Below are 47,230 nucleotides of genomic sequence, written 5' to 3'. Positions count from 1 at the left end.
CCCACAAATGAAAAAAACCACGCGAAAAGCACCCAAACAAAGGCGCCGCCACGCAATCCATCACCCGCAAGCACACAAGGACCCAAAACAAACAAAGGCCCCCGGCACCCACCAGCAACACACACGCACACGACAACCAAACAAGCACTTTCCCAAAAAAGTATTAGTTAGTACATCGGCACACTATTGAGTTCTCACACAACACACACCCACGAAGACAACCACCCCAAACCAGGGCAACCACCACGTGAGCAGCGAGAGAAAACATTAACAAACAATTAACCAGAAAGTCAAACCAACGACTCCCAGCGGCTAACCGCACGAAAACATTTCCCCCACATCAGCCAACCAAACACATAAACTGCCTGGCCGCGCTGACCTCCGAATACATTACACACATGCCCCTATTTAAGCGAATCCGCTGGTAGAACCTGGAAAACGAATCACTTTAGTTAACTCTGTACGCCAGATTTGAGCCTTCCTACGGCTCGGGCGCTACTTTTCAGCAACTCAGCAATCGACCAATTACTTAGTGAGAGCCGCCTTGTCACCTGCGAGTCGTCGCCACGCAGTGGCAGACGCGACCCCCATCAGCGCACCCGCCCCCAGAAACACACTGCCTGCACCCATCGCGGTAGCACCCAAACCAGCAACCGGCGGCAGGATGACCTGCGCCAAGCGGTTACCCATCAGTCGGATGGATAGCGCCTGAGCGCGCACCTCGGCATCCACCAGGGAGCTCACCCACGTCATTGACATGGGCATGACAAAACCCCACGCCAAGCCACAGATACCAACCGCGACAACCATCAGCCACGCACTCTGTAGCCACGGCATTGCCAAAAGCGGCAGGACACCGGCACAAACTGCAATGATAAGGACTCGATTGCGATTAGCTCGGTGCAAAACAGTCGGCATGAGGGCTCGGGAAATAATCGCGAGGCCACTACGCGCACCAAGGATTGCCGTCACCTCGGCAACACTAAAGCCCAGTTCGCGTCCCAGCACCGGCACATATGCCGTCAACAGGTCAATGGCTACGATGACCGCAATTGATACAGCCATGGCGCTGGACATGCCGTCGATACGCAGGATGCTTAGGACCGATGCGCCGCTGGCTTCGGCCTGCGCCGGCCGCCTCTTGTCCATCCGGCTGCGATCGCTAACAGTCGACGCCGGGGATTGCTCAGTTGAGCTAGCAGCTTGCACTTCGGCGGCTGCATTCGCTTCGTGCCGTCGATAAGCAGTTGCGACCGGCCAGCCGATGACCAGGGCGACCGCGCCGATTCCCGTCATCGCCCAGAGCGCAGAAGTGGTGGCGGTCATGGCGCTGCCGTCGTGGTTGGGAGTGAGCAGACCTGCACCGACAATGCCGAGGAACTGCCCGACGGAAATTCCGAGCGTGAAATAAGCAAAGAGGCTATCGAGCCCGGCGACGCCGCCACGCAGGTGCGAAACCATGCCTTGAGCGGCGATGAGCGTAGTCATGTGGGCAAAACCCAGGGCCACGTAGCCGAGCAGAAGAATAGGTAGGTTCGGCGAGAGCGCCATTACTGCTGCCGCGATGACGGTGGCGACGAGACCGGAGTACATGACTTCGGTGGCGCGATGACTGTCGACAAGCTTGCCGGCGGGAAGCGCAATAATAAGAGGTACAAGTGAAAATGCGGCAGTGAACCAGCCGACGGTGGCGGCGGAACCGCCAAAATCGAGGACTCGCCAAGAAAGCAGCACGCGACCGCCGTTGAAAACCGCTTGTCCCAACACAGTAATGAGAACCAATAGGCCGAACCAGCGTCTCATACCTGTTTGTAACTCCCCTTCTCCTGTGTGGTCGTACTCTTCGCGGGGCGATTTCTTTGCACGTCAATACCTAAATTGATCGGTGCCTTCTCGTCGACTCGCACTCCTGCCAACCCGCGAAGAGCGGTCAAAGTGATGCGGCTTATTAAGAATAGTCCCTGAAGTTAAACATGTTTAGCGCATAGAATGAATTATTCGGGCATCCTTGTCGATGTAACCGGTTTGCTTATTTAGTTAATAAAGAATCAGGAATTAGGAGCCATGCTTGAACGCACATTGGTGTTCGTCGATACGTCATATTTATTGGCGAGCTTTTACAACTCGTGGGAAACCGGAGCCCGCGGGCAATTAGAAATCGACCTTAGAGAAGTAGTTAGTGTCCTTGACCGAATGATTAACCAGCAGCTGAACCAGCCAGTTCAGCGGCAACTTTGGTACGACGGCATCCCGGAGTCGGGGCCGCATCGTTACCAGCGCTCACTGCGCACGATTGATGGTGTGCAGCTGCGCGCAGGTCAGCTCATTGAGTGGGGTGACCGACGGACGCAGAAGGCCGTCGATACTCGACTTGTCGCAGACATGGTTGTCGCCGGCCTGCGCAACCAAGTTTCCGATATCGTGCTGGTCTCGGGCGATGCGGACATGCTGCCCGGCGTCGCTGAGGCTTCGTCCGCCGGTGTGCGCGTGCATCTCTACGGCTTCGGCTGGGACTCCATGTCCGGTGCGCTTCGCCATGCCTGCGATTCGACGACAATCCTCGATCCCCGCGAGGACTTCGCCGACGCCATGCAGCTCAACGTCCTCGAAGGCCCAATCCCACCGGTCGTCCGCACGAATAAACCGCTGGGCGATGCCGAACCAATCGAAGATCTCGGCGCTACCTGCGTGCCGGATACGCGCATCACTCCTCCGGGCGAGGGCTCGCTTGACAACGGCACGGAGAACACTCCCTCCGCTGCCGACGGTGACGTTGCTTCGCCGGAGGCCGGCACTCCGGAGGTTCCGCAGGACCAGCGCGTTGTGCCATCCCCCACGGCTGACAGCGACTCCGACTGTCGCAGCGAAGACAATGCCGCAGCCACGCCGACGGCCAAGGCCGACTCGCCGAAGTTCAACGAGGTCGAGCACGCGGCCAAGATGGGTGCCCGGGAAATCCCAGCGCAGGCTGAGCACCGCGCTGAGGTAGAGCGCACCGGCGGTTCGGAAGCTACCCAGGTGGATTCCGCTGCTTCGGACGTTTCGCCTGGCTCGCCAGCGCAGCCAACACAGCCAGCGCAGCCTTCTCCAGCAGCCATGCCCGGCGCGACAGTCAACACTGGCAGTGGGGCTGGTAACGACACTGCGAACAACACCGGAGCCGAGAATGCAGGCGCGTCTGCCTCCGCTTCCGCGTCGTCGACTGCAGTTGGCAGAGGGGAGTCGGAAACGGAGCCGTCGACAAGCGAAGACGGTGCCAACACGAGTACGCCGAAACCAAGCCCGCGGCCGAATCCTTCGATGATGGCGCCGAGGAGGAAGCTGCGTAGTCGATACGTGCCCCTGCCGAACGAGGTGTGGGCATCCGCGGGTTTCCAGACGCCGTTCGATGTGGGACAGCAGTACGCGAACTGGTGGTACGAGAATATTGCGAACGAGCAGGCGCGCGATAGTGCCCACTTGCTCTCTGGTGGTGGGCTGCCGCCGGACATTGATCGTCCGCTGCTGCAGTTTGCGTGCGAAACCCTGCACGAATACACGCTGACGGAGACACAGCGCGTCAATCTGCGCGATGGTTTCCACGCCGGTATCCGCGGAGTGCTGCTCGCGCGGAAGAACGGCGAATTGGAGTAGTAGCACGCCTCACGGCTTCGGCAGTTTCGGTGGCTTCAGCACTGCTGGCGCTACTGTCGCCGCTGGTGCGGCTGACGCGAGAAAGTGTCGGGGTTTATGTCAGTTTAGGGTGGTTTTTCCCGCTCAAACTGACATAAACCCCGACACTTTCTTGTTGGCGATTGTTGGCAACTGGTGAAGGCTACTTCGCTTCGTCTGCGTCCGTTGTGGTGTCCTCAACGGCCTCGGTGGCCTCGGTGGCCTCGGCGGACTCCAGCTCGCCGGCATTATCCTTCGCGGCAGAACCGGATTCGAGAGCAGCGCTTTCACTATTCATCTGGGCACGAATTTCGGCCAGACGCATGTCGGCAGCGGCATCGCGAGTCGAAGTCTCGATCTCAGCCATGCGACCTGCTTGTGAGGATTCCGCGAGCTCCTGAGCGCCCAACGCATTGGCGTAGCGGCCTTCAATCTTCTCACGGACCGAATCCAAAGTCGGCACATTCGGATCCTCGGAAATACCCTGCATGCTCTGGAGAGTCTTCGACGCGGTCTCTTGCATCTTGGCCTGATCGGCCTGCGACTCCAGCTTGCGGATATCCTGCTTAATCTGCTCGTAGCGAGCCTGCGACTGCTGCGCCTGACGCTGTGCCTCCTCAGCAGCAGATACGGCCTGCTGGTGGAGCTGCGTAGTATTTTCCAGCTCCTTTTCAACATTCACCAGCTGAGTGGCAAACACCTCAGCAGTGCTTTCCATCTTCTGTGCAGTGGCCTCATCACCCTTGGCACGAGCTTGATCCGCATTGGCGAGTGCCTGCCGGGTGTTCTCGGTAATCTTGTCACGCTCAGAGGTCAACCGCCCCAGCTGCATTTCCAGCTGATTGCGGTTGCCGATGATAGCCGCAGCCTGACGCTGAATCTCCTGATGGCGCTGACGCTCGGCCTCAGCTGCCTGTGCAATCTGAACCTTAGGATCCGCATTGTCTTCGATCTTCTTATCGAACGAAGACATCATGTACTTCCAGCCCTTGGCAAATGGATTAGCCATGCAAATCCAACCTTCCTCAACATATGCGGAATAACTAACCGGAACCGAGAAGATTCCATCTCTTAAAAAATTGTACGTGAGCTAGCTCGCTCTCTCTCGGCAAACGGAAAGAGCTGGTTACCGACAAGCAAGACTCACCCAGAGTTGTAAACTCTCTAAACATGGTTCATTGCCCTCAACGCGCGTACCGCGGACTTGCCGCGAGTCTCGCCGCGGTAATTACTCTGTCAGCAACTGCGCCGCTGGCTAACGCGACAGTCACCGCAACTGCTGACTCCACCGATACCGGTGCATTTTCACAGGTAGTCGTCGCAGCTCCATCTTCAACGGAGCCGACTAAGTCCTCCGACGCAAAAACCAAGAAGACCACCGAAAAACCAGCTGAAAAGGCTCCCGAGAAGAGCACAGGGCGAACCGCAGAGAAGTCGGCGGAACAGTCGGCTGAGAAGTCGACCGAGAAAACCTCTTCACCGACATCGGAAACGTCCTCGACGGAGCCGTCGGAAAGCACTGCGAAAAGTGAGCCGAAGGAGTTTCCCCCACTTGTGCCGGGGGCGAAGACCCAGTGGGGCCTTGGCGTCCAAACTCGTCTCGACCAAGTGACCGAGGAGTTCGATGCTAAGGGCGGCATGCTCGGCATGGGCATCCTGGATCGCCAGACCGGTGAGTTCATCTGCAACTCACACTGTGATGATGTTTTTCGCCTCGCCAGCCTGATGAAGGTGTTCGTCGCCGATGTTGTGGCCTATTCCAACTACACGCAGCCGGAGAAGGGCGAGATCGTCGCTGGCCAGGGCGATATGCCGGTTGAGGGCAACCCCGACGCCATGCTGCGCGACGACATGATTCGATACTCCAACAACGAAGCAACTGACGAGCTGTGGGATTCCTACGGCGGTGTACGCATCGTTGACAATGTCCGGCAGCGCTACGGCCTCTCGGATAAGACCGTCGGCTCGCCTATGTGGGGAGCCACCACCAGTACGCCAGCCGACATGGTCGCCTACTTTGACCGCATGCTGAGCGAAGAAGGCGGGCTGAGCGACACGGAGACCAAATACATGCGTCAGCTGATGTACTCACTGCCACGCTACTCCTACGGCGATGCAGACCAGAACTTCGGTCTGCGTGCAGCGCTACCGAAGGAAACGATTGCCAACAAGTCCGGTTGGTACGAAGAGCAACACACCACTGCCGGATTCCTTGGCGACGATGACCGTTACGCTATCGCGGTTCTGGGCAAAAACCTGACCGCCAACGACCTCACCGAAGCTGTCAAGCACGTGTTCCCGGACGGGCAGGTTCTGCCAACGGGTGAGAAGGAAACAAAGCAGGCCCGCACCAGCGCACCACTGTCGATTGAGGAGGACTCAAACAAAATCGCTCCAGCCCTGTGGGCACTAGTAGCGGCACTCGCTGGCTTTGGTATTGGCTGGCTCATTCGTGGCCAGCGCGCGGACTAGATACAAAAAGCCCCCGCGGGCTTGAGGGCTATTTCAGGCGCGGGGGCTTATGCGGCAGTGCTCCAAGTTGGAAAACGCACAGTATGCGGGCTGAACCGCAGAGTTTACTCGGTAGCGCTATCCTGTGCGGCCTGCTCGGCAATCTGCGCACGGACATCATCCATGTTCAGCTCCGAAGCCTGGCCAACCAGATCGCTCAGAGCGGCCTCCGGCAGCACGCCAGAGTGCTGGAACAGCAGAATTCCCTCGCGGAAAACAAACAGCGTCGGAATCGACTGAATGCCCAGGGCGGCCGAAACCTCCTGGTTGGCATCGGTGTCCAGCTTTGCGAACACTACCTCTGAGTGCTTCTCCGAAGCCTTCTCATAAATCGGGGCGAACTGGCGGCACGGACCGCACCAGGATGCCCAGGCATCAACGAGCACAATGTCGTTGTTCTGAATAGTCTCAGCGAAAGTCTCGTTCGTAATATCAACAGTTGCCATGGGTCTAACTCCTCTTACTCTTTAACGTCGTGTTCTAACTTCAGGTTCTTTACGTAGGTTTTTACCCGTTAGTCTCCCACAACGCACGCGGGGGTCGATTCATTCCCGCCGGGTTTGCGGGGACGTCGTAAAGCGGCGCGTGCTAGTGGTTGATGCGGACAGTATTGGCCTGTTTACCCAGGCCATCGATGGTGATGACCATTTCCTGACCATCCTGAAGGTAGGTCTGCGGGCTCATGCCGTGGCCAACACCCGCCGGCGTTCCCGTGGAGATGACATCGCCCGGGTTCAGCTGCACGAACTGTGAGATGTAGGCGATTAGCTTCGCCGGGGAGAATACAAGGTCCGCAATCGGGGCATCCTGGCGCAGTTCTCCGTCGACATATGTGCGCACCCGCGCGGAGTCCGCATCGAAAGCATCGGCCGTGAGCATCCACGGCCCGAAAGCACTGGCGCGCTGCAACGTCTTCCCCTGTAGCCACTGCGCGGTGGCGTACTGGAAATCGCGCTGGGTGAAGTCATTCATAATCGCGTACCCAGCGATAGCGTCCTGTGCCTGCTCCTCCGACACCCGCAAGCAGGTCTCGCCGACGATAACCGCGAGCTCGCCTTCGTAATCGAGCTTCTCCGCGCAGGCCTCCGGCACTCGGATATCATCCTTCGCACCGGCAACGGCATCGGCAAACTTCGCGAATAACGTTGGCACCTCGGGGCGCTGGTGCCCCATCTCGTCGATGTGCGCGGCATAGTTCAAGCCGACGCAGACGATCTTGCCCGGCCGCGTGATTAGCGGTGCGAACGCCCACGCGCTCTCCGCCATGACGTTGTCAGGGTTGTTCCCCGCCTCCGCCAAGAGTTCTTCCGCTTCACGACGCCACGTTGGCCGCGCTAACACATCTCCGAGACAGTGGTCATCAAAAAGGACCGCTACGCCGTCACCGAGAACAGCGGCGCGGGTTGCACCCTGGTATCGCAACGTTGCTAGACGCATGGCTTTCTCATTTCTTCATGGCTATTCTCTGTGTCACTTCTGCCGCCTGACCGGCTCTCGGTTCCACGCTACCGCCTTGTTGAGCTGAATTAGGAAGCAGGTTCGCTCTTCGGCTGACGCGGAGTCTCGCCTTCAGGCAGGGAGGAAGGATTCTGGCTGCGCTGAAGGGCACGCTGTCCCGGCGTAGTCATGCGCACTACCCACGCAGGACGGACAAAGAGCCACCCGGCACCGATGGCAAGCAGCAACCTGTGCAGACCAAGGCACAGCATCGCCGCAATGATAGTCACCAGCGGCGTCATGATGACCAAGTGTGGGTCCTTCGGCAGGATGAGGTCACAAATAATCATGACCACGACCAACATTGGAATGTGCATGAGGAAGATAGGCAGCGTTCGGCCGCCAACCTTTTCAAAGGGCACAACTAGGCGAGTGTTCTGCAGCATCGCCATGACATTGATTGCAGCCAGTGCGCCAGTGGTGGACAGGTACACGCGGGTGAAGCCGACGTTGCCTTCGTTAAAGCTCGAGTAGGTCGCCTGCACCCAAATTGCCACCGACAGGAACGCCGTCAGCGTCACTAGCAGTGAGAGGCCGCTGCGACGCTGGGCCATCCGGAAGATCCAGGGCGCACCGTACATGCCCAGCACGTAGAAGAACAGCATTTTGCTGACGAAGTCCCACGACCAGCTGGACGAGGCAAAAGGTGCCCATGCACTAATGAGGCCTGTAACGATGAGCTGAATCACCGGATGTACCCAGCGGAATGCTCGTGTGAGAATTGCAAACAGCGCCAGCGCCCACAGGAACCACAGGTAGGAAGTTGGTTCGATGATCGCGTGAAGCGTGTTGTAAATTCGCGGCCCCCACGCGCTGTGGTCCGTAATCGGCGGCGGAGACACTATGCCATCGGCATCCACGTGCGTATACGGCATGAGGAAAAGCACGAAGTCACGCAGTGGAACCCAAATCACGTAGAGATAGACCATCACCCAGATTCGGCGATTGGCTAACTTATGCCACGACTCCTTGAGTGCCTTGCCGGCGAACAGCCCAGATAGCAGGAAAAACAGCGGCATACGGATTGGTCCGAGGAAGAAGTTAATCCCCGCCCACTGCGCCGTGTAGTAACCGTGCGCTTGCAGCTCTGTGATGGCATGGCCAAGCACAACTAAAAGAATGCACAGCCCCTTGGCCGCATCTACCCAGCCGACGCGCTGTTTCGGCGCGCTCTTCTGCCTTTTCGCTTTGGCCTCCGCTGCCACGGGAGCGGCAGTTGGTGACATAGTGCTTCCCCGCTTCCCGACGACTCCGCGTAACCCTCAAAACCTTCAAAACCATCAACGCACGAAAACTCGCCCCATTGACTGTCACTCACCTTACCTAGCCACCCGGATTGCACTAATTCTGGGTGGCTAGGCCAGGCACCTAGAGAGAACCGCTGGGCTCCTCCGCCAGGTTGGCGAACCTGGAGTAGTGCAGCTGGTGGGCCACAGCAATGCTTCCGGTCGGTCCACCACGGTGCTTTGCGACGATAATATCCGCCTCACCAGCACGTTCATGGTCAGCCTCCTGCGAGTCCGGCCGGTAAATCAGCATGACAATATCGGCATCCTGCTCCAGCGAACCCGACTCACGCAGGTCCGAGACCTGTGGCTTCTTATCTGTGCGAGCTTCCGGACCACGATTCAGCTGCGAAATTGCAATCAGCGGTACCTCGAGCTCCTTCGCCAACAACTTGAGCTGACGGGAGAACTCCGAGACCTCTTGCTGCCTGGACTCGACTTTTTTACCCGAGCTCATCAGCTGCAGGTAGTCGACCACAATCATCTTCAGATCGTGCTTCTGCTTCAGCTGACGTGCCTTCGCGCGAATTTCCATCATGGTCAGGTTCGGCGAGTCATCAATAAACAGCGGAGCATCACGAATCTTGTCGCCGACCTCGACCAGCTTTGTCCAGTCCCGCTCATCCAGGTCACCGGAGCGCAAAGATGCCATGTTGATCTTCGCCTCTGCGGACATGATGCGCATCATGATTTCGTTGCGCGACATTTCCAACGAGAAAATTGCGCTGGTCATGCCGTTGCGAATCGATGCCGAACGCATGAAGTCCATTGCAAGCGTGGACTTACCCACACCCGGACGAGCCGCAATAATCACCATCTGACCTGGGTGAAGGCCATTTGTCAGCTTGTCCAGATTGGTAATCCCCGTCGGCACACCCTGCGCCAGGCCGCCGTTTTGGGTAATAAGATCCAGTTCCTCCAGCGTGTCATCCAGGACATCGGCGATGGGAACGTAGTCATTCTTCGTGTTCTCACGTCCAACGCTGAAGATGAGCTGCTGCGCCTCATCCACCAGCTGCTCCGGCTCCGTGTCCTCCGCGCCCGCATAGCCAATCTGGGCGATTTTCGTGCCGGCCTCGACCAGGCGACGGATTGTCGCCTTCTCCGCAACAATGCGGGCATAGAACTGCGCATTCGCCGCCGTTGGCACCAGGGAGGCCAAGGTGTGCAGGTACAGCGGACCACCGATACGCTCCAGGTCTCCAGTTCGATCCAGACGACCTGCCAGCAAAATGGGGTCGATCTCCGAGGACTCACCGTAGAGGTGCAAAATCGCCGAGTAAATCGTCTGGTGCGCTGGCCGGTAGAAATCCTCCGGCGTCAGCTGCTCGTACACATCCGCGACGACCTCTGAGTTCAGCAGCATCGCGCCGAGCACACTCTGCTCCGCCTCGATATTGTGCGGCGGGGTGCGCTCAAAAGTCGCGCCCGCGACCGCACTCGCACGAGCGCCACGACCACGGTCTCGCTCCCAGTCCCGCGCCCCAGATCCGCTTGCCGACGATCCGTTGCCCGAGCTCTGCGAGAAGGAATACTCCTCCGGTGGCGCATCCTCTACCGGCGGTTCCGGGGGCAGCGGAACGTCATCGAAGGAATCATCGTGGGAATTTACCGAGTAGGACGACGCCTCGTCCCCTGCTCCTGAATGACCACCATCACCTACAGGCTGACTCATCGTGAGCAGCTCCTCCCCTTCTGGACCACTTAGGTGCCTTTTCAACCCTGTTGCTGACTGACCATCACACTCAATATGTCTGTTCCGACCGCCAGCACTGGACACCTGACTACCTACCGCAGTTATACCTGTTCGAGCGGATTGACGGACCTGTAAAAGTACCCTTGGAGGCCCTAGAAAACAATCTTCTACGGGGTTTATCCCCGAAGTTATCCACAGCACCTGTGGACAAGCCTGGGGAGAACATGTGCACAATCAAGAAAAGTCCAGGTGAACGGTCCGTAACCCTAAACCGCCGCTTGAATGTTAAAGGGGGTAGCGGAGTTTCAACCCGAAAATATTCTATCTACGCAGGTCAGTGCGTATCTGCCTTAATCCTGCACAAATGTAATCCTCTGTTACCTCTTTAGCATCGATGCTGCTCATGCGGAGATTATTAACGATGAATTAATAAAAATCTCGCGCTCTCCAGAAAAGTTATCCACGGCAGCCAGGCAAGTTACTCACAGGTTTATCCACAGCAATCATCGTTAGCCTGTGGACAAGTTGTAGACGCTCTTTCCAGCACCTGCGTAAAAGGCTTTAAACCGGCCTTAAACCACGAAAAGCCCCGACCTTTCACTACGAAAGATCAGAGCTTCACGTGTGCTGTTGTCATTGGGCCTCAGAGCCCGCGCAGTCTTTAAACGCGGTGCTCGTCAGCCGCCGTCAAAGTAAAAACTCTAAACCGCGAACTTACGCGGCGACGACCTGTACGGAAACATGCGCGGTAATCTGCGGGTGCAGCGCGATGTCAACGGTGTGCTTACCAAGGGACTTGATCTGGCTCGGAGCAAGCACGACTGCGCGCTTGTCGATAGCCTGACCGGAAGCCTTACGAACTGCATCGGCGATGTCACCCTTGGTGACAGAACCGAACAGCTTGCCATTTTCCGAAGCCTTCACAGCAACGGAGACGTTGTCGAGCGAATCAATCTTCTGCTTGACTTCACGTGCATGGTCGAGGTCGCGGATAGCGCGAGCCTCCTGGGCACGACGAATGCCCTCGATCTGCTTTTCTGCGCCGCGGGTGGCAACAATTGCCAGTCCGCGAGGAAGCAGGTAGTTACGTCCGTAGCCGGCCTTGACCTCAACGATGTCGCCTGCGACACCGAGCTTGTCAACGTCGGCGGTGAGGATCAGCTTCATGATCCCTGCCTTTCGCTGGATATGTCTTTAAAAGATTATGAGAATTGTGGATGCTAAATCTGCTGCAAACTAGTCACGTAGTGCCGTGGCTGGAAGGAGCTTAGAACGGAGGCTCATCGCCGCCGAAGCCGCCACCGGCCGGAGGAGCTGAGTTCCACGGATCTTCCGCAGGAGCTCCACCACCAAAACCGCGATCGCTCTGTCCACCCTGGTTGCCCTGGTTTCCACCAAAGCCACCGCCGAAACCACCACCGGCATTTCCACCCTGGCCGCGGTTACCGCCGCCAAAGTTTCCACCGCCGTTGCGTGGAGTGCGCGTGACCTGAGCTCGAGCGAACTTCAGGGACGGACCCACCTCATCGACCTCAACCTCAAAGACGGTACGACGCTCGCCCTCGCGGGTCTCGTAACTGCGCTGGCGCAGACGACCCTGGACGATGACGCGCATGCCCTTGGAGAGACTTTCGACAGCGTTCTCCGCTGCCTCACGCCACAGGCTGCAGGTGAGGAACATGCCCTCGCCGTCAACCCACTGGCCATCTCGGTACACCCGCGGAGTCGACGCGACGCGGAAGTTCGCGACGGCGGTGCCGTTCTGGGTGTACTTAAGCTCCGGGTCAGCAACCAGGTTGCCAACCACTGTGATTTGTACGTCTCCCTGAGCCATGCTTCTTCTCCTCGGTTGTATTCTGTCGAGCTGATGATGGGGCTTTCGCCCGCTATCCTACGGCTTTCGCATTACCGGTGTGCCCCATTCGAGCACTCTGGATACGCAAATATGACGCAGATTAACGATCAACCCGCAGCACCTTGGTGCGCAGGATGCTGTCGTTCAGATTCAGACGACGGTCGAGTTCCAGCACGGTTGCGGACTCGCAGGTGAGGTCGACGACAACGTAGATGCCGTCTTCCTTCTTCTCGATCGGGTAGGCGAGGTGGCGCTTACCCCAGATGTCCACCTTCTCCACCTTGCCGTTCTCCTTGCGGACAACGTCGAGGTACTTCTCCAGGGACGGGCCTACGGTGCGCTCATCCTGAGACGGATCGATAATAATCATTACTTCGTAGTGACGCACGGACCTCATCACCTCCTATGGTCTAGTTCTTGTATTTCGGCTACACAGCGTGGTGCGCTGGCACTGTCTTTCATGCCAACCGCTATGCAGCAGGAGGATCGTTGCGTCAAGCAACCCTGCCAGGGTACCGCAGGCAGAGGTATATGTCCTAATCGCAGGCGCCGTCGGCAAGCAGTACTGGCAAGCGGCGTCGTGGCGCCGAATAGAAAGAGACGCACACAGAGCTACTGCGTGCGTCTCTTTGAATTGTGAAGTTGTCGCGTGCTTTGTGGGCAGTTAGCGCTCTAGCAGCTGACTACCTGGCCTGCGTCCTATATTGATGTCGAGGAAGCATGTGCCAACGCAATAATCACCGGAATGACTGTCGCGAATAGGAAAGCTGCCAGACACAGAGCCCAAATGATTGCCGGTTTCCACTTCTGCATGAAGCCCCAAAAGGCCGTGCCGAACATCAGGAAGCCAATCGCGACGCAGACGATGGTGAAAATCACCCACGTGTCCACTTACTGTCCACCTCCAGGGTTACCGGTGTCTCCGCCGCCTTCATTGCCACCGCCGAAACCACCGCCTCCCGGAATCGGGATGGGCAGTAGGTCAGCGATTCCGCCGCCACCGCCGCCGCCATCGCCACCCGGAACCGGAAGCGGTGCAGGCTGCTCCTCGGAGGACTCAGAGGTCGACTCCTCGGCCGACTCCTCTTCTGTGGTCTCCGGGGCATAGCCCTGGTCATAGCCAGAGTCAGAGGTCGACGGCGCCTGGTACTGCGGCGCACCTGCGACACCACCGATTGGTTCCGGCTTGGTGAAGTACTCAAAGTCCTCGTTAGACAGTGCGTTATCCATGGTGTACTTCCACAGATCGCCCGGGGTTTGGGCACCGTACATGATGCCACCGTAGGCGTTGTAGAGCGCCGAACCATCGACGTTGCCAACCCACACTGCAGTCGACAGCTGAGGCGTCGAACCAATCATCCACGCATCCTTGTTCTGGCCGGTGTCACCCAACTGCGTAGTACCGGTCTTGGCGGCCGACGGGCGACCACCGCTCAAAGGCTTGTTGCTGTAGCCGGCAACAGGCTCCATAGCCGATATCACATTGGTGGCCACTGCCTTGGAAACTCGACGATCGCCCTTGTCAGCGTTGGACTCGTAAACAATCTCTCCCTTGGAGTTTTCGACCTTCTCGACGAAGTGAGTCTGATGATAGACGCCATCGTTGGTCAGAGTAGCCAGACCAACGGCCATATCCAGCGGACGTGAGAGGTACTGACCCAAGGTAATACCGTCCTGCGAGTGACCGTTGTCATCCATCAGAGTCTTTTCAATGCCCGGGATGGACTCGGCCACGCCCAGACGATGGGCCATCTTGGCGGTGTCATCCGGGCCATTCTTCAGGTCGCGCTGCAGGCGAATAAACGGGGTGTTCAGTGACTGCTTCAGGGACTCGTAAATCGGGAGGACACCACCGCCGGCACCACCGGAGTTGTACAGAGTGGCGTTACCGGACTGGACAGGTGCCGAAGAGTACTGCGCGGTCAGCGGAATGCCCTGATCGAGCGCTGCTGCCAGCGCAAAAATCTTGAAAGTAGAACCAGTCTGCAGACCGCTGTTCGCGTAGTCCCAACCAGTCGGATCGTCGCCGCCGTAGTAAGCGCGGACAGCACCGGTCTTCGGCTCCACCGAAACGATGGCGGCACGCAAACCCGTTGACTGATCGACGTAGTTTTCCATCGCATCCAGGGCAGCCTGCTGCACCGTCGGGTCAATGGTCGTCGTAATGCGAAGGCCGCCAGTGTTGACCTCCTGCTCGGAGATACCTTCGCGCTCCAACTCAGCCAGCACCTGATTCTTAATCATGGCAGCCGGGCCGGGCTCCGGAGCCTGCTTCGGCGCCAACGCCGGATCGATGGTCTCCGGGTACTGCATTCCCGCGCGGTCCTGCGGCGAGACGATGTTCATCTCCACCAGGCCATCGAGGACGTAGTTCCAACGCTGCTCAGCCTCCGGGCGGTTAGTCCACGGATCCAGTGCAGATGGACGCTGAATCGAGGCTGCCAGCACGGCACCCTCTTCGGCATTCAGCTCACCGACTTCCTTACCGAAGTAGGCCTTCGACGCTGCCGCGATACCGTATGCGTTACGACCAAAGTAAATCGTGTTGAGGTAGGCCTCAAGGATTTCGTCCTTAGTCCACTCCCGCGCCATCTTCGCCGACATGACCAGTTCCTTGGCCTTACGGGTCAGCGTGCGCTCATTGCCCACCACAGCATTCTTGACGTACTGCTGCGTAATGGTCGAGCCGCCACCGGCACTGGAATTACCAGTCACGACTCCCAGAGCCGCACGGGCATAACCAGTCAAGGAGAAACCCGGGTTGGTATAGAAATCACGATCCTCAGCTGCCAGCACTGCATTGCGTACAGCATCCGGCACCTTGTCGATAGTGATGTTGCTTCGGTTACCGCCCTCGGGGACGATGCGCGTGATTTCCTTTTCACCAGTACGGTCATAAATCACCGCAATCTGGCTATTGGCCAACTCCTCTGGCTCCGGCACGTCCGTTGTCGCATAAGCAACACCGAACACAACTACCGGCAACAGCACGACCAACGCCACGGCTAGACCGAGCCACGCTAAAATTCGCCGCTTATTATCAGTCGGCTGTTCTTCTTGCGCCATCGAGCTTTCCTCTTCATGGTCATCTGGTTCATGGTCATCGGGGGCGTACTGCCCCTTCGCCGGGTCCGGCTCGCTTGCCGACGTCATCTCTGAATCGGTAGCCAGACCCTCGTCCCTGCCACCGACCGAAACAGCATCAATGCTGTCGCTGGAATCGTCGTCAAGCGATGCGTCATCGGAGCGTGCGTGCGTATTCAAGGAATCAGCATCCGGCTGATCCCACCACTCGCCTGATGAATTAGAACCCTGGCCCTCGTGAGGGCTGTTAGGACCGCCTGGGCTATCGGGTCGATCATTGCTCACGGGTGCTCTCCCTAGTTTTCTGACTCTTCTCGAGCTGCCTGAAGTGTCCGGGTCAGGAAACTCCACTTGCAGTCGGGGCACACCTCAACTTCTTTGACGGTGCACGAACCATATTCATTAACTATTGCGGATAATTCGTTTTCAGTACAAGCAGAGCCGGAACGACGGCCCAAGTTTTCTCCGAACACCCAGAATACGAGTCGGAGGTCGAATTTGCGACATACTGGGCACTCTTCCTGGGACTTTCTGCCGTGAAAACGCGCGGCAGCGACCAGCCGAGCATCGGCATCACAGAGTGATTTTCGTGAAATCTCCCCTGCACGCCACTGCTCCAATAACTGCTTCTTGAGCAAGGAGTGATCAATCTCGCCCTGCCATGTCATCACGAAGACAGATTAGCAGGCGCGTGCGGGCTGATTTCACCCCCGCTTTATCGGTAAACACATGCCCCCTCACGGTTCGGGCATCGGCAAAAAACGCATAAAGGTATAACGTCACGCTCGTTACCTCAATGCGTGCACCCACTCACGGCCGCACTGCTGGCGCAAGGTCCTGGTGCGGGGTCCTGATGCTAGGTCCTGATGCGAGTTCCCGGCGCGAGGTCAAAGCCTCCGAGCACATAGTTTCAAGGAGAATTACCAAATGAGTTCAATTCGCGTCGCTATCGTCGGCGTCGGCAACTGCGCCTCCTCCCTGGTGCAGGGTGTCGAGTTCTACCGCGATGCAAAGCCCGATGAGACCATTCCTGGCCTCATGCACGTCGTCTTCGGCGACTACCACGTCTCCGATGTCGAATTCGTCGCAGCTTTCGATGTTGACGACAAAAAGGTCGGCAAGGACCTCTCCGAGGCCATTGTTTCCTCCGAAAACTGCACCATCAAGATCGCCGATGTCCCGACTCTCGGCGTTGAGGTTCAGCGCGGCCCGACCCTGGACGGCGTTGGCAAGTACTACGCGGACACCATCGACGAATCCCCAGCTGAACCGGTCGACGTAGTTCAGGCGCTGAAGGACGCCAAGGTCGATGTCCTGGTCTCCTACCTGCCGGTCGGTTCCGAGCAGGCCGACAAGTTCTACGCACAGTGCGCCATTGACGCTGGTGTAGCCTTCGTCAACGCCCTGCCGGTCTTCATCGCTTCCGACCCGGAGTGGGCCAAGAAGTTTGAAGACGCAGGCGTTCCGATTGTCGGCGACGACATCAAGAGCCAGGTCGGCGCAACCATCACCCACCGCGTCATGGCCAAGCTATTTGAGGACCGCGGTGTTCGCCTCGAGCGCACCCTGCAGCTCAACGTCGGCGGCAACATGGACTTCAAGAACATGCTCGAGCGCGACCGTCTCGAGTCCAAGAAGATCTCCAAGACCCAGGCTGTCACCTCCAATCTCACCGGTCCGCTGGCCGGCAAGATCGACGACCGCAACGTCCACATCGGCCCGTCGGACTGGGTGGACTGGCTGGATGACCGCAAGTGGGCCTACGTCCGACTCGAGGGCAAGGCCTTCGGCGAGGTGCCACTGAACCTTGAGTACAAGCTCGAGGTCTGGGACTCCCCGAACTCCGCTGGCATCATCATCGATGCTGTTCGCGCAGCCAAAATCGCCAAGGATCGCGGTATCGGCGGCCCGGTCTACGCCGCTTCTTCCTACCTGATGAAGTCCCCGCCGAAGCAGCTTGCCGACGATGTTGCGCGAGCACAGCTCGAAGCGTTCATCAAGGGCGAAGACTAAAAGGTATAGGCACTCAAAAGTACAAGCGAGCAGCTCCGATAGCATGTTCCTTGAAAAGCGCCAGAAGGTTACCCATGCGGTAGCCGCTGGCGCTTTTGTGCTTCTCTCTCCCCTATCCTCCCCGCGTCCCTTCCACGCCCTTCTCGTCCTCCTCGCTGCTGCGCCCATCTCGTCCCCGCCATGGATGCGTGCGCTGCAGTCGTCGTAAAGCTGACAGCAATACATCCGAGAGGATTGATCCGCGAGATATATCACAAGCCGAAAGTATTCGCGAGAGTAGCCACATGGCTACCTCCAAGCCAACGTTCTAAGTACAGAGGAAGTGACACTTTAGGGGGTTTCTGCCAGCACCGAAAAAACCTTATACGCAGATAGGTTTAATGCTTCGTACTGGGACTTTAGATGATTGGTGGAAAATTCCTGGTGATTTCATTGCCGAAATCACCAGTTGTAGAAAAATAAATAGCACCCCAAATAAATTTCGTATTGGCAACTAGCACTGTTCGCATATAACATCGTCGCTATGACATTATCTTCGGGCTCGATTGGCAATCCTGATGCCGTTACTCCTCTGTCGCTCGCTAAGCGCATTCGCCCTCTCCTGACTCGCGCTGAGCTGCTCTACAGTCGCCGCTCCTCGGAATCCCAGCTCAGCCGCGCGCAGCTGTCCATCATGATGACCCTGGAGGCACTGGGTGCCTGCCGTATCAGCCAATTGGCTGAGGCTGAGGCCATCCGCATGCCCACCGCCTCCAACGCCGTGCACCACTTGGAGGTCGCCGGCATGGTGGAGCGCGTCCGCGACAGCAAAGACCGCCGTGGCGTCCGCGTTGAACTGACCGACCGTGGCCGTGAAGAGCTGCACCGCGTTTCTGAAGAGCGCAACCAGCAGATGGCTGAGATGTTCAGCACGCTGACCCAGGAAGAGCTGGAATTTGGCGCTGGTCTTGAGACGATTCTGTCCAAGATCCTCGAAAACTACCCGGAGCACCCAAAGGCAAACCCAAGCGTCTAGTCTCTTTTCCAGCTAGTCCTGCCACCTTTAAGCCCACAGGCAGGATACATAGCTTTTACACTTCCTCGGTGCCGTTTTAAATATGCCCGCCTATCCACGTAGGCTACTACCCAGAAGCACCACTTGGATATTTCTGAGTAATCACAGGAGGATTAGCGATGGCTTCCCGCCCGCTTCGTATCATGATTGCGTGGCGTCCAGGCGAGTACGGCACCGAAACGCTTGCTTACGCCGCTTGGTTAGCTCGCACCACGAAGGTGCAGATTCGCGTTGTCAGCGCACTGTCGCGCGGCTGGCCGCTGACCTCACTGGCTCGGTTGAGCACCAATGACTCCTGGGTTTCCCACGAAACCGAGTCTCTTGAAAAAATCATCAAGGATGAGCTAAAGCTCGCTGGCCTGCGCAAGGGCATGCTTGACGACGATGCCGTACGGATCATCGAATCCTCCAGCGAATCCACAACTATCTGCAACGAAGCCGAAGAATTCGAAGCCGATGTGGTTCTGCTTGGCACCCGCCGAAGCAATACCAAGGACTGGGCCGCCAAGAACCGCAGTCGCTTTACCGCGGGATCAACCTCGGATGCGCTGCTGCATTACTCGCCAATCCCGTTGGGGCTGGCCATCCCGGGTGCGAAGCTTTCTAAGCACGGTGTGACCCGTGTCAGCATTTGCTACATTGACACCCCGCAGTCCCACCATGCATTGAATAAGGCTGCTGACCTGGCATATCGCTGGGAAGTTCCCCTGCGTTTGGTCTCGTTTACGCCTCGTGGTGCGACCATGTACCCAACGGAGAACGGCTACGGCCCCTCCTCTGACCTGATGATTGAGTGGCGCGAGCAGGCTATGGGCCTGCTCGACCGCGGTATCGACCGCGCGCATACCCGTTACCCAGACCTTTCCATTGATACGGAAGTAGCCTCCGGCAACGGTTGGGAAGAGGCCATTCAGTCCATCAAGTGGAAAAAGGGAGACTTGCTCGTTTTGGGTTCGTCTACTCTTGGCCCATTCGGGCGAATTTTCATCGGCTCGTCGACTAACCACATCGTTCGCCACAGCCCAGTGCCAATGCTGATTACTCCGGCCTAGTATGGCAGGCACATCAGACGGCATTTAGAGGCGAGGGGAGCAGATGGTGGATAATTCATCGAAACGCAGTACACCAGAGCGCAATGAGGATGAAATCTTCGACGAGCTTGAGCGCAAGATGTATTCCGGCAAGCGCGCCTACATCTACACCGCGGGTGTGATTCTTACGACGCTGCTCGCGGGCCTCATTATTGGCATCGCTGGCGCCATCGTCGGTGGCCCCACCTGTGATGCGGGTAAGTCCAGCTTCCTCTGCTCCCGCACTTGGGAGATCCTTTTCCCCGTTGTCCCGGGCGTAATCTCCCTGGTCGGCTGCCTTTTGGGCTTTTGGCAGACCTACGTGGAGTGGAAGAACTTCCGCAACTGGCGCGCGTGGCTCGCTATGTGCTGGGTGCTCATGCCCTTCACTTTGATGTGGATGCTCTCCACATTCGGTGTCCTGATTCTGGGCGTTAAGTAGGGGTAAGAGGCGACCAGCCTCGGCGCCACCCCTTGAGGCTTTTGCGAGAAAGTCTCAAGCGAGAAAGTGTCTGGGTTTATGTCAAATTCGAGCCGATTTTAGGCTTCAAACTGACATAAACCCAGACACTTTCTTGTACGCACTGGCCTCCCTGGCTACTTCTTCACAACCAGGTTGACCATCTTGCCCGGAACGACAATGACCTTCACGATATTGCCACCGGCATTCTCCACAGCTGCGACAACCTTTTCGTCGGCACGCGCGACGGCCTCGATGTCCTCGCGGGAAGCATCGGTAGCCACGTCAATGCGAGCGCGAACCTTGCCGTTGATCTGAACCGGCAGCTCAACGGTGTCGTCGACCAGCCACTTCTCGTCAACTGCCGGCCACGGGCCGTGTGCCAGGGACTCGGTGTGGCCGAGGCGGCTCCACAGTTCCTCCGCGATATGCGGCGCGACCGGACCAAGCATGAGGGCCAGCGGCTCCACGGCGGCGCGCGGTGCACCGGCCGAACCGTAGGTCTTAGTCAGGTAGTTGACGTACTCAATGAGCTTTGCGACGGCCGTGTTGTCACGCAGCTCTGCGTAGTCGGAGGTAACCCCTTCCACGGTGCGGTTGAGGGCCTTGAGGTCGTCGTCGGAAAGCGCTGCGTCCGTGACGGCGAGCTCACCGGAGTCCTCATTGACCACCAGGCGCCAAGTGCGCTGGAGGAAGCGCTGCGAGCCGACCAAATCCTTCGTCGCCCACGGGCGGGAAGTGTCCAGCGGACCCATGGCCATCTCGTAGACGCGCAGGGTGTCGGCGCCGTAGTTGTCGCAGACCTCGTCGGGGGAGACAGCGTTCTTCAGGGACTTGCCCATCTTGCCGTACTCCTGGAAAACCTCCAGTTCAGAGCCGTCTTCGGCGCCGCCTGGGATGAGGAACTTACCATCGCGCTCAACAACCTGATCCGCTGGCTGGTAGACACCACGGGCATCGGTGTAGGCGTAGGCCTGGATGTAGCCCTGGTTGAACAGACGGCGGTACGGCTCCTTGGAGGTCACGTAGCCGAGGTCGAAGAGAACCTTGTGCCAGAAGCGGGAGTAGAGCAGGTGCAGCACTGCGTGCTCGACGCCACCGACGTAGAGGTCGACGCCGCCTGGGTCGTCCTTACCGTGAGTCTCTGGGCGGGGGCCGGTCCAGTAGCGCTCATTTTCCAGGTCGACGAACTCCTCAGCGTTGTTCGGGTCGATGTAGCGCAGCTGGTACCAGGAGGAACCTGCCCAGTTCGGCATGACGTTGGTGTCACGGCGGTACTTCTTCTTGCCATCGCCGAGATCGAGCTCGACATTGACCCAGTCAGTGGCCTTGTCCAGTGGAGCCTTTGGCTCGGTGTCGGCGTCGTCCGGGTCGAAGGTGACCGGCTTGTAGTCCTCGACCTCTGGCAGCTCGACCGGAAGCATGGTCTCGGGCAGTGCGTGGGCGTGACCGTCCTCGTCGTAGACGATGGGGAAGGGCTCGCCCCAGTAGCGCTGGCGGGCGAATAGCCAGTCGCGCAGCTTGTACTGGACCTTCTCGTGACCAGCACCTTCCTTCTCCAACCACTCAATGACGGTGGCGATGGCGGTGTCCTTGTCCAGGCCATTGATGTCCAGGCCGGAATCATTGGCGGAGTTCACGCACGTACCGTTACCGACGTACGCCTCCTTTGCAATGTCACCACCTGCGACGACCTCGCGGATTGGCAGGCCGAAGGCAGTGGCGAACTCGTAGTCGCGCTCATCGTGGGCCGGGACAGCCATGATGGCACCGGTGCCGTAACCAATCAGAACGTAGTCGGAAATGAATACCGGCACCTGTTCGCCGCTGACCGGGTTGGTGGCGCAAGCGCCCAGGAAGACACCGGTCTTTTCCTTGTTCTCCTGACGTTCCAGGTCAGACTTGGAGGCAATTGCGGCGCGGTAAGCGGCGACGGCCTCGGCTGGGGTTTCCTTGCCGAAGGTCCAGCGCTCATCCACGCCCTCGTAGGAACCGCTGCCGGCTTCGACCAGCTGATCCACCAGCTCGTGCTCAGGAGCGAGCACCATGTAGGAGGCTCCGAAGAGAGTGTCCGGGCGCGTGGTGAAGACCCTGATCTTGGTGGAGACCTTCGGGCCGACCTCGGCTGTGAAGTCGACCTCGGCACCGCGGGAGCGGCCAATCCAGTTGCGCTGCATGGACTTGACCTTGTCCGGCCAGTCCAGCAGCTCCAGATCGTCGACCAGGCGATCAGCGTAAGCGGTGATGCGCATCATCCACTGGCCCAGCCGCTTGCGGAACACCGGGAAGTTACCGCGCTCCGAACGGCCTTCGGCGGTCACTTCCTCGTTGGACAGCACAGTGCCGAGGCCCGGGCACCAGTTGACCATCGAATTCGACTGGTAAACCAGGCGGAACTCGTCGACGGCTTCGCGTTGCTCGGTCTCGCTGAGCTCAGCGTAGACGCGACCGTCCTTGGTAGCCATCTCGCCCGACTCCAACAGTGGAATCAGCTCATCGATGCGACGGGCCTTGTTCTGATCCTCATCGAACCAGGCGTTGTAAATCTGCAGGAAAATCCACTGCGTCCACTTGTAGTAGTCCTGGTCAGTGGTCGCGAAAACACGGCGGCGGTCATGGCCAAGCCCCAGGCGGCCCAGCTGGCGCTCCATGTTGGCGATATTCGTTTCCGTCGTCACGCGCGGGTGCGTACCGGTCTGGATTGCGAACTGCTCCGCCGGCAGACCGAAGGCGTCGTAGCCCAGGGTGTGCAGCACGTTTGCGCCCTGCATGCGGTGGAAGCGCGCGAAGACGTCGGTGGCGATGTATCCCAGCGGGTGGCCTACGTGCAGACCGACACCGGACGGGTACGGGAACATGTCCTGGACGAAAAGCTTGTCCTTCGGCGGAGTCGAGCCGTCGGCAGCTGCCAAATCGCCCACCGGGTTGGGGGCGTAGAAGGTGCCGTTATCTTTCCAATACGCCTGCCACTTTCCCTCTAGCTGAGTCGCCAGCTCGGGGGAGTAGCGGTAGTCGGTGGCTTCTGCCGAGGACGAGGACTTTTCGCTGTTGGTCATGGTCTCACAGTCTAATAGGTGCGTTTGGCACGTGCTCAACCACCTATATAAATTGGAAGCATGATTGTCATCCCTGTAATTACCCTAGTTTTGGCTGTTTGCATAGCCGTTGTCGCTGGTTTGGCATGGTCGGCGAAACTGCCGGGTAATAACTGGATCGGAATTCGTGCGCCTGAGGCTCGAAAGTCCCAGGAAAACTGGGATATTACGCACCGCGTTGCCGGCCCGCCGTGGGCTGTGTCCGCTGTCGCTTTCCTCGGCGCCGCCATGCTCGGCTTCCTCGCCATCCGCCCGGAGGCCTCTGGTTGGATGTGGCTGTGGTACGCCGTCGCTCTGCTCGCCGGTATCGCCATGCTCGGCATTGGTGCGGCTATCGGCTCGCACACCATCGCGCTTTACGACGCCAAGGTCTCCGCCGAGTCCGGCTCCGGTTGTGGGTGCGGTGACGCTGACAGCGGCTGCGGCTGTGGCTCCGCCGCCACTGATGCCACCGACGCTGCAGCTGATGATGCCTGCTGCTCCGACAACCCGGCAGCTGACTGCGGTGTCTCCGGTGGCTGCAGCTCCTGTGGCCTGGAAGGACTGTGCACGGACAAGGGCTCATCCGCGAATGCCACTTTCAAGCCTGTGGACAAGGATGCGCTGCGCAAGGCAGCTGAGCAGAAGAAGTAAGAAAATTATTGCAGAGAAAAGCTTCTGCAAAATAGTAAGACAACATCTGGTTGCCCACTAAGCTATTTGTCCATGTGGCAACGAATTGTGAATTGGCGTCCAGATCCCCTCATCGTCGGTATCGTTGCTGCAGCGATACTGGCGATTATTTTTCCTGCAAGCGGCACTACCGCTGAGGTTTTCAGCTGGGCCACAAAGATCGCCATTGGCTTCTTGTTCTTCCTCTATGGCGCGCGCCTGAGCCCGCAAGATGCGTTGGCCGGTGTTAAACATTGGCGGCTGCACATAACCATTCTGGCTTTCACATTCGTGCTGTTCCCAATCCTCGGCCTGCTGATGAAACCCCTGGATTGGATTCTCTCGCCTGGCCTCTACCTGGGCATTTTGTACATGACGCTGGCACCGTCGACGGTGCAGTCGAGTGTGAACTTCACCTCCATCGCCAAGGGCAATGTCGCCGGCGCAATCGTCAGCGCCTCGGCATCTAACCTGCTGGGCATCGTTGTCACACCGGTGCTGGTGATGCTGTTGATGGCCACTGGTGGCGGCGTTCATGTGGATTCGTCGGTATTCTTGGATATTTCGCTGCAGTTGCTGCTGCCATTCGCAATCGGCCAGCTCACTCGTCGCTGGACCTTCAAGTTCGCCGCAGCGAAGACGACCAAGAACGTCGACCGACTTTCCATCGCGATGGTTGTCTACGCCGCGTTCTCCCAGGGCATGGTGCAGGGCATTTGGTCGAAAGTGCCAGTCGGAGACATTGTCATCCTGTGTGTGCTTTCGGTCGTGCTGGTGGAATTCGTTTTGCGGTTGTCCGGATTCGTCGCAAAAAAGATGGGCTTCGACCGCAAGGACCGCATTGCGATTCAGTTCTGCGGTTCGAAGAAGTCCCTGGCTACCGGTCTGCCCATGGCTGCCGTTATCTTCGGTGCCGATGCCAGCCTCTACATTTTGCCGCTGATGATTTTCCACCAGATTCAGCTGATGATCTGTGCGGTCTACGCCGCTCGCTGGGGCAAGGAAGCAGAAGCTGAGCCGGAGCCACAACCCGCTTAACGCGGTCTAGCGCATGGACCCGAGGGGCGAATCCGGCTTGGCACATATACTGGGGCGCACAACATATGGTTCGGTTTTAAACGAGCAAACGAAAGTGTGAGATTCAGCATGGCTAACGAGAATCCGGCTCCGTTCTCCCCGGAACAGCGCGCCGCAGAAGAGACCGCAATCAACGAGTTCTGGTCGTGGTGGAACTCTTTTGGTGCCGATGCGCTCGACTCGATGTTTAGTGTCCAGCTCGGTATCGATGGTGCCCCGAACGCCGCCGATGTGGACATTATTGATGTCCAGAAGGAGGTCGGCGGCCGCATCGCCGCTATTAATGACCGGCTCATCTGGGGGTTTGAGGCTGGCGCTCCGTATTCTCGCCACCTTCTGACTGTTAGCGCTGCGGGTGACCCGGAGCTGCGTCCGGTCGCTCGCCGTTGGCTGGAGGCCGCGCCTGACGACGGCGCGGTGTGGTCTTTCACCGACCTCCGCCAGGCGGATCCGGCGATGAAGCTGTCGCTGGGGGATGTCGCGGCCACGTTGGTTGCCCAGGGTGCTCTCGAGGCCGATGCTCCGGCCGAGGTCGATCCGGCAGATGCCCGCGTGGCTGTTAGCAGTGGTCATGGGGCAGTGGACGTTCGCCTATTCCACCCGCTGTTCCCGGCAATTGCTCAGTTGGAGGACGGTGAGCGCTTGGTAGCTCAGCTCGGTTTCACGCTGCTGCAGCTGGCTCTGGGGGAGGAGGACTTCGGCCTATGGCTGCGCGGTTTTGCCTTCGCTGGCGAGCAGCCGGAAGGTGCTATCCCGCTACCGGAGCTGGGCGGTGTCGTCGAGAAGCTCGCGGAAGAGTGCCCAGAGTGGCTCACCATTGATGCCGAAGCCAACGGCCAGCCGCTCGTCGTCGCCACCCGCGCTCCGATTACGCAGCTGGTGAGCCCGACTATGACGCAGCATGTACTGATTCAGCTCATGCTCGGCAGTATTGATGACAAGGGCTTGCCGACGGACGAATCGAAGGAATCCCTCTCCGAGTTCAATACCGCTGCCGCTGAAGCCATCGCTGAGGACAAGGGTATTTTTGTCGCAACCGAGCAGTCCGATGGCATGGCTCTGATGCACTTCTTTATTGACCCGGCATCTGATGCGGAGGCGGGTCTGCGAGCTGTTGCGGAGACGTGGACCGAGGGAGAGCACGTCGTCGATACCGCTTACGATCCAGCTTGGCAGCGCGTCGGCCACCTGCGCGTGTAGATTGGTTTTTTGTTATGAACGCTCGTCATCGCCTTACTCCACGGCCTTCCCGCACAATTCGCCTGGGCCTTACCGGTGTCATCGCTGTCACCAGCCTTCCGCTGGCAGCCGGAAACGTCGCTGCGGCTCCGCAGCCGAAACTGACTCCGCAGGGCACTATTGATGCTCCGGGGCGAACCCAGATTAGCTTTAGCCACACCCCAAGTGGCGCGCACTACGGTACGGCGAACGAGAATGAAGCTCGTCCGGGGCTTTCAATTGTCAAGCTCTACATTGCGGACTACGTCTTCAAACATGGCACCGAAGCGGACAAGGCGAAGGCCACAGAGATGATTCGCTACTCCGATGACAATATCGCCAGTGAGCTCTATGGCCGTTACCCGGATTCCATCAACGCCACTGCGCGTGAATACGGCCTCAGCAACACCCACGGTGCAGATCACTGGGGAAATTCAACTACGTCCAGCGCGGACACTGTGAAGTTCCTGGAGGCCAAGAAGCGTGAGAACGCTTCTGACCCGGTGCTGGTTGCTATGAGCACCGCGTCACCTGTGGCAGCGGATGGCTACCGTCAGGATTACGGCACCGCCACGCTGCCTGGTGTTATTGGCACAAAGTGGGGTTGGTCCGATGACCGCCAGAGCGTTCACGCCTCGGCATCCATTGGGCCTGACTTCAGCGTCGCTGCTAACACCTATGGCACGAAGGAAACTCACACCAGCGATGTTCAGAATGCCTTCGACGGCACGCTGGGCACCCCATCGCTGCCTGGCCTGCCCGAGAGCCCGAGCCTGCCGAACATCCCAGGCGTCCCGAACCTGCCCGAGAGCCCGAATCTCGGGGAATTACTGAACCTGCCGGAATCCCCGCAGCTGCCGCAGATTCCGGGACTGCCGAACTTCACAGGCCAGGTACCGGCGCAGTTCTAGCCACTGCCGTTAGTCGCTGGTCTGCTGGCACCGTCCCACCCAGCGCCCACCCAGCGCCCACACAGCGCACCTCACGCGACAAGGTTCACGAGGACCATATACAGCGCCGTGCCTACAAAAATTGAAATCACGGTGTTGCGCCGCCACCAGTGCAGGCCAATGGTGACCACCAGCGCTACGGGCACGGCCCAAGTAGCGCCGGGGTCGCCACCCTCACCGCTGAGCCCCAACCGCCCAAAGACGGTGTAAACCACCAGCGCCACCATGACTCCAACCGGCATGGTCGTGCCGAGGAATTCGAACAGGGGAGAGCCCTTCAGGGTGCGCACGAACGCAAACGGCAGCGCACGCAGCGCAACTGTCACCGCTCCCATCGCAAAGAGCGCGGCAAGCACATAGCCGGAATCGGGCATCGCGGTCATGCTCACTCTCCCTCCGTTACACGCTGATTGCTTGCCGACGTCATACGCATCACCCGATCCACTCGCGGTGACCACACGCGCAACAGCAGCAGACCGAAGTACATCAGCAGCCCGATAACCAGCATCTGGTTCGGGTTAATCAGCCAGCCCACCAGCGTGCAGACGATAGCGGACAGGGGCAGTGACCAATCCTTGGAAGTCTCAAACGCGTCCATGGCCAGCACCGTAAAGAGCGCCACCAGTGCGAACCCGGCACCGCGGATACCCTCGGGCAGTGCTGCGCCGGTTAGCGCCCCGACAATGCCGGAGCCCACCCACAGTAACTGGCAGAGAATCTGAATTGTCAACAGTCGGCGGCCCGACATCTTTTCGGCCGGATTTGCTGCAGAGACGATGGCATACGACTCGTCGGTAAGCGCGTATGTGGAGTATGCGCGACCGAGACGAGACTGTATCCGGTCGCGTGGGAACGTCAGCCCGTAGAAGACGTGGCGGAAGTTGACCATAAAGGACGTCACGGCACAGCCGAGCAGACCCGTATGCGCCATAACCAGGCCGACAGCGAGGAATTCCATCGACCCCGCGTAGACCACGAAGGAGAAGATGGGTGCCCACCACCAGCTAAAGCCAGTTTGTGCAATAAGCAGGCCGAATGCGAGCCCCAGCGGAATGAGGCCCATGCCCACAGGCAGTGTCTGCCGAATGCCGGCAGCTATGTCGCTGCGGTCGCTGTTTCCTGTGGCGCTACTTCCTTCAGCCCTGTTTCCTTCGGTACTGTTGTGCTCACTCATCTAGTTGTCACGTACATCTACGGGATAGGTGCCATACAGTGGCAGCGGCCAGGGCTGACGGCGCATGCAATCACCCCAGATGTCCGCGGCAGCAGGCGCGAGTACATCTGAGGGCAGGGCAGGGGCGACGTACCAGTCACCGCGGTCGAGCTCGTCTTCCAACTGGCCCGGATCCCAGCCTGCGTAACCGGCGAAGATGCGCGCGCCATCTATGCGGTCGCGTACGTCCTCCGGCTCCGCACCGAGGTTGACCAGTGCAAACCTGTGGGCGATGCGTTCCATCAGCGGCGCACCGGTAATACTGTCGGTCTCCTCTGGGAGGGTGGCACCATTTCGCACCACACCAATGCAGATTGGCTGCGTCTGGTTGACCGGACCCCCGACGTAGAGCACCGGCGGCTTAGCCATCAGCGGCGCCCAAGGCTCGAGCACATTGTGTACCGGCGTCTGCGAACGCTGTGTGAGATCGACACCAAGGGTGCCGTGTTCATCGTGCTCAATGAGGAAAATCACCGAGCGGGAAAACTCCGGCGAGAGCATGCCGGGTGCTGCGAGCAGCAGCATACCGGCAGCCGGGTCGTTGCGCTCGAGGCTGGTAAAAAGCCGGTCGCCGTAGAGATTTTCCGGATTAATCGATGCCATTAGCTCTCACTTTCGCTTTCAGCCTGCTCACCGGACTGCTCGTACCACCATTTCTTCAGCGCCAAGATAGCATCTTCACGCTCCAGCGGACCGGACTCCAAACGCAGCTCTTTCAGGTAATTCCAGGCCTGTCCGACTTCTTTGCCGGGCTTCAGGTCCAGAATTTCCATGATTTCGTTGCCATCCAGGTCGGGGCGGACGCGTGCGAGGTCCTCCTGCTCGGCGAGCTCCTTGATTCGCGCTTCCAGGCTGTCGCAGGCGCGTGCGAGACGTGCTGCTTTACGACGGTTTCTCGTCGTACAGTCGGCCCGCACGATTTTGTTGAGTCGTTCCAACAGATCTCCGGCGTCGTTGACATAACGTCGCACCGCCGAGTCCGTCCACTTGCCTTCGCCGTAGCCGTGGAAGCGCATGTGCAGGTAGACCAACTGCGAGATTTCGTGGTTGGTCTTCTTCGGGAACTTCAGTTTCCGAAGGCGGCGCCGCACCAGCTTCGCACCAACCACTTCGTGCTGGTAAAAGGTGACGTTTCCCTGCTCGTTGTAGGCACGGGTAGCGGGTTTGCCGCAGTCGTGCAGCAGTGCCGCCCAGCGCAGTACGAGGTCCGGTTCACCGGGTTCTTCCTGGTCAATAGCTTGCCGCATGACCTGCAGAGAGTGTTGGTAGACATCCTTGTGCTGGCGGTGTTCGTCCTGAGTCATGCGCATGTCGGAGATCTCCGGCAGCACGCGGTCGGCCAACCCCGATTCCACCATCAGGTCGATACCTCGGCTTGGGTCCGCACCCAGGATGAGCTTATTCAGCTCGGTGGAGATGCGCTCGACCGTGATGCGGTCAATTTCGCTGGACATCTCCTTCAGCGCTTTGAGCACACGCGGTGCCACGTCGAACCCGAGCTGGGATGCGAAGCGGCAGGCACGCAGCATCCGCAGGGGGTCGTCGCCAAAACTGACCTCCGGCGCACCCGGGGTATCCAACACACCCGCGACAAGATCCTCGAAACCTCCGAGCGGGTCGAGGAAGGTGCGGGTGCCGTCGCCGTGGAGCTCCACGGCGATGGCGTTACAGCGGAAGTCACGGCGGATTAGGTCGCCCTCCAGCGTGTCACCGAAAGTGACCTCCGGATTGCGGCTGACCTGGTCATACGTATCCGCGCGGAAGGTGGTAATCTCCACCTGACGGCCATGCCGTTCCGCGGAGAGTGTGCCGAATTCAATGCCGGTATCCCAGACAATGTCCGCCCAGTCATCGAGGATCGCGCGCGTCACCTCCGGGCGCGCGTCGGTGGTGAAATCGAGATCCACGCCCAGTCGCCCTAAGAGAGCATCGCGCACAGAACCGCCCACGAGGTACAGGCGATGGCCGGCTGCACTAAACGCAGCTGCCAGCGAATCGAGGATCTCCGACTCCTTGGCGATCGCCTGATCCGCCACTGCCAGCATTGCCGTCCTGCGCACCTGTGGGTCCGCGTCAGCAGCCGCCGGAGTAGCGCCGTGAGGAGTAGTCCCCCCGGGCTGGTCACCATTTGTCGTTGAAGGAGTCGATTGTGTCACGACCGACACAATACCCGCTTATACCTATAAACCCGGTAGTCTAAGTGGAATGAACAACGTGGTACGCAATGACAACTCGGCGGCGAAGAGCCGTCGACGTCGTCGGCGACCGCGCAGAAGGGGTGGCGTTTCCTCGTCCACCAACACTAGCAACACCACTACCAGCGGAAATTCTGCAAAACGTAGTGGCTCCGGTGCCAATGGCCCCCAAAAGGCCAAGCCAAACTCCGGTGGCGCCAAGAAATCTTCCAAATCACCGAAGTCGGCACGACCCTCGAAGCAGTCGAACAACCGCGGTGGCCGTAAGAACGGTCAGGATAGGAACAATCGCCGTCGTCACGCACAGACGAAGCGCACAAACAATCGCCGTGCGCACTCGTCGCGCGCGCAAAATGCAGCGCCGATGCAGACCTCGATTGAGACTTCGGCGGGCGGACTGGTCGTCTCGGGGCTTGCTGAGGCTGTCGGCGATGGCGGCAAAGTCAACCTGTCACGGATTTATGTCGCGCTGATTGGTCGGCACGATCGTCGCGGGCGCCTGCTGTGGTCGATGCCTAAGGGCCATGTCGAACCCGGCGAAGCTTTCGATTCCACCGCCGAACGTGAGGTGTGGGAAGAAACGGGCATTCGCGGCGAGGTCATCGAAGAGCTCGGTGTGATTGACTACTGGTTTGTCTCCGATGGCACGCGGATTCACAAGACCGTGCACCATCACCTTCTGCGCTACGTCGATGGCGATTTGAACGACGAAGACCCCGAGGTCACCCAGGTCATGTGGGTTCCTGTAGACACCCTGGTGGAACGGTTGGCCTACGCTGACGAACGCAAACTGGCCCGGCGCGCGCACAATCTGCTGCCCGATCTCGCCCGCGCGGAAAAGCGAGCAGGCCGGCAGACTCCGAGGTGATTGCGCATGTTCAGGTTGCAGTTCCCAAGGAATGTTGTTCGTAAAGTCACGGCCGCCACCGCAGCGCTCATACTGTGCTTGCCGACGGCCGTTGCGCCCCCAGCTTTTGCGCAAGATGAGCAGTTGTGGGGCAGTGGCACCAATCGTGTCGGTGAACAGGGCCCCCTTCGGCTTTCGATAACCAGCTTCACTCCGCATGTCGCGGCTCTACATTCGACGCTGACCATCAAGGTGCAGGTGCACAACACCTCCGATGCGGATATCAGCAATGTTGCGCTGCGCCCACAGCGGGCTGGCGCACTGGCTTCCTCTGCAGATGCGCGAACGATTCTCGCTGAGCCTGAATCGGTATTTGATGTGGCTGGAACCTTCAGTTCCCCCATCGAGCTGAAGGCGGGGGAGACGCGTGAGATTACGCTAAGTGTTCCTATCTCCGCACCGGCTCCAGAAGGACTCGACATCACGGAAGCTGGCACGTTTCCGCTGCTCATCAATGCTAACGGGCAACCGGCAGATGACATCGACCGTTTGCTGGCGGAAACACGCGCACTGCTACCGGTGACGGATCCGCAAGCCGCAGGTGATGAGCCGGAACCGCCTGCCGGTGATGAGACCGAGAATTCCGATGCGCCCACCCGCCGCGACCCAGTGCCGTTTTCGCTGATTTGGCCCATCAGCCAGCCAGTGCCACTGGTTGGCGGTGAGACCGGTGACGCACCCTCGTCGCCGAATCTCATCCTCACCGACAATTCTTTGGCCGAATCTCTCGAACGCGGTGGCCGCCTCGACGGTTTGCTCACCTCGTTGGAAAAGGGCTTTGCCGGCCCGGATGGGCAGAGGTTGCGGGAATCGACCTGCATCGCCATCGACCCGGAGACCCTCGACGCAATCTCCCGGATGACCCGCGAATACTGGATTGGAACCAGCCGCCCAAGTCCTGTGGAGTCCTCTCCGCGACTGCGGGATTCCTGGGGAAACGCGGATGACACCAATCTCACGCATATGCCCGCCAGTGACAATGCCGCCGCCTGGCTCAATCGGCTGCACGATCTCACACAGGACACCTGCACACTGTCACTGCCGTGGGGCGGCACCGATGCCAGCGCCGTGGCTCGCGTGGGGGATCACGAGCTTTCGATGGAGGCACTCGCCGCTGGTCGGCAGACTATCGCCAAGCATTTGGACGTTCAGGCACTGCCGGGCCTCTATTTGCCGGCCGAGGGATACGTGACGTCGGAAAGCGCCCCGCTGTACTCGGCGGCGACGGCTCTAAGCGGGACCTCCCCGGAGCGCGCATTCGAAGACCGCGTCGATACCGGCGAGACGATGCCACCGTCGCCCACCCCACTCGAAGCCGCGCACGACACCACCGTGTTAGTCGCAGACAACACCGCTGTCACCGCCGATGGTCAGACACTGCGCCCCGGCCACAGTGGCGTGCTTGCCGACGGTAGCCGCGCCTTCGCCCTCCCTGGGGCACTGACAACCTCTCTGGCTGCAACAGGACGGTCTCCCCAGACTGTGGCGTATTCGAATCTGCTCGGACGCTACGATTTCCGAATCGACTCCGAGGCTGCACGGATGCAGACAGCGATTGGCACTCTGTTCCAATCATTGACTGATTCGGATGACCCTCGCGCGGCTGTGGTGGCAGCACCACCGTCCGGTTGGGATCCACGCGCTAGCGACGCCGAAGATTTCATGGCCGCGGTCCGGAAAGCCGTGGACGAGAACCTGGCTGAGCTGACTCCGCTGATGGACTCCATCACCGCTTCAGCTCACGACCTGGATGCGGGCTCGGTTACTCCAATTGACGAGCTTGCCGATCCCGCGCCAGTGAGTGAGACGCTCGTGGAGAAGGCTCAGACGGCCTCCCGCGAGATCACGGACCTGACCACAATCATGTCCAACGATCCCAACGTCGCGCTGACGCGGTATGAATTCACCCGCCCCCTGCGGCACGACTTGCTGCGCTCGTTTACAACTCTCGGCCGGCGAAATCAGCTGCAGTCACCTGACGTGCAGCGGCGGAGCGAAGAACTCAGCGACCAGGCACTGATTATGACTCGACGCCTGCGCAATTCAGTGACGTTGGTAGCTCCCGGCGGTGTCTACACCCGCGCAACGCAGCTGTCGCCGATTGCGGTGCTGGCTCGCAATGGCCTGCCGCTGCCGGTTCCCGCGTTCGTGCGCGTCGGCGCTGGAGATTCGGTGATGGAGGAGAAGTATGAGGCCGCCATCCCCGCCAAGGGGTCGGTGACTGTTCAGTTCACTCCGAAGTCGGGTGATGATGCAGAGTCCACTCCGGCAACCAATGCTCCAGAGGGAGACCGGCCACGGGATAGTGGAGACAACTCCCACAATCTGTTGCTGTGGCTCGAATCACCTGGCGGCACGCCGATTTCTCGATCAGTGAGTATTTCCGTGCAATCGGGCGCTTCGGTTGGGGTTTTGGCTATCGTGACCCTCGTCATCGTCACTGTTGGTGGGTTTTTTGCCGCAAAACGGTCTCAGTACTTTCGGAAATAGACCCCCTTTTAAGCAACAATAGGACATGTGACTGACTCAGACGCGCATAAATCTGGACTTCGAGGCCGCATTCGTCGCCCCGCGCCACCGGCTCCGGTTCCGGCGGCGCGGCCAACGGCTGAATCTCAGCCGGCCGAAGCAGCCCCGGACCTAACTCGCGTATCCGGCCATAAGGCAAATGCCGATACCGCCGCTGACGCGAAGACGGAATCGGCATCATCATCGCCAGCAAAGGCGGCAACTGCGACAGCAACCGCTTCCAGCGATTCCTCCGCGGGCTCGACGGTGGACGCAAATCAGGGACAGTCGAATTCGGACATCGTCGCCTCCACAGGCTCGATGGCAATCGCTACCCTGATTTCGCGCATTACGGGTTTTTTGCGAAACCTGCTCATCGGCGCGACGCTGGGTCCGGCTGTGGCTTCAGCCTTCAACGTCGCCAACACACTGCCTAACCTGATTACGGAAATCGTCCTCGGCGCAGTGCTGACTTCTCTGGTGGTGCCGGTGTTGGTGCGCGCGGAGAAGGAGGATCCAGATCACGGTGCCGCCTTCATTAGACGTCTCTTGACTGTCTCTATGACGCTGTTGGCAGTGGTGACGGTGCTGGCGGTGATAGGTGCGCCACTGTTGACCAGATTGAGCCTTAACGAGGCCGGTAAGGTCAACGTTCCGCTGGCAACGTCATTTGCGTTCTTACTATTGCCGCAAATCATCTTCTACGGCATATTTGCGCTGCTCATGGCGGTGCTAAACACCAAGGGAATCTTTAAACCCGGTGCGTGGGCACCTGTCGCCAACAACGTCGTGGCCATTGCCACGCTCTTGCTATATCTGTTCCTGCCCGGCCAATTGAGTCCGGATTCGGACGGTTCACTCTCCGATCCGCACATCCTGCTTTTGGGTCTTGGTACCACCCTGGGTGTCGTCATTCAGGCAGCCATCATGATTCCCTACCTCAAGCGCGCGGGCATTGATTTGCGTCCGCTGTGGGGTATCGACGACCGCATCAAACAGTTCACCGGCATGGGTGTCGCGATTATCACCTACGTGGCAATTTCCCAGGCTGGTTACTTCATCACTACGAATATTGCCTCGACTGCCTCCAAGGCCGCGCCGATGATTTACCAGCAGGCGTGGCTGCTGTTGCAGGTGCCCTACGGCATCATCGGCGTTACCTTGCTGACCGCCATCATGCCGCGGCTGTCCCGCAATGCAGCCGACGGCAACGATGGGGCAGTGGTCCGAGATCTGTCCATCGGTACGCGACTGACCATGATTGCGCTGGTGCCGATCGTCGCATTCTTCACCGCATTCGGCCGCCCCATCGCCGTCGGTCTTTTCGCGTATCTGGAGTTCCCCCGCGAAACCGCAGAGATTCTCGGCTGGACGCTGTCCTTCTCGGCGTTCTCGCTTATTCCATACGCCATTGTGCTTTTGCACTTGCGTGTTTTCTACGCCCGTGAAGAGGCCTGGACCCCGACTTTCATCATCCTCGGCATTACCACCGTCAAGGTGATTCTGTCGTTCTTCGCTCCTCGTCTGGCTTCTGACGCCGAGACCGTCGTCGTGTTGCTCGGTGCCGCCAACGGTTTCGGTTTCGTCGCCGGCGCAGTAATTGGCTTCTTGCTCTTGCGCCACACTCTCGGACACTTGGACAGTAAGGCGACCGTCCACACCGTGCTGTGGGCACTGGGGGCATCGCTTGTCGGTGTCGCCGTTGCTTGGGGCGCATTCGCATTGACCGACCTTGTGCTGTTCGATTTCTTCGGTTCCTTCGGCGTTCTGCTGCAGACCATCGTCACCGGCGTGGTCTTCCTCATCGGTACCGGCCTGGTGCTCGCTCAGGCTCCATTGGAAGAGGTCCGCGTTCTGGGCGGCTTCCTCGGCCGCATCCCGGGTCTACGCCGCTTTGCTCCGCAGCCTCATGCAGCCGACAATGCCGTCGCCGACCGTGAGGATATGGAGCGCGAACGTGGCTTCGCCGCTGATGCTTTCTCGATCGCCCCGTCGAACCTGATCGGCGAGGCCACGGGTCTGGCAAACGAGGGCTTCACCGCTTCGCCGCTGCTACCGCCGATGCCGACGCAGGGGTCTCGCCCAACCCGCTATGTACCCGGCGAGATGGTCTCGGGTGGCCGTTTCCGTCTGCGTTCTGAAGTCGCGACCTACCCAGGTCTGCGCCTGTGGCGCGCCATGGATATGGGAGATCCCGACAACTCAGATGTCGCACTTGTCTTCGTCGACACGATTGCACTGCCGTACTACGACACTTCGCCATCGGTTGCTGCCCAGAAGATTGCCACGACGACCAATGAGCTGCGTGACCTGGCCGGCACCGGGATGTCCCGCATTCATAGCGTGGCGAAGACACGCACCGAGGTGCTCATCGTCGCCGACTGGACCAGCAGTATCGGTATTGAGCGGTTCGATCAGGCCGCCCACCCGGACGCCCTGGCACTCGCAGTAGCATCACTTGCCGAGACGATCGCCGACGCCCACGAGTCTGGACGCTGCCTTGGCCTGACAAACAAGCCTGGGCAACTGCGCATCAGCAGCGACGGCCACATCTACGACGCGTTCCCCGTCGTTTTGCCCGATAGCTCGCAACGTTCGGACTACAACGCGTTGCTTTCTGTCATCGACGAGCTGTTCTACAACGTGCCAAATATCCCCTCCGATATTTCTGCTGCCATCGACCGCGCGAAGCAGGTTCGCCCGGAGAACTTCAATCAACAGGAGTCGCCAGCTCGCACACTCGCGGAGGATTTGCGCACTGCAGCGCTCGGCCCCGACTCTTCGGAGTTTCTCGCAATCGACCCCGACACCGGTGCGCGCGAATCCGTCGATGCCGACGGTGCAGCCCAATCAAGCGCTCACCACACCAAGAATCGAACCCGCGCATTCAGCACCGGCGCAGTCGTTGTCGGTGTAGTCATTGTCGGTGCACTTGTCGCCGCGGGCATCTTTGGTCTGGTTAACCGTTCCTCGGACGCACCGATTAACTCCGAGTCCGTACGACGCGGCCCGGCTCCAATCACGACGCTTTCGCTTACCGACGCTAACGAGTGGCAGGCCGACAGCGACAACCCGGCAGCCGGTCCAGACAATCCAGACATGGCTGAGCTGACCATCGATAATGACGAGGAAAGCTTCTGGGTAACTTCGACTTACCTCCGCCAGTTCGGCAATCGTCCAGAGGACTTCAAACCTGGCGTTGGTATTCGGGTCACTCTGGATGAACCGGCAACCATTCGAGAACTTAAGGTCGCGGCGACCCCGGGCGCACATATTGAAGTTCGCGGCCTACGAGATGCTGACTCGACGAACTTGGATGACACAACGGTTCTCGGAAGCGCTACTGCCACCTCAGGTACGACGACCATCGAAATCGATAGCCGCGACACTGAGTGGAAGAACCTTGTTGTCTGGATCTCCGGCTTGCCGACGGCTGCGGAAGCGGTAGCCGACAGCGACTCAAACACTGACGCTGATACAGATGCTGATGCTGAGTCGCAAAATTCCGATGCGGACAACCCACTTGTCGGCGACCGCAATCTGGCTGAGCAATCCCCGGATTCGTTGCTGCCAGTTGCTATTGGCGACATCCAGGTGCGTGGTACGGAATAGCGCTCTGAGCTTGCCTTAGGCGGCAACAGTTCAAGTTGTCCCAAGTTATCCACAGCTGCTTGGACGTTTTGAAATTCATCCACAGCCCGCGGTCTCCACGGCAGTTTTGCCAAGCGGAGAGCGCGGGTTTCGTGTTTGCATAGGAGCCATGAACTTTGGGGGAAGAAATCGAATTGGGGACAGTCACCGTAAGGCCCGCATGGGTCGGCGACTGGGGGATTGTGGTGTCGTCGGTATGCAAAAGCATGCATCTGCGGACGAGGTCGATCGTGAATTATTGAAGGCGCACCTGGCGGGGGATCGCCGCGCGTTCGCGGTGTTGGCACAGCGTTATTATCCGCAGTTGGTAGCTATGGCGCGGCGCTATCGTCGGGATGATTTCGATCCCTTGGATGGGGTCCAGGAGGGGTTAGCGCGGGCAATTGCGGGGGCGGCGAGTTTTCGCGGGCGGTCGACGGTGGCGACGTGGCTGACGTGCATCGTGAAGAATGCGTGTATTGACCACAACCGCGGTCGTTTCGGGGAGATCCCTCTCTGCGATAAGGAGGAGGATTTTGAGACGTTTATGAGTTCACAGCCGATTCCCTGCCCGGATGTTCCGCTACGTGTGACTATGGCCGCCGCATTGGAGCAGCTGCCAACGGATCAACGGGATGCCCTGTTGTACTTGGACATCTTTGGATATTCACTGCAGGAGACCTCTCGCAGTATTGGGCAGCCGAGCGGGACGTTGAAGTCTCGGCGGGCGCGGGCGCGTCGTACGCTTCGGCGACAATTGGAAGAAGTGCAGGTGGCCTAACAACTGCGGAGCAGGGGAGAGGCTGGGGGAATAGAGATGGCTAACCTCACGTTGGTTGAGGTAGCTGGTTCCGGTAATTTCTTTCCCGGAGCTGAAAAATTTGCTTACTACTGAGCATCACTGTGCGCCATGTGATGTAAGAGATAAAAATTATAGGAGTCTTCATGAGCGATATCGTTCACGACCTGATCATTGTCGGTTCCGGTCCCGCCGGTTACACGGCTGCCACCTACGCAGCCCGTGCCGACCTGAAGCCTGTGGTGTTCGAGGGCATCGAGTTTGGCGGTCTGCTTATGACGACTACCGATGTGGAGAACTACCCAGGTTTCTCCGAGGGCATCATGGGACCAGAGCTGATGGATCAGATGCGCGCACAGGCAGAGCGCTTCGGCGCTGACCTGCGCATGGAGATTGTCGATCGCATGGATCTCACCGGCGATATCAAGTCTGTCTGGGTTGGTGAAGAAGAGCACAAGGCTCACGCTGTCATTCTGGCAACCGGTGCCGCTCCGCGTTATGTCGGTGCTCCGGGCGAGCAGGCGCTGCTGGGTCATGGCGTCAGCGCCTGTGCCACCTGTGATGGTTTCTTCTTCCGCGACCACGATATCGCCGTCATCGGCGGCGGTGACTCCGCAATGGAAGAGGCAACCTTCCTTACCAAGTTCGCCCGCTCGGTGACGATTGTCCATCGCCGCGATGAGTTCCGTGCGTCGAAGATTATGGTCGAGCGCGCGCAGAATAATGACAAGATTCGCTTTGCGACGAACAAGGTTGTGTCCCAGGTTCTTGGTGAGGACAAGGGTTCAGTTACTGGTCTCGAGCTGGAAGACACCGTCACTGGCGAGAAGTCCGTCCTGGATGTGACTGCCATGTTCGTAGCAATTGGCCACGAGCCACGTTCGCAGATGGTTCGCAATCAGCTGGATTGCGATGAGAATGGCTACATTCAGGTAGCCGCTCCGAGCACCCAGACATCCCTCAAGGGCGTCTTTGCGGCGGGTGATGTTGTTGACTCGCATTACCAGCAGGCAATTACCGCCGCTGGTTCTGGCTGCAAGGCTGCGCTGGATGCTGAGCACTACTTGGAAACCGTTGCTCGGTAGCTGACAGCAGGGCAGTCGCACTAACTGGATAAACACCTAATAGTTGGGGCATCACAATTGTTGGATAAGCCCTACGATTGCAGATATCCAACTATGGGGAATATCTGATAGTCGGTAAGCCCAATTGTTGTTAGCTGTCGCTCAATCAGGGCGCAGCGGGACGTGTTATAGCCCGATACGTCCCGTACCGCACGAGCACTTGCAGCGTTCTCAAGAACACCATTAATTAACAATTTAGTACTTCACTCGCACCACCGGAAGCCCTAATTTTTGACGCCTTGAGCGCCAAATCCGTACGCGAGGCTGAAGAAGCTAGGTTGAAAAATTAGAATCAAGACCACAAATCAAAACCATTAAGAACTCAAACGAGCTCATTCTAAGGAGAAGAATTTCATGGCTCCGGTAACCGTCACCGCCAACACCTTTAAGTCCGATGTCCTCGAATCCGATAAGCCGGTACTTGTTGATTTCTGGGCAGAGTGGTGTGGCCCGTGTAAGAAGATTGCTCCCGTTTTGGACGAGGTTGCGACCGAGCTCGATGGCAAGGCCGTCATCGCCAAGGTCAACGTCGATGAGGAGCGTGCACTGGCTGGCATGTTCCAGATCATGTCCATCCCAAGCCTGCTCCTATTCAAGGACGGCAAGAAGGTCGAAGAGATTCGCGGAGTCCGTCCGAAGGGCGAAATCACGTCACTCATCGAAAAGCACCTTTAAAAGAACTTGGGGTTGCTCCTTATCCGATACGAGGTCACGACCGCCCACCCGTCACTTCGTTACTGCCACCTTCGTTGGACACACCCCATTAAGATGTGACTGAAGTTGTGGTTGTGATTTAGAGTTAGTCCTGGGGTTCTGCCGTCGGGCTAGCCGACGCGCCCTCGTAACAATCGATTCGCGCCTGCGACCTGGTAATCTTGCTGGAAATGGCGGTTTACGTCTTCCTTAATACCGTGAAGGAACCAGGTTGCCGCCAACTTGAGAGGTATTGCTGACCATATCCTCTGAGAGTGTGCGGAGTTTCTCAACTGAAGTTTCGTTTCGCTCACTGGCCAGTAATACTGATTAAGTGTTGTGAGGACCCACAACGTCCTGAACATAATTGTGGAGTTCGGAAGGGAGTTTTCGTGCCAGAGTTTCTGAAGGTGGGCGATAGGTCACCTCGTGTTGCCGAGGTACGTTCTACCCTGGCTCGTCTTGGGCTTCTGCCCAACTGGGAGGGCTCAGCTGCAGAGGAGAACTCGCCTCAGTGGTCTGGTGACGATGACCTCTTTGATGAGGATATGCGCAACGCTCTCCTGGCGTTCCAACAGTCCCGCGGTGTCTATGCCGACGGCATCATCCGCGACAGCACCCTGCGCCTACTGCGAGAAGCCTCGTACACTCTGGGCACCCGCGTACTGTCCTACGATCCACTGTCACAAATGACCGGCGAGGACGTAGGCGTCCTCCAAGCTACCTTGCAGGAACTCGGTTTCCACGATGCCCGAGTAGACGGCCACTTTGGCCCGAAGACCGACGCCTCTGTACGTGAATACCAGCTCAATTACGGGCTGGAGCCCGACGGAATCTGTGGCCCCGTTACTCTCCGGGCGCTCAGCTACTTGGGCAGAAGGGTTACTGGTGGCTCGGTAAACGCCTTCCACGAGAAGGAAATACTGCGCACGATGGGGCCGAAGCTCTCTGGCAAGCGCATTGTCATTGATCCAGGCCTTGGGGCAGGGGAGCCCGGCATCGTGGTCGACGGCCCCTACGGTCAGATTTCTGAAGAAGAGATTCTTTGGGACTTGGCCTCTCGCATTGAAGGTCGCCTTGTCGCGGCAGGTGCAGAGACTATTCTGTCTCGTCCTCGTACCGACAATCCGTCCATCGAAGATCGGGCTGAGATGGCCAACGTCTTTGGCGCTGACGTCTTCATCTCCCTGCAGGCTGACCACTATCACAACAACCGCGCCAGCGGTATTGCGACTTTTTACTTTGGCTCGATGAAGGGCTCCAACTCCATTCTGGGCGAGCAGCTCTCTGGCCTTATCCAGCGAGAGATTGTTGCCCGTACGAGCCTGGTGGACTGCCGCTCGCACGCCCGTACCTGGGATCTCCTCCGTCTGACCAGGATGCCCACGGTGGAAGTTGCCGTTGGTTACCTGACCAACGAGGATGACGTCGCAATTCTTTCTTCCCCAGATCAGCGGGACGTAATTGCCGAATCTATCGTTGTCGCTGTAAAGCGTCTGTACCTGGGCGATGAAGAGCAGCAGCCAATGACCGGCGCTTACAGCTTTGCGCAGCTGATTGAAGAGGAAAAAGCCTAAACACGGTTGACCAATGAAACCCGGCGCTAAAGACTGAACAGCTTTGAGCGCATAAAGGGTTCTTTCGCACTTAGATCCAACGCATGGCCGATTTCTTCGTCCCAGTCCAATTCCGCATCCAACTCGATACGGAGTTTCGGATGAATCGGATGTGGAGTGACCACCCGAAACCCGGAGTCAAGAAGGGTTCGCGTACGAATCAAATCACCGGCGTTATGGTTAATCGCCGCCAACGAATCTGAAATACACGGCTTAGGATTTAGCTTTTCTTCGAGTTGCGCTTCGAAATCAGCGATTAGATTCTCCGTACCGTCGTCAGGCGTTGGCGACGACGGCGTGGATGCCGACATAGAATCCGCCGTGCCACTGCAACCAAACGCTTCTACCGCTGAAATCCCGCGCAGCGCGAGCTTGTGCAGAGCGGTCACAATGAGCACGCGGAGCATGTCATCGTCAACCTCTAAAGCGTTGTAATGCAGACTCGTCAGCGCAATCGCATCCGGCGATATTGGTCCGGAAGGAATGGAAAATGTCGTCGGGCAGAAGCGTGGCGGTGCAAAGAGCAGCGTGCCGACGGTCTCAGGTTTCCCATCGATAAGTGATGCCGGTGGCTTTCGTCGTAGCGAATATCCGCACGGTCCCCAGGAAAGGTAGACGGTATTGAGCCATGCCTCCTTCTCCAAGCGCACCTGGGCGGCTAAATCAGAGCTTAAATCGCCATTTAAGCGGCTCTCGCTAGCTCCAGCTGGCTGAGTAGGGGGTTGGCCGTCCGAATGCTTTAAATCACCGTTGAGCGCTTCATCCTCTTCTGGCGTGCTGGGGTCCAAATTAGGTTCGCGTGGCTCAGTCGAGAACTGGGGTAGGGCAGTTGCTGTACGGATATGCTCCATGCCCTGTTCCCAAAACAGGCTTAACATCGTCTCTGGATAGATTCCTTCGATGTCGGCCAGCGAAATTTTCTCGATGAATACTTCAGTCACAGTAACCGGGTTTACTCTTCGTCGAGATGCATCAGTGACATGATGCGATCAAAGTCCTCGAGGTTGCCGAATTCGATAACGATTTTGCCCTTACGCTTGCCCATCTGGGCAGTCACCTTCGTATCAAAAGAATTGGACAGGCGGTCAGCCCAATTGTGGAGGACCTCCGGCTGCGGAGTGGGCTCGCGGTGCTGCTTTTTCGGTCGCTCGCCGGCATTGAGTAATGTCACTGCCTCTTCGGTCGCACGGACGGACAGTCCTTCAGCAACAATTCGCTCAGCGAGGCGCTGCTGCTCTTCCTTACCTGCCTTAACTCCAAGCAAGGCACGTGCGTGACCAGCCGACAGGACACCGACCGCTACTCGTCGCTGTACCTCCACCGGCAACTGCAAGAGTCGAATCATGTTGGTAATAACGGGCCGCGAGCGACCGATTCGATCCGCCAGCTCTGCCTGAGTAACACCAAACTCTTCGAGCAGCTGCTGGTACGCAGCGGCCTCTTCAAGTGGGTTCAGCTGAACGCGATGGATGTTCTCTAGTAGGGCATCTCGGAGCATGTCCTGGTTTGGAGTATCGCGAACGATGGCGGGAATCGTGTCGATTCCAGCTCGCTGAGAAGCACGCCAGCGACGTTCACCCATGATGATTTCAAACTCGGGTTGCGGCGCGTTCGAATCTTCCTTGCGCGCTGCCTCGAGTGCCGCCGCACGACTATCCTCAGAGATTGGTCGTACGATAATCGGCTGCAATAGACCAAACTCACGAATAGAGTGAGCGAGCTCATTCAGGGGTTCTTCATCGAAGACCTCTCGTGGCTGCTTCGGGTTCGGCGTGATCAGCTTCAAGTCGATCTCGCGATAGGTCGCGCCAAACTCGTTTGCGGCCGAAGTGCCAACATCAGCGACCTCGGTGCCGCTATGGTCCGTTACTCCCGACATCGTCGAGGGCAATGTTTCACGTGAAACATCGCTAGACTTATCAATAGCGTTATCGTCACTGTGACGTTTCTTCGCCTCATTGGTATGGGGCTTGCTCTGCCCAGATTTTGCAGATTTTCCGGGGTTTTTCCCCTCAGTCAACGAGGTGCCGGCTCCCGTATCGGCTGCCCCCAGTACGTCGGCAACTCCGCTACTTCCAGGCTGCTTCGTCCCCTGGGTACGGCGGGGACCGAAGATAATATCCGCGGCACTCTCACCTACCGAGGGGTTAGCCGCCGGAGCAGTTGGGATCAGCGCGGCGATACCGCGACCGAGCCCTCCCTTGCGGTTCTCCTTTTTCTGATTCGACATCGGTTACTACTCCTAGTGGCTTTAATTTGTCTCAGTGGAATTGGACGGGGTAGGGGAGGAAGCTGGTTTTTGCCCAATCGCACTTCCACCCGGAACTGCTGAATAGTCGCCACGCGTTGCCAATTCCTTCGCGGCATCAAGATAAGCAACTGCGCCCCGAGACCCTGGATCGTAGGAAATTACGGTCTGCGAATATCCCGGCGCCTCCGATACCTTCACGGATCGAGGGATGAGATTACGTAGAACAACGTCACCGAAGTAGTTACGAACCTCATTGGCAACTTCTTCTGAAAGCTTGGTACGGCCATCGAACATGGTGAGCAAAACAGCAGAAATGTGTAGCTCCGGATTGAGGTGCTGACGAATCATCTGCACGTTATTCATCAGCTGAGTCACACCCTCCAAGGCGTAAAACTCACACTGAATCGGAATCAAAACCTCGTTGGCGGCAGTCATCGAATTCAGAGTCAACAGACCGAGCGAAGGAGGGCAGTCAATAATGAGAAAGTCAAAGCCGTTGTCAATCAGGTACTGATCTGAAACTGCGTCGAGAAGTCGGCGCTCGCGGTTCAGGAGAGAAACCAGCTCAATCTCGGAGCCCGCCAAGTCCAACGTTGCTGGCACACAAAAGAGGTTCTCAGATTCAGGGGAACGCTGGATGACATCGTCAATCTGTAGTTCGCCAATAAGAAGCTCATACGTCGACGGAGTCCCGGAAACATGCTCAATCCCCAGGGCCGTAGAAGCATTTCCCTGCGGGTCATTATCGATGACTAGTACCTTGAGACCATGTCGCGCGAGCGCCGACGCGATGTTGACTGCCGAAGTGGTCTTGCCCACGCCGCCCTTCTGGTTGGCGATAGTAATACGGCGCGGACGTTCGGGGCGCGGAAGCGATAAACGGTTCGGGGCCTTAACTTGCGCCGCCCGTTGAGCTGCCGCAGCGATGGGTGTGTCTTGCCAGGACTTCCGGCTCATTAACTATTCCCCTTACAAGCACAGCAATCACCAATCATGGCCACTGGAGTGCGAATAAAAACTTAGTAACTATCTGCAAAAGCGTAATCATCAAGCCCCAACAACCGTTAGACGCCGACGATTGTGGAAATGTTTCACGTGAAACATCCACCTTGGCCGGTAGGACTTTGCCATACCGCGATACTTATCCCACTCTAGCCCGACAGCACTACGCGCCTCAATGTCGAAACCAAAACACAAGCGAACCGGCAGTGGAGTAGGGGAGGAGGACTTACAACCTACTTCTTCTGAATAATCACGGCGTACGTCGAAGTTCCCAACACGGAACCGCCAACCTCTACAACGCGGGGATTAGTTCCCTTCGCCTTGGCAATAAGCTTTGCGTCCCGATCAATCTCCTCTTGCGCAGTTCCACCCTTCAGTGCAACCATCGCGCCTCCGGATTTAACTAAAGGAAGCGACCAGCCCGCCAATTTCCCAAGAGGGGCAACAGCGCGAGAAGTGACGACATCTACTTGGCCAACCTCAGCGCGAACCACTTTGTCCTCAGCGCGCCCGCGAACCACCGTTACATTGTCCAGCTCAAGGTCCTGCACAACTTCATTCAAAAAAGTTGTCCGCCGCAGCAATGGCTCTACAAGAACCACCTTCAAATCCGGGCGTGCAAGAGCAAGCGGAATTCCGGGCAAACCTGCCCCCGAACCAATGTCCGCAACTACAAGCCCTTTGCCTATCGCTTCTCCAACTACCGCGGAATTAATAATGTGGCGATCCCACAGCTTTGCAGTTTCACGTGGCCCAATCAAACCTCGGACTGTAGCTTCCTCAGCCAACCATGAGTGGTAGCGGTATGCTCGATCGGCATTCCCTCCAAACACGGTATCTATCACCGAACGCAGATCTGCATCGACCAAACCTGCGGAGGCTTCTTGCTTATCGACGTCTTTCGCGGAGTTACTCAACAGTTCCACTAACCTTTCCAATGGGGCAGCTGTGCCGTCACCCGTCGAGCTTTTCATTACCCCTAGTGTACGACAGTGCAACAGCGATGTTTCACGTGAAACATTGACCGGAGTTGGATGCCAAACTCCAGGCCCCAAAGAAAATTACACGCCTGTAATAACAGCGACGTTGTTTGCGCGATCGAGCACCAAGGCAAACAAAAACGCCCCGCATCAAATGCGGGGCGTTCCGATTAATTAACTTATGTAGACGAAGAGCGATTCTACTTCAGCTATTTCTTTTTGCGCTTCCGGTTCTTCCGATTTGCGGGTTTCTGTCCTGGCGCTGGCTTCGAGGCTGGGCCCTGCTGTCCCTTCCCCGAATTACCATCCGGAAGATGGGTAGAAGCCTTGTTCGCTGTAGAGGCCTGACCGGACTGCGCCTGCTGCGCATTCTGCGCTGCCTGACGCTTGCCACCCTTCTTCGGGTTGATTGGCTTCTGGCCAACCTTCGGAGCGAGCTTCTCCTGTGCCTCGCGCTTGGCAGCCTTCTTAGCTGCGACAGCTTCCTTCTCTTCCTCATCCAGCTTGCCGAAGATGTAGCGCTGCTGGAAGTAGGTCCAGACGTTGTTAGTCACCATGTAGACAAGGAGACCGATGTGCCAGAAAGCACCGGTAACAAGAATCATGATTGGGAAGAACCAAAGCATCATCTTGTTCATCATGTCCATCTGCTGACCCATGGGGCCTTCCTGGCGTTTTACCAGACCAGCTTCCTGGCGAGCACGAGTGCGCTCGACCGACATGCGAGCGTTGAAGTGCGTTGCCAGTGCCGCGATAACGATCAGCGGGATGGCAACGATCATGATGTCCATGCGGGTGAAGTCCGCAGGAGTACCAGGCACTGTGAACGCTGCGTATTGATCCTCACCCATACCAACCGAACTGGACAGTGGAGCATTGAGCACACGAGCCAGCAGGAAGGACCGCACCTCATCTACACCGAAGATGTAGTTAGGCGTATTCCAGTTCTGTTCCACCGACATGCCGAGCGCATTGCCCGACGTACCCGTTCGGTTGAACGAACGCAGCACGTGGAAAAGACCAATGAACACAGGCATCTGAACCAGAATCGGCAGACAGCCGCCGAGCGGGTTGACACCCATTTCCTTTTGTAGCTGGCGCATAGCAAGGGCCTGCGCCTGCTGATCGTTCTTGTACTTCTCCT

40 protein-coding genes (1 of these 40 only partly in view) are annotated in these 47,230 nt (G+C 58.3%); 18 read left to right on the top strand and 22 right to left on the bottom strand.

All coding sequences use genetic code 11. The annotated features are described in order from the left end of the window. Positions 1-525: 525 nt before the first annotated feature. Positions 526-1,803: an MFS transporter gene (locus tag NQ014_RS06315; protein WP_070643199.1), complete on the bottom strand. Its 1,278-nt coding sequence runs from the start codon at positions 1,801-1,803 to the stop codon at positions 526-528. 261 nt (positions 1,804-2,064) lie between these two features. Here NQ014_RS06315 and NQ014_RS06310 point away from each other — a divergent pair, with 261 nt between their 5' ends. Further along, positions 2,065-3,633: an NYN domain-containing protein gene (locus NQ014_RS06310; RefSeq protein ID WP_257074321.1), complete on the top strand. Its 1,569-nt coding sequence runs from the start codon at positions 2,065-2,067 to the stop codon at positions 3,631-3,633. A 181-nt stretch (positions 3,634-3,814) separates the two neighbouring features. Here the strand turns inward: NQ014_RS06310 and NQ014_RS06305 are convergent, their stop codons facing one another. Then, the gene (locus tag NQ014_RS06305; protein ID WP_257074320.1) at positions 3,815-4,660 is read right to left on the bottom strand and encodes a PspA/IM30 family protein; all 846 of its coding nucleotides are present in this window, start codon (positions 4,658-4,660) and stop codon (positions 3,815-3,817) included. A 161-nt stretch (positions 4,661-4,821) separates the two neighbouring features. Here NQ014_RS06305 and NQ014_RS06300 point away from each other — a divergent pair, with 161 nt between their 5' ends. Then, on the top strand, positions 4,822-6,123 hold the full coding sequence (locus NQ014_RS06300) for a class A beta-lactamase-related serine hydrolase (protein WP_257074318.1): 1,302 nt from the start codon (positions 4,822-4,824) through the stop codon (positions 6,121-6,123). Between the two features lie 104 nt (positions 6,124-6,227). Here NQ014_RS06300 and trxA (NQ014_RS06295) read toward each other — a convergent pair whose 3' ends face one another. From trxA (NQ014_RS06295) to NQ014_RS06250, 10 genes are all read right to left on the bottom strand, one after another. Continuing rightward, a complete protein-coding gene (trxA, locus tag NQ014_RS06295; protein ID WP_016421700.1) occupies positions 6,228-6,608 on the bottom strand; it encodes a thioredoxin in 381 nt (126 codons plus the stop codon). A gap of 142 nt (positions 6,609-6,750) precedes the next feature. Next, positions 6,751-7,599: a fumarylacetoacetate hydrolase family protein gene (locus NQ014_RS06290; RefSeq protein WP_016421701.1), complete on the bottom strand. Its 849-nt coding sequence runs from the start codon at positions 7,597-7,599 to the stop codon at positions 6,751-6,753. Positions 7,600-7,688: 89 nt separating this feature from the next. Then, complete coding sequence (locus NQ014_RS06285; RefSeq protein ID WP_257074317.1) at positions 7,689-8,885, bottom strand: acyltransferase family protein; 1,197 nt, start codon at positions 8,883-8,885, stop codon at positions 7,689-7,691. A 142-nt stretch (positions 8,886-9,027) separates the two neighbouring features. Then, a complete protein-coding gene (dnaB, locus tag NQ014_RS06280; RefSeq protein WP_049170075.1) occupies positions 9,028-10,620 on the bottom strand; it encodes a replicative DNA helicase in 1,593 nt (530 codons plus the stop codon). A 735-nt stretch (positions 10,621-11,355) separates the two neighbouring features. Continuing rightward, entirely contained in the window at positions 11,356-11,808 is a 453-nt protein-coding gene (rplI, locus tag NQ014_RS06275; protein ID WP_005511982.1) for a 50S ribosomal protein L9, read from the bottom strand. A gap of 100 nt (positions 11,809-11,908) precedes the next feature. Then, positions 11,909-12,475 carry a single-stranded DNA-binding protein gene (locus tag NQ014_RS06270; protein ID WP_005511984.1) on the bottom strand — a complete coding sequence of 189 codons (567 nt, stop codon included), beginning with the start codon at positions 12,473-12,475 and terminating at the stop codon, positions 11,909-11,911. 121 nt (positions 12,476-12,596) lie between these two features. Further along, a complete protein-coding gene (gene rpsF, locus NQ014_RS06265; protein ID WP_005511978.1) occupies positions 12,597-12,884 on the bottom strand; it encodes a 30S ribosomal protein S6 in 288 nt (95 codons plus the stop codon). A gap of 311 nt (positions 12,885-13,195) precedes the next feature. Continuing rightward, entirely contained in the window at positions 13,196-13,387 is a 192-nt protein-coding gene (locus NQ014_RS06260) for a hypothetical protein (protein ID WP_257074311.1), read from the bottom strand. Next, positions 13,388-15,865, bottom strand: coding sequence for a transglycosylase domain-containing protein (locus NQ014_RS06255; RefSeq protein WP_257074310.1), 2,478 nt, complete (start codon positions 15,863-15,865; stop codon positions 13,388-13,390). 11 nt (positions 15,866-15,876) lie between these two features. Next, the gene (locus tag NQ014_RS06250; RefSeq protein WP_224783765.1) at positions 15,877-16,248 is read right to left on the bottom strand and encodes a DUF5318 family protein; all 372 of its coding nucleotides are present in this window, start codon (positions 16,246-16,248) and stop codon (positions 15,877-15,879) included. A 259-nt stretch (positions 16,249-16,507) separates the two neighbouring features. On the opposite strand from NQ014_RS06250, the gene NQ014_RS06245 reads away from it, so the two are divergent. The 5 genes from NQ014_RS06245 to NQ014_RS06225 all read left to right on the top strand — a co-directional run bounded on the left by NQ014_RS06245 (position 16,508) and on the right by NQ014_RS06225 (position 20,159). Next, positions 16,508-17,593 carry an inositol-3-phosphate synthase gene (locus tag NQ014_RS06245; protein WP_016421706.1) on the top strand — a complete coding sequence of 362 codons (1,086 nt, stop codon included), beginning with the start codon at positions 16,508-16,510 and terminating at the stop codon, positions 17,591-17,593. Between the two features lie 43 nt (positions 17,594-17,636). Next, a complete protein-coding gene (locus NQ014_RS06240) occupies positions 17,637-17,801 on the top strand; it encodes a hypothetical protein (protein WP_257074308.1) in 165 nt (54 codons plus the stop codon). Between the two features lie 315 nt (positions 17,802-18,116). Next, the gene (locus NQ014_RS06235; RefSeq protein WP_005511929.1) at positions 18,117-18,608 is read left to right on the top strand and encodes a MarR family winged helix-turn-helix transcriptional regulator; all 492 of its coding nucleotides are present in this window, start codon (positions 18,117-18,119) and stop codon (positions 18,606-18,608) included. Between the two features lie 158 nt (positions 18,609-18,766). Continuing rightward, a complete protein-coding gene (locus NQ014_RS06230) occupies positions 18,767-19,699 on the top strand; it encodes a universal stress protein (protein WP_257074307.1) in 933 nt (310 codons plus the stop codon). A 43-nt stretch (positions 19,700-19,742) separates the two neighbouring features. Continuing rightward, a complete protein-coding gene (locus tag NQ014_RS06225; protein ID WP_257074306.1) occupies positions 19,743-20,159 on the top strand; it encodes a hypothetical protein in 417 nt (138 codons plus the stop codon). Between the two features lie 155 nt (positions 20,160-20,314). On the opposite strand, the gene leuS is transcribed toward NQ014_RS06225, so the two are convergent. Further along, complete coding sequence (leuS, locus tag NQ014_RS06220; RefSeq protein ID WP_257074305.1) at positions 20,315-23,233, bottom strand: leucine--tRNA ligase; 2,919 nt, start codon at positions 23,231-23,233, stop codon at positions 20,315-20,317. 60 nt (positions 23,234-23,293) lie between these two features. Between leuS and NQ014_RS06215 the strand changes: the two genes are divergently transcribed. The 4 genes from NQ014_RS06215 (at position 23,294) to NQ014_RS06200 (ending at position 27,129) form a co-directional block, all read left to right on the top strand. Further along, entirely contained in the window at positions 23,294-23,905 is a 612-nt protein-coding gene (locus tag NQ014_RS06215) for an SdpI family protein (protein WP_257074304.1), read from the top strand. Between the two features lie 72 nt (positions 23,906-23,977). After that, complete coding sequence (locus NQ014_RS06210; protein WP_257074300.1) at positions 23,978-24,961, top strand: bile acid:sodium symporter family protein; 984 nt, start codon at positions 23,978-23,980, stop codon at positions 24,959-24,961. 108 nt (positions 24,962-25,069) lie between these two features. After that, positions 25,070-26,200 (top strand): DUF695 domain-containing protein, encoded by a 1,131-nt coding sequence (locus tag NQ014_RS06205; RefSeq protein ID WP_257074299.1) that lies wholly within the window; start codon positions 25,070-25,072, stop codon positions 26,198-26,200. A gap of 14 nt (positions 26,201-26,214) precedes the next feature. Further along, positions 26,215-27,129, top strand: coding sequence for a hypothetical protein (locus NQ014_RS06200; RefSeq protein WP_257074297.1), 915 nt, complete (start codon positions 26,215-26,217; stop codon positions 27,127-27,129). 71 nt (positions 27,130-27,200) lie between these two features. On the opposite strand, the gene NQ014_RS06195 is transcribed toward NQ014_RS06200, so the two are convergent. The 4 genes from NQ014_RS06195 to NQ014_RS06180 all read right to left on the bottom strand — a co-directional run bounded on the left by NQ014_RS06195 (position 27,201) and on the right by NQ014_RS06180 (position 30,426). Continuing rightward, on the bottom strand, positions 27,201-27,551 hold the full coding sequence (locus NQ014_RS06195) for a branched-chain amino acid transporter permease (RefSeq protein ID WP_257074295.1): 351 nt from the start codon (positions 27,549-27,551) through the stop codon (positions 27,201-27,203). A gap of 2 nt (positions 27,552-27,553) precedes the next feature. Beyond that, the gene (locus NQ014_RS06190; protein ID WP_257074331.1) at positions 27,554-28,231 is read right to left on the bottom strand and encodes an AzlC family ABC transporter permease; all 678 of its coding nucleotides are present in this window, start codon (positions 28,229-28,231) and stop codon (positions 27,554-27,556) included. Positions 28,232-28,342: 111 nt separating this feature from the next. Then, the gene (locus tag NQ014_RS06185; RefSeq protein WP_070566077.1) at positions 28,343-28,984 is read right to left on the bottom strand and encodes a YqgE/AlgH family protein; all 642 of its coding nucleotides are present in this window, start codon (positions 28,982-28,984) and stop codon (positions 28,343-28,345) included. Further along, positions 28,984-30,426: a CCA tRNA nucleotidyltransferase gene (locus NQ014_RS06180; protein WP_016421726.1), complete on the bottom strand. Its 1,443-nt coding sequence runs from the start codon at positions 30,424-30,426 to the stop codon at positions 28,984-28,986. Before NQ014_RS06180 ends, NQ014_RS06185 begins: the two co-directional genes overlap by 1 nt. 160 nt (positions 30,427-30,586) lie before the next feature. On the opposite strand from NQ014_RS06180, the gene NQ014_RS06175 reads away from it, so the two are divergent. The 7 genes from NQ014_RS06175 to NQ014_RS06145 all read left to right on the top strand — a co-directional run bounded on the left by NQ014_RS06175 (position 30,587) and on the right by NQ014_RS06145 (position 41,814). Beyond that, complete coding sequence (locus NQ014_RS06175; protein ID WP_257074294.1) at positions 30,587-31,444, top strand: NUDIX hydrolase; 858 nt, start codon at positions 30,587-30,589, stop codon at positions 31,442-31,444. 6 nt (positions 31,445-31,450) lie between these two features. Then, the gene (locus NQ014_RS06170) at positions 31,451-33,973 is read left to right on the top strand and encodes a hypothetical protein (RefSeq protein ID WP_257074293.1); all 2,523 of its coding nucleotides are present in this window, start codon (positions 31,451-31,453) and stop codon (positions 33,971-33,973) included. Positions 33,974-34,000: 27 nt separating this feature from the next. Then, positions 34,001-37,603, top strand: coding sequence for a murein biosynthesis integral membrane protein MurJ (locus tag NQ014_RS06165; RefSeq protein WP_257074291.1), 3,603 nt, complete (start codon positions 34,001-34,003; stop codon positions 37,601-37,603). Positions 37,604-37,838: 235 nt separating this feature from the next. Continuing rightward, the gene (locus tag NQ014_RS06160) at positions 37,839-38,402 is read left to right on the top strand and encodes a sigma-70 family RNA polymerase sigma factor (protein WP_257074289.1); all 564 of its coding nucleotides are present in this window, start codon (positions 37,839-37,841) and stop codon (positions 38,400-38,402) included. A gap of 164 nt (positions 38,403-38,566) precedes the next feature. After that, positions 38,567-39,505, top strand: a complete 939-nt coding sequence (gene trxB, locus NQ014_RS06155) for a thioredoxin-disulfide reductase (protein ID WP_005511625.1) — start codon at positions 38,567-38,569, stop codon at positions 39,503-39,505. A gap of 393 nt (positions 39,506-39,898) precedes the next feature. Further along, positions 39,899-40,219 carry a thioredoxin gene (trxA, locus tag NQ014_RS06150; protein ID WP_016421730.1) on the top strand — a complete coding sequence of 107 codons (321 nt, stop codon included), beginning with the start codon at positions 39,899-39,901 and terminating at the stop codon, positions 40,217-40,219. Positions 40,220-40,629: 410 nt separating this feature from the next. Then, positions 40,630-41,814 (top strand): N-acetylmuramoyl-L-alanine amidase, encoded by a 1,185-nt coding sequence (locus NQ014_RS06145; protein WP_257074288.1) that lies wholly within the window; start codon positions 40,630-40,632, stop codon positions 41,812-41,814. Positions 41,815-41,840: 26 nt separating this feature from the next. Here the strand turns inward: NQ014_RS06145 and NQ014_RS06140 are convergent, their stop codons facing one another. The 5 genes from NQ014_RS06140 to yidC form a co-directional block, all read right to left on the bottom strand. Continuing rightward, positions 41,841-42,794, bottom strand: coding sequence for a hypothetical protein (locus tag NQ014_RS06140; RefSeq protein WP_257074287.1), 954 nt, complete (start codon positions 42,792-42,794; stop codon positions 41,841-41,843). Between the two features lie 11 nt (positions 42,795-42,805). Then, the gene (locus tag NQ014_RS06135) at positions 42,806-44,083 is read right to left on the bottom strand and encodes a ParB/RepB/Spo0J family partition protein (RefSeq protein WP_257074286.1); all 1,278 of its coding nucleotides are present in this window, start codon (positions 44,081-44,083) and stop codon (positions 42,806-42,808) included. Between the two features lie 21 nt (positions 44,084-44,104). Then, entirely contained in the window at positions 44,105-45,061 is a 957-nt protein-coding gene (locus tag NQ014_RS06130; RefSeq protein ID WP_257074285.1) for a ParA family protein, read from the bottom strand. Positions 45,062-45,339: 278 nt separating this feature from the next. Then, positions 45,340-45,975 carry a 16S rRNA (guanine(527)-N(7))-methyltransferase RsmG gene (gene rsmG, locus NQ014_RS06125; RefSeq protein ID WP_257074330.1) on the bottom strand — a complete coding sequence of 212 codons (636 nt, stop codon included), beginning with the start codon at positions 45,973-45,975 and terminating at the stop codon, positions 45,340-45,342. Positions 45,976-46,295: 320 nt separating this feature from the next. Beyond that, positions 46,296-47,230, bottom strand: the 3' portion of a protein-coding gene (gene yidC / locus NQ014_RS06120; RefSeq protein ID WP_257074284.1) for a membrane protein insertase YidC. It continues 214 nt past the right edge of the window; the window shows 935 of its 1,149 coding nt (coding positions 215-1,149); its start codon lies off the right edge, out of view; the stop codon is at positions 46,296-46,298.

It is taken from the genome of Corynebacterium sp. 5QC2CO (assembly GCF_024580435.1).
GTDB lineage: Bacteria > Actinomycetota > Actinomycetes > Mycobacteriales > Mycobacteriaceae > Corynebacterium > Corynebacterium jeikeium_D.
Note: the sequence above shows the minus strand (reverse complement) of the source record. Positions and strands in the feature narration are given on the sequence as shown.

Excerpts from the sequence above, each read along its gene's own strand:
- trxB (WP_005511625.1), top strand. The coding sequence starts at position 38,567 with ATGAGCGATATCGTTCACGACCTGATCATTGTCGGTTCCGGTCCCGCC.
- NQ014_RS06200 (WP_257074297.1), top strand. The coding sequence starts at position 26,215 with ATGAACGCTCGTCATCGCCTTACTCCACGGCCTTCCCGCACAATTCGC.
- NQ014_RS06210 (WP_257074300.1), top strand. The coding sequence starts at position 23,978 with ATGTGGCAACGAATTGTGAATTGGCGTCCAGATCCCCTCATCGTCGGT.
- NQ014_RS06235 (WP_005511929.1), top strand. The coding sequence starts at position 18,117 with ATGACATTATCTTCGGGCTCGATTGGCAATCCTGATGCCGTTACTCCT.
- NQ014_RS06300 (WP_257074318.1), top strand. The coding sequence starts at position 4,822 with ATGGTTCATTGCCCTCAACGCGCGTACCGCGGACTTGCCGCGAGTCTC.
- NQ014_RS06215 (WP_257074304.1), top strand. The coding sequence starts at position 23,294 with ATGATTGTCATCCCTGTAATTACCCTAGTTTTGGCTGTTTGCATAGCC.
- trxA (WP_016421700.1), bottom strand. The coding sequence starts at position 6,608 with ATGGCAACTGTTGATATTACGAACGAGACTTTCGCTGAGACTATTCAG.
- leuS (WP_257074305.1), bottom strand. The coding sequence starts at position 23,233 with ATGACCAACAGCGAAAAGTCCTCGTCCTCGGCAGAAGCCACCGACTAC.
- rplI (WP_005511982.1), bottom strand. The coding sequence starts at position 11,808 with ATGAAGCTGATCCTCACCGCCGACGTTGACAAGCTCGGTGTCGCAGGC.
- NQ014_RS06130 (WP_257074285.1), bottom strand. The coding sequence starts at position 45,061 with ATGAGCCGGAAGTCCTGGCAAGACACACCCATCGCTGCGGCAGCTCAA.
- NQ014_RS06190 (WP_257074331.1), bottom strand. The coding sequence starts at position 28,231 with ATGGGCCTCATTCCGCTGGGGCTCGCATTCGGCCTGCTTATTGCACAA.
- NQ014_RS06225 (WP_257074306.1), top strand. The coding sequence starts at position 19,743 with ATGGTGGATAATTCATCGAAACGCAGTACACCAGAGCGCAATGAGGAT.
- NQ014_RS06180 (WP_016421726.1), bottom strand. The coding sequence starts at position 30,426 with ATGCTGGCAGTGGCGGATCAGGCGATCGCCAAGGAGTCGGAGATCCTC.
- NQ014_RS06185 (WP_070566077.1), bottom strand. The coding sequence starts at position 28,984 with ATGGCATCGATTAATCCGGAAAATCTCTACGGCGACCGGCTTTTTACC.
- NQ014_RS06305 (WP_257074320.1), bottom strand. The coding sequence starts at position 4,660 with ATGGCTAATCCATTTGCCAAGGGCTGGAAGTACATGATGTCTTCGTTC.
- NQ014_RS06270 (WP_005511984.1), bottom strand. The coding sequence starts at position 12,475 with ATGGCTCAGGGAGACGTACAAATCACAGTGGTTGGCAACCTGGTTGCT.
- NQ014_RS06285 (WP_257074317.1), bottom strand. The coding sequence starts at position 8,885 with ATGTCACCAACTGCCGCTCCCGTGGCAGCGGAGGCCAAAGCGAAAAGG.
- trxA (WP_016421730.1), top strand. The coding sequence starts at position 39,899 with ATGGCTCCGGTAACCGTCACCGCCAACACCTTTAAGTCCGATGTCCTC.
- NQ014_RS06170 (WP_257074293.1), top strand. The coding sequence starts at position 31,451 with ATGTTCAGGTTGCAGTTCCCAAGGAATGTTGTTCGTAAAGTCACGGCC.
- NQ014_RS06250 (WP_224783765.1), bottom strand. The coding sequence starts at position 16,248 with ATGACATGGCAGGGCGAGATTGATCACTCCTTGCTCAAGAAGCAGTTA.
- dnaB (WP_049170075.1), bottom strand. The coding sequence starts at position 10,620 with ATGAGTCAGCCTGTAGGTGATGGTGGTCATTCAGGAGCAGGGGACGAG.
- NQ014_RS06315 (WP_070643199.1), bottom strand. The coding sequence starts at position 1,803 with ATGAGACGCTGGTTCGGCCTATTGGTTCTCATTACTGTGTTGGGACAA.
- NQ014_RS06195 (WP_257074295.1), bottom strand. The coding sequence starts at position 27,551 with ATGACCGCGATGCCCGATTCCGGCTATGTGCTTGCCGCGCTCTTTGCG.
- NQ014_RS06230 (WP_257074307.1), top strand. The coding sequence starts at position 18,767 with ATGGCTTCCCGCCCGCTTCGTATCATGATTGCGTGGCGTCCAGGCGAG.
- NQ014_RS06135 (WP_257074286.1), bottom strand. The coding sequence starts at position 44,083 with ATGTCGAATCAGAAAAAGGAGAACCGCAAGGGAGGGCTCGGTCGCGGT.
- NQ014_RS06175 (WP_257074294.1), top strand. The coding sequence starts at position 30,587 with ATGAACAACGTGGTACGCAATGACAACTCGGCGGCGAAGAGCCGTCGA.
- NQ014_RS06205 (WP_257074299.1), top strand. The coding sequence starts at position 25,070 with ATGGCTAACGAGAATCCGGCTCCGTTCTCCCCGGAACAGCGCGCCGCA.
- NQ014_RS06245 (WP_016421706.1), top strand. The coding sequence starts at position 16,508 with ATGAGTTCAATTCGCGTCGCTATCGTCGGCGTCGGCAACTGCGCCTCC.
- NQ014_RS06160 (WP_257074289.1), top strand. The coding sequence starts at position 37,839 with ATGCAAAAGCATGCATCTGCGGACGAGGTCGATCGTGAATTATTGAAG.
- NQ014_RS06310 (WP_257074321.1), top strand. The coding sequence starts at position 2,065 with ATGCTTGAACGCACATTGGTGTTCGTCGATACGTCATATTTATTGGCG.
- NQ014_RS06240 (WP_257074308.1), top strand. The coding sequence starts at position 17,637 with ATGTTCCTTGAAAAGCGCCAGAAGGTTACCCATGCGGTAGCCGCTGGC.
- NQ014_RS06290 (WP_016421701.1), bottom strand. The coding sequence starts at position 7,599 with ATGCGTCTAGCAACGTTGCGATACCAGGGTGCAACCCGCGCCGCTGTT.